Origin of the sequence: Methylorubrum populi (genome assembly GCF_002355515.1) — a bacterium.
Lineage (GTDB): Bacteria > Pseudomonadota > Alphaproteobacteria > Rhizobiales > Beijerinckiaceae > Methylobacterium > Methylobacterium populi_A.
This window is the reverse complement of record NZ_AP014809.1, coordinates 760,862-816,185: the sequence shown is the minus strand read 5'-3', so window position 1 is coordinate 816,185 and position 55,324 is coordinate 760,862. Positions and strand designations below refer to the sequence as shown.

General features: G+C 69.6%; 52 protein-coding genes and 2 tRNA genes (1 of these 54 only partly in view). 17 read left to right on the top strand and 37 right to left on the bottom strand.

What is annotated here, in order from left to right:
• The 18 genes from MPPM_RS03735 to MPPM_RS03650 form a co-directional block, all read right to left on the bottom strand.
• A protein-coding gene (locus tag MPPM_RS03735; protein ID WP_197705068.1) for a hypothetical protein crosses the window boundary here: on the bottom strand, positions 1-1,369 show its 5' portion. The gene continues 122 nt to the left of window position 1, outside the view; only the first 1,369 of its 1,491 coding nucleotides appear in the window; the start codon lies at positions 1,367-1,369; the stop codon falls past the left edge of the window.
• A complete protein-coding gene (locus MPPM_RS03730; RefSeq protein WP_096483906.1) occupies positions 1,369-1,710 on the bottom strand; it encodes a hypothetical protein in 342 nt (113 codons plus the stop codon). The genes MPPM_RS03735 and MPPM_RS03730 overlap by 1 nt, the downstream gene beginning before the upstream one ends.
• Positions 1,707-1,859, bottom strand: a complete 153-nt coding sequence (locus MPPM_RS27785) for a hypothetical protein (protein ID WP_157914100.1) — start codon at positions 1,857-1,859, stop codon at positions 1,707-1,709. Before MPPM_RS27785 ends, MPPM_RS03730 begins: the two co-directional genes overlap by 4 nt.
• An 89-nt stretch (positions 1,860-1,948) precedes the next feature.
• Complete coding sequence (locus MPPM_RS03725; RefSeq protein WP_096483905.1) at positions 1,949-2,473, bottom strand: hypothetical protein; 525 nt, start codon at positions 2,471-2,473, stop codon at positions 1,949-1,951.
• 13 nt (positions 2,474-2,486) lie between these two features.
• Positions 2,487-2,876, bottom strand: coding sequence for an NAD(P)/FAD-dependent oxidoreductase (locus MPPM_RS03720; protein WP_096483904.1), 390 nt, complete (start codon positions 2,874-2,876; stop codon positions 2,487-2,489).
• A 463-nt stretch (positions 2,877-3,339) separates the two neighbouring features.
• Positions 3,340-3,591, bottom strand: a complete 252-nt coding sequence (locus tag MPPM_RS03710) for a hypothetical protein (RefSeq protein ID WP_096483902.1) — start codon at positions 3,589-3,591, stop codon at positions 3,340-3,342.
• A gap of 781 nt (positions 3,592-4,372) precedes the next feature.
• Positions 4,373-5,104, bottom strand: coding sequence for an IS21-like element helper ATPase IstB (istB, locus tag MPPM_RS03705; RefSeq protein ID WP_096483901.1), 732 nt, complete (start codon positions 5,102-5,104; stop codon positions 4,373-4,375).
• The gene (istA, locus tag MPPM_RS03700; RefSeq protein WP_096483900.1) at positions 5,104-6,609 is read right to left on the bottom strand and encodes an IS21 family transposase; all 1,506 of its coding nucleotides are present in this window, start codon (positions 6,607-6,609) and stop codon (positions 5,104-5,106) included. Before istA ends, istB begins: the two co-directional genes overlap by 1 nt.
• A gap of 837 nt (positions 6,610-7,446) precedes the next feature.
• The gene (locus MPPM_RS03690) at positions 7,447-8,655 is read right to left on the bottom strand and encodes an ATP-binding protein (RefSeq protein WP_096483898.1); all 1,209 of its coding nucleotides are present in this window, start codon (positions 8,653-8,655) and stop codon (positions 7,447-7,449) included.
• Positions 8,648-9,565, bottom strand: coding sequence for a DUF7146 domain-containing protein (locus MPPM_RS03685; RefSeq protein WP_096483897.1), 918 nt, complete (start codon positions 9,563-9,565; stop codon positions 8,648-8,650). The genes MPPM_RS03690 and MPPM_RS03685 overlap by 8 nt, the downstream gene beginning before the upstream one ends.
• Entirely contained in the window at positions 9,562-9,855 is a 294-nt protein-coding gene (locus tag MPPM_RS03680) for a hypothetical protein (protein ID WP_197705067.1), read from the bottom strand. Before MPPM_RS03680 ends, MPPM_RS03685 begins: the two co-directional genes overlap by 4 nt.
• Positions 9,856-10,058: 203 nt before the next feature.
• Complete coding sequence (locus MPPM_RS03675) at positions 10,059-10,286, bottom strand: helix-turn-helix domain-containing protein (RefSeq protein WP_096483896.1); 228 nt, start codon at positions 10,284-10,286, stop codon at positions 10,059-10,061.
• Positions 10,287-10,375: 89 nt separating this feature from the next.
• Positions 10,376-10,954 carry a hypothetical protein gene (locus MPPM_RS27780; protein ID WP_157914099.1) on the bottom strand — a complete coding sequence of 193 codons (579 nt, stop codon included), beginning with the start codon at positions 10,952-10,954 and terminating at the stop codon, positions 10,376-10,378.
• Positions 10,955-10,984: 30 nt separating this feature from the next.
• Positions 10,985-12,163 carry a tyrosine-type recombinase/integrase gene (locus MPPM_RS03670; RefSeq protein ID WP_096483895.1) on the bottom strand — a complete coding sequence of 393 codons (1,179 nt, stop codon included), beginning with the start codon at positions 12,161-12,163 and terminating at the stop codon, positions 10,985-10,987.
• Positions 12,164-12,305: 142 nt separating this feature from the next.
• Positions 12,306-12,395 (bottom strand) — tRNA-Ser (locus tag MPPM_RS03665).
• Positions 12,396-12,564: 169 nt separating this feature from the next.
• A complete protein-coding gene (locus MPPM_RS03660) occupies positions 12,565-14,094 on the bottom strand; it encodes a heme biosynthesis protein HemY (protein ID WP_096483894.1) in 1,530 nt (509 codons plus the stop codon).
• 118 nt (positions 14,095-14,212) lie between these two features.
• Positions 14,213-16,624, bottom strand: a complete 2,412-nt coding sequence (locus MPPM_RS03655; RefSeq protein WP_096487702.1) for a COG4223 family protein — start codon at positions 16,622-16,624, stop codon at positions 14,213-14,215.
• A gap of 156 nt (positions 16,625-16,780) precedes the next feature.
• Positions 16,781-17,494: a uroporphyrinogen-III synthase gene (locus tag MPPM_RS03650; protein WP_096483893.1), complete on the bottom strand. Its 714-nt coding sequence runs from the start codon at positions 17,492-17,494 to the stop codon at positions 16,781-16,783.
• Between the two features lie 191 nt (positions 17,495-17,685).
• Here MPPM_RS03650 and tsaD point away from each other — a divergent pair, with 191 nt between their 5' ends.
• Positions 17,686-18,729, top strand: coding sequence for a tRNA (adenosine(37)-N6)-threonylcarbamoyltransferase complex transferase subunit TsaD (gene tsaD / locus MPPM_RS03645; RefSeq protein ID WP_096483892.1), 1,044 nt, complete (start codon positions 17,686-17,688; stop codon positions 18,727-18,729).
• Between the two features lie 2 nt (positions 18,730-18,731).
• On the opposite strand, the gene MPPM_RS03640 is transcribed toward tsaD, so the two are convergent.
• Complete coding sequence (locus MPPM_RS03640; protein ID WP_096483891.1) at positions 18,732-20,207, bottom strand: methyl-accepting chemotaxis protein; 1,476 nt, start codon at positions 20,205-20,207, stop codon at positions 18,732-18,734.
• A gap of 542 nt (positions 20,208-20,749) precedes the next feature.
• Between MPPM_RS03640 and MPPM_RS03635 the strand changes: the two genes are divergently transcribed.
• A complete protein-coding gene (locus MPPM_RS03635; RefSeq protein ID WP_096483890.1) occupies positions 20,750-21,775 on the top strand; it encodes an NAD(P)H-dependent glycerol-3-phosphate dehydrogenase in 1,026 nt (341 codons plus the stop codon).
• A 117-nt stretch (positions 21,776-21,892) separates the two neighbouring features.
• A complete protein-coding gene (locus MPPM_RS03630) occupies positions 21,893-22,315 on the top strand; it encodes an EVE domain-containing protein (RefSeq protein WP_096483889.1) in 423 nt (140 codons plus the stop codon).
• Between the two features lie 42 nt (positions 22,316-22,357).
• On the opposite strand, the gene MPPM_RS03625 is transcribed toward MPPM_RS03630, so the two are convergent.
• Entirely contained in the window at positions 22,358-23,548 is a 1,191-nt protein-coding gene (locus MPPM_RS03625; RefSeq protein ID WP_096483888.1) for an acyltransferase family protein, read from the bottom strand.
• A 361-nt stretch (positions 23,549-23,909) separates the two neighbouring features.
• On the opposite strand from MPPM_RS03625, the gene MPPM_RS03620 reads away from it, so the two are divergent.
• The gene (locus MPPM_RS03620) at positions 23,910-24,527 is read left to right on the top strand and encodes a ParB-like protein (protein WP_096483887.1); all 618 of its coding nucleotides are present in this window, start codon (positions 23,910-23,912) and stop codon (positions 24,525-24,527) included.
• On the opposite strand, the gene MPPM_RS03615 is transcribed toward MPPM_RS03620, so the two are convergent.
• Positions 24,491-25,006, bottom strand: a complete 516-nt coding sequence (locus MPPM_RS03615; protein ID WP_096483886.1) for a disulfide bond formation protein B — start codon at positions 25,004-25,006, stop codon at positions 24,491-24,493. The genes MPPM_RS03620 and MPPM_RS03615 overlap by 37 nt on opposite strands.
• Complete coding sequence (locus MPPM_RS03610) at positions 25,003-25,584, bottom strand: YqaA family protein (RefSeq protein WP_096483885.1); 582 nt, start codon at positions 25,582-25,584, stop codon at positions 25,003-25,005. The genes MPPM_RS03615 and MPPM_RS03610 overlap by 4 nt, the downstream gene beginning before the upstream one ends.
• Before the next feature lie 228 nt (positions 25,585-25,812).
• On the opposite strand from MPPM_RS03610, the gene MPPM_RS03605 reads away from it, so the two are divergent.
• Both MPPM_RS03605 and MPPM_RS03600 read left to right on the top strand, forming a co-directional pair.
• A complete protein-coding gene (locus MPPM_RS03605; protein WP_096483884.1) occupies positions 25,813-27,021 on the top strand; it encodes an FAD-dependent oxidoreductase in 1,209 nt (402 codons plus the stop codon).
• A gap of 119 nt (positions 27,022-27,140) precedes the next feature.
• Positions 27,141-27,225, top strand: a tRNA-Leu gene (locus MPPM_RS03600).
• A 20-nt stretch (positions 27,226-27,245) separates the two neighbouring features.
• On the opposite strand, the gene MPPM_RS03595 is transcribed toward MPPM_RS03600, so the two are convergent.
• On the bottom strand, positions 27,246-28,157 hold the full coding sequence (locus MPPM_RS03595) for an AraC family transcriptional regulator (protein ID WP_096483883.1): 912 nt from the start codon (positions 28,155-28,157) through the stop codon (positions 27,246-27,248).
• 159 nt (positions 28,158-28,316) lie between these two features.
• Between MPPM_RS03595 and MPPM_RS03590 the strand changes: the two genes are divergently transcribed.
• The gene (locus MPPM_RS03590; RefSeq protein ID WP_096483882.1) at positions 28,317-29,333 is read left to right on the top strand and encodes an aldo/keto reductase; all 1,017 of its coding nucleotides are present in this window, start codon (positions 28,317-28,319) and stop codon (positions 29,331-29,333) included.
• 1 nt (position 29,334) lies between these two features.
• Here the strand turns inward: MPPM_RS03590 and MPPM_RS03585 are convergent, their stop codons facing one another.
• From MPPM_RS03585 to MPPM_RS03565, 5 genes are all read right to left on the bottom strand, one after another.
• On the bottom strand, positions 29,335-30,027 hold the full coding sequence (locus MPPM_RS03585; RefSeq protein WP_096483881.1) for a glutamine amidotransferase-related protein: 693 nt from the start codon (positions 30,025-30,027) through the stop codon (positions 29,335-29,337).
• 397 nt (positions 30,028-30,424) lie between these two features.
• Positions 30,425-32,488 carry a hypothetical protein gene (locus tag MPPM_RS03580; RefSeq protein ID WP_244573461.1) on the bottom strand — a complete coding sequence of 688 codons (2,064 nt, stop codon included), beginning with the start codon at positions 32,486-32,488 and terminating at the stop codon, positions 30,425-30,427.
• Positions 32,489-32,687: 199 nt separating this feature from the next.
• On the bottom strand, positions 32,688-34,052 hold the full coding sequence (gene eat, locus MPPM_RS03575) for an ethanolamine permease (protein ID WP_096483880.1): 1,365 nt from the start codon (positions 34,050-34,052) through the stop codon (positions 32,688-32,690).
• Between the two features lie 133 nt (positions 34,053-34,185).
• Positions 34,186-34,602 (bottom strand): hypothetical protein, encoded by a 417-nt coding sequence (locus MPPM_RS03570; RefSeq protein WP_244573460.1) that lies wholly within the window; start codon positions 34,600-34,602, stop codon positions 34,186-34,188.
• 201 nt (positions 34,603-34,803) lie between these two features.
• A complete protein-coding gene (locus MPPM_RS03565) occupies positions 34,804-35,964 on the bottom strand; it encodes a ceramide glucosyltransferase (protein WP_096483879.1) in 1,161 nt (386 codons plus the stop codon).
• 126 nt (positions 35,965-36,090) lie between these two features.
• Here MPPM_RS03565 and MPPM_RS03560 point away from each other — a divergent pair, with 126 nt between their 5' ends.
• Positions 36,091-36,987: a histone deacetylase family protein gene (locus tag MPPM_RS03560; RefSeq protein WP_096487700.1), complete on the top strand. Its 897-nt coding sequence runs from the start codon at positions 36,091-36,093 to the stop codon at positions 36,985-36,987.
• Positions 36,988-37,042: 55 nt separating this feature from the next.
• Complete coding sequence (locus MPPM_RS03555; RefSeq protein WP_096483878.1) at positions 37,043-37,471, top strand: DUF1810 domain-containing protein; 429 nt, start codon at positions 37,043-37,045, stop codon at positions 37,469-37,471.
• Positions 37,472-37,557: 86 nt separating this feature from the next.
• Here MPPM_RS03555 and MPPM_RS28375 read toward each other — a convergent pair whose 3' ends face one another.
• Entirely contained in the window at positions 37,558-37,911 is a 354-nt protein-coding gene (locus MPPM_RS28375; protein ID WP_162296235.1) for a hypothetical protein, read from the bottom strand.
• Positions 37,912-38,181: 270 nt separating this feature from the next.
• On the opposite strand from MPPM_RS28375, the gene MPPM_RS03550 reads away from it, so the two are divergent.
• Positions 38,182-39,408, top strand: coding sequence for a GNAT family N-acetyltransferase (locus tag MPPM_RS03550; RefSeq protein ID WP_096483877.1), 1,227 nt, complete (start codon positions 38,182-38,184; stop codon positions 39,406-39,408).
• 222 nt (positions 39,409-39,630) lie between these two features.
• Here the strand turns inward: MPPM_RS03550 and tsaA are convergent, their stop codons facing one another.
• Positions 39,631-40,137, bottom strand: coding sequence for a tRNA (N6-threonylcarbamoyladenosine(37)-N6)-methyltransferase TrmO (tsaA, locus tag MPPM_RS03545; protein ID WP_096483876.1), 507 nt, complete (start codon positions 40,135-40,137; stop codon positions 39,631-39,633).
• Positions 40,138-40,320: 183 nt separating this feature from the next.
• Between tsaA and MPPM_RS03540 the strand changes: the two genes are divergently transcribed.
• Positions 40,321-41,808 carry an AMP nucleosidase gene (locus MPPM_RS03540; protein WP_096483875.1) on the top strand — a complete coding sequence of 496 codons (1,488 nt, stop codon included), beginning with the start codon at positions 40,321-40,323 and terminating at the stop codon, positions 41,806-41,808.
• A gap of 48 nt (positions 41,809-41,856) precedes the next feature.
• Here the strand turns inward: MPPM_RS03540 and MPPM_RS03535 are convergent, their stop codons facing one another.
• Both MPPM_RS03535 and MPPM_RS03530 read right to left on the bottom strand, forming a co-directional pair.
• Positions 41,857-42,603: a YoaK family protein gene (locus MPPM_RS03535; RefSeq protein WP_096483874.1), complete on the bottom strand. Its 747-nt coding sequence runs from the start codon at positions 42,601-42,603 to the stop codon at positions 41,857-41,859.
• A 43-nt stretch (positions 42,604-42,646) separates the two neighbouring features.
• The gene (locus MPPM_RS03530) at positions 42,647-42,865 is read right to left on the bottom strand and encodes a hypothetical protein (RefSeq protein WP_096483873.1); all 219 of its coding nucleotides are present in this window, start codon (positions 42,863-42,865) and stop codon (positions 42,647-42,649) included.
• Between the two features lie 97 nt (positions 42,866-42,962).
• On the opposite strand from MPPM_RS03530, the gene MPPM_RS03525 reads away from it, so the two are divergent.
• A complete protein-coding gene (locus MPPM_RS03525; protein WP_096487699.1) occupies positions 42,963-43,832 on the top strand; it encodes a LysR family transcriptional regulator in 870 nt (289 codons plus the stop codon).
• 44 nt (positions 43,833-43,876) lie between these two features.
• Here the strand turns inward: MPPM_RS03525 and MPPM_RS03520 are convergent, their stop codons facing one another.
• Positions 43,877-46,357, bottom strand: a complete 2,481-nt coding sequence (locus tag MPPM_RS03520) for a PBP1A family penicillin-binding protein (RefSeq protein WP_096483872.1) — start codon at positions 46,355-46,357, stop codon at positions 43,877-43,879.
• A 232-nt stretch (positions 46,358-46,589) separates the two neighbouring features.
• On the opposite strand from MPPM_RS03520, the gene MPPM_RS03515 reads away from it, so the two are divergent.
• Together MPPM_RS03515 and MPPM_RS29155 are read left to right on the top strand one after the other, a co-directional pair.
• Positions 46,590-47,828, top strand: a complete 1,239-nt coding sequence (locus MPPM_RS03515) for an MFS transporter (protein WP_244573459.1) — start codon at positions 46,590-46,592, stop codon at positions 47,826-47,828.
• Entirely contained in the window at positions 47,825-47,950 is a 126-nt protein-coding gene (locus MPPM_RS29155; RefSeq protein ID WP_017487422.1) for a hypothetical protein, read from the top strand. The genes MPPM_RS03515 and MPPM_RS29155 overlap by 4 nt, the downstream gene beginning before the upstream one ends.
• Positions 47,951-48,058: 108 nt before the next feature.
• Here MPPM_RS29155 and cydB read toward each other — a convergent pair whose 3' ends face one another.
• On the bottom strand, positions 48,059-49,102 hold the full coding sequence (gene cydB / locus MPPM_RS03510; RefSeq protein WP_096483871.1) for a cytochrome d ubiquinol oxidase subunit II: 1,044 nt from the start codon (positions 49,100-49,102) through the stop codon (positions 48,059-48,061).
• A gap of 69 nt (positions 49,103-49,171) precedes the next feature.
• Positions 49,172-49,564 (bottom strand): hypothetical protein, encoded by a 393-nt coding sequence (locus MPPM_RS03505; RefSeq protein ID WP_096483870.1) that lies wholly within the window; start codon positions 49,562-49,564, stop codon positions 49,172-49,174.
• Positions 49,565-49,955: 391 nt separating this feature from the next.
• Here MPPM_RS03505 and MPPM_RS03500 point away from each other — a divergent pair, with 391 nt between their 5' ends.
• The 3 genes from MPPM_RS03500 (at position 49,956) to MPPM_RS03490 (ending at position 53,203) form a co-directional block, all read left to right on the top strand.
• Positions 49,956-51,896 (top strand): sensor histidine kinase, encoded by a 1,941-nt coding sequence (locus MPPM_RS03500; protein WP_096483869.1) that lies wholly within the window; start codon positions 49,956-49,958, stop codon positions 51,894-51,896.
• A 145-nt stretch (positions 51,897-52,041) separates the two neighbouring features.
• The gene (locus MPPM_RS03495) at positions 52,042-52,791 is read left to right on the top strand and encodes a peptidoglycan-binding domain-containing protein (RefSeq protein WP_096487697.1); all 750 of its coding nucleotides are present in this window, start codon (positions 52,042-52,044) and stop codon (positions 52,789-52,791) included.
• Positions 52,792-52,861: 70 nt separating this feature from the next.
• Entirely contained in the window at positions 52,862-53,203 is a 342-nt protein-coding gene (locus tag MPPM_RS03490) for a DUF1491 family protein (protein ID WP_096483868.1), read from the top strand.
• Positions 53,204-53,221: 18 nt separating this feature from the next.
• On the opposite strand, the gene MPPM_RS03485 is transcribed toward MPPM_RS03490, so the two are convergent.
• Together MPPM_RS03485 and MPPM_RS03480 are read right to left on the bottom strand one after the other, a co-directional pair.
• Complete coding sequence (locus MPPM_RS03485; RefSeq protein ID WP_096483867.1) at positions 53,222-54,217, bottom strand: DUF2336 domain-containing protein; 996 nt, start codon at positions 54,215-54,217, stop codon at positions 53,222-53,224.
• Between the two features lie 111 nt (positions 54,218-54,328).
• A complete protein-coding gene (locus MPPM_RS03480) occupies positions 54,329-55,222 on the bottom strand; it encodes a dihydrodipicolinate synthase family protein (protein WP_096483866.1) in 894 nt (297 codons plus the stop codon).
• Between the last annotated feature and the right edge of the window lie 102 nt (positions 55,223-55,324).

The window sequence follows — 55,324 nt, the reverse complement described above, 5'->3', positions numbered from 1 at the left end:
TGGCGCCACAGGCTGCGTTCGCCATGTCGTCGTGCGCGCCCTTGCGCTGGGGATGGTCGATGATGTCCTGACCGGTGCCGCGCGAGGTCTTGCGCTCCAGCGAGACGAGCTGCTGCTCCAGCTTCGGGATCGGCAGCAGCCTACACATCTGGCTGTTCAGCACCGGGAGCCATGCCGCGTAGATCTGCGACTTCGACAGGGTGCTCTCTTCGTAGGTGATGCCGGCCTCGCGGAAGCGCTCCTGCACCCACTCCTTGCCGTAGCGGTCGCCACGGACCCGCCGGACGCCATAAGCCTTCAGGATCTCGGCGAAGGTCTCGACCACTTTCGCGGGGGAGGTGCCGGGCGGAACCTCCCGCACAACGTCGAGCACTGCCAGCTTGCCTTCGCGGTGCGCGATCGCGAGGTCCATCGCATCGGCACCGCCGCCGGAGACGTCCACGAACGCCTGATACCGCCTGCCGGGCTCCGGGGGATGCTCCGTCGCCTTTCCCTCAATGCAGGCCCGCACCTGTTCGATGGAGACGAACGCCTCGATGTCCTTGCGGAACTCGGCATCCCACTCGGCCGCCGCCGATGCCGGATCGTCCGTGAAGGCTTCAGCTCTCTCGTCAGCCAGCGTCTCGCTCTTGTGCATCGTGAGCGTCGGCGCCTGAACGACGAGCACGCGGCTGCTGGCGTCGTTGCCGTAGTGCCGATCGTAGGCCCGCCACAGCTCACCTTTGCGCGCGTAGGGGCTGGACAGAACGAACAGTGGCGAGCCGAGCGTCGCGAGACCCGGCCGGAGGGCATTCAGAACCGCTTTGTCGGGGTTGGCGGCGCCCTCGATGTGCCAGAAGGCGATCTCGTCGCAGATGGCCGCCACAGGGGTCGGGCCGCGCACCGTGCGATAGTTCGCCGTCATCACCTGAATATCGACACGGTTCAGCAGGCGGATCGTGTCCGCCGTCGGCTCCCCGTCGAGCATTTCCGTGAAGCACGGCACCTCAAGGAAAATGCCGAGCAGGTAGTTGAAGGCTTCGCGAGCCGTGTCCTTCGCGGCAGCCATGATCGGAAGGCGCCCACGCTGACCGGGGCCGAAGCTGTCGCTGTAGTCGATCAGGCGCGCAAAGTAGGAGGCGCCAACTGCGAGGGCGCGGGTCTTGCCGGCACGGCGCCCGCAGACGGCCCAAAGCTCCTTGAACGGCTTCGTTGGCGCCACGGAGCGGCCCGACAGCTCGCGGTAGATCTCAAGCTCTTCGGGCTTCAGCGGCTCGCCCTGGCTCGCGATCAGTACCGCGCGCCAATAGGCCCAGGAGTCGCCCGGAAGGATCTTCCCGAACACCTCGGGATCTTCCAGAGCCTCGCGCATGGAGATCAGGCGCCGCATCAGCCGGCCTTCACCGCCAAAGCCGACGCCTCCCGTCCGAACGCCGCAACCGCGTCCTCGGCAAGTGCTGTCGCAATGGCAGGCTCAAGCTCCCGGCCCGTGGCGTTGCGGTAGGCCAGCGCAGCAGCGTCGCGCGCGGCCTCGAAAGCCTTCATGCGAGCGGACGGCGGCAGTATCGCCGCTGCCATCAGGGGCAGTCGCCATAAGGGCGCGGTCGTTGCCTCTGCAAGCTCGCGCAGGTCCGCCTCGGGCATCGCATCGCCACGCCTGACAAGCACATCCTGCAACGCGCGCTCGGCTTGTCGCTGGACGGTCCGGCATAGGGCGAGGGTGTCGGTCATCGCGACGCCTCCCGCCAGCCGGTCGGGACGTAGCCCGAGGCGAGGCCGCGCCAGTGGCCGGGCTTGTAGGACACGCCCCAGGCGCCGAGGGCAGCATCGTTGGACGAGTTGCCGCCCGGCACCCACTTGCAGCGGAGGAACCAACGCACGGGAGCGGCATCGTCAATGCCAGCCCGACGTGCGCAGATGTCGATGGGGCGGTCTTTCGGAGCATACTCGAATGACATGCTCTCCCCCGTCAGTAGAGGATGGAGACGGTCGCGCCGGGGGAGCCCGACACGTCCGCATCGATCACGGCGAGGTTGTCGAACCGCGTTCCTGAGCCGCCTGTCTCGTCAGACACGGGATAGGTGCCGCCGCCCGCGAGCTTGAGCAGCACAGTGCCGCTCGCCTTCACCAAGGCGCCACGGCCGGCCGGCAGGGGCATGCCAGGGGTGAGCGGGGCCGAACTCGTGTAGACCAGCAACGGCGATGTGCTGCTCGATGCCTGCGCGGGCGTGCCGCCGGGAGCGCCAAGCGACGTCGATGCCCCGATGGCCGCGAAGCCCCGGATAAGAGCATAGCCGGCTGCGAGCGCCTTGCCGCTGCCGTCCGTGTCGTCGTTGTAGACGGCAGCCTCATAGGTGTTCGTGCCGTTGCTGAGCGTGACGACGATGGCCGTGCGTCCGCCAACGCTATCGCCTGCTGATGCGGCTCGCTTTGATGCGCGGACCGTGTAGCCCGCGATGGTGCCGAATGTGATGTTGATCGGTGTGGGTGCCATGAGGCGCTCCTAGTCAGCTGGCCAGGCCGGGGGCGGCGAGAGTTCGAACCCTCCGCACCTCAAGGCGCTGTTCGAAGGTTTGCCGGGCTGGGGACTGAGGTGGACCCATCCGGCGGGCCTGCCGGTCCATCCGGTCGCCGATCTGCCCCATGGCCTCGGGATCGACGGGGCGCCCGGCCGCGACGTCGGCGTGCATCAGGGCCAGTTGGACCGAGAGCCCAGCATAGGCGCGGGCTGCCTCGCGCTGGGTCACTGTCATGGCCACAGCGCCTCCGCGCTCAGCCTCCAGGGCATCCAGGACGTCCTTGTAGCGGCGAGCGGCCTCCGTCGTGCCGGGCACGGGAAGAAGGAACGGCCGGGCGCCATTGGTCAGGGCACTGCGCTGTTTCGGGTGACGCGACATCCGATGATCTTCGCCAAATCTCGCGATGGTTCACGATATCAAGCCAATATAGTCGAAATCGTTCCAAGAGTCTAATCTGGACGATTATTGTTCGTAGTAATTCGCCAGGGTTCGCTGGCGTTCAACTAGCCCTCATCTCAACGATTTCTGTGGCGCGTCTGTCGGCCTTCTGTTGGCCGGAACCCCGCAGCGGACCGCGACCTTACCTTGATCGAAGCCAAGGAGGTTCGCCGTGTCAGGTTCGAAGGTGCATACAGAGGCGACAGGTTCAGTGCCGCCTGGCCGCCCGCTTGGCGAGGTCAGCAAACCGGATGAAGAGCCGGATCTTGGGCCGACCGGACCGGCGACGGTAGAGGGCGAGAAGCCCGGCCCGCAGACCGGTGGGTACGATCAGCAGTCGCCGGATCACTCGTCCGACAACGCCAAAGGCGGCTACGGAGCAGGGTGATCCTGCTGAGCAGACCTATGGGAGGCGATGAGGCTGGCCCGGTTGTAAGCCGATCTGCTCGGCAATAACCGGGTCGAGCACATCGTGCGTGACTTCTGCCGTGTCGCAGAAATCCAGCTTGCGGATGACGGCAGCCATCGCTTCCCGAGTGTCTGTGGCCAGCACCGCGTACCGGAAGGCCGGCGGTTGCGCTTCATTGAAGCTGTACACTTGGATGATATGCGCCTGCATGCTGTCAGCAGGCAGTTCCTTCGATCGGGCGAACATGACCGCGATCTCCGCCCAGAGCCGCGATCGAGAGCAGAATTGCCTCGCAATGTGGGTCGCGCCGTGGGTAGGGAATATCTTCCACGCGCAAGTTGCTCACACAACTACCTAAATTGGGTTAGCGGGCGGAGAGCGTTTCCGCCAATGCAGTCTTCCGGCGCCGCTGTTTCCTCCTAACGGATTTTTCCAGCGGCGCTGACTATGCACGCTGCCCTCATCAGGCCCCTGAAATCCACGGTACGCCCCTATGACCGTACTGCTGTCTTACCGGTGTACGGTCCATCCGAACCCGCACCGCACCCAATCTCAACCGGGTCCTGAGCGATTCATCCCCTCCACGCTTCCGAGGCGCCGGCGATGCCGGGACAAACGGGACATTCGGGACATTTGTCCTGTTTGTCCGGGGTCCAGAGCGGGACAAACGGGACACGGACACTAAGGAGTGTCCCGTTTGTCCCGGTGGATGTCCAGCTAGGATAAAAGCGCAATCGGCAAGGCGAATGGAAGCCAACATGACCGGAAAGCCGACGCTCGTCTCTCTTCGTTCCGGTTCCGGCAACTGAACCTGCGTCAGCATGCGAGGTTGAGCAGGAGCCAACGAGAAGTGTCAATCGGCGTCCAATAGGGACCCAGGATCGGCGTCCAAAAGGGACCCACCCGCCGCGTATGAGCGCCGACGCAGAGGCCGATGCCGCGCAGCCGGTCGGGTCAGCGGAGCGGCATCGGCCTCGTCTCCAGCCTGACGGCGGATCGGGCCTCGGCTCTTTGAGACAATCGGCACTCAGCTGCGCGTCTTCAGCCGCCAGCTGGCATTGCCCGTTTCCAGGATATCGCAGTGGTGCGTGAGCCGGTCGAGTAGCGCCGTTGTCATCTTCGCGTCCCCGAACACGCTCGGCCACTCGCCAAACGGCAGGTTCGTCGTCACGATCATCGAGGTTCGCTCGTAGAGCCGGCTGACCAGATGGAACAGCATCTGCCCGCCAGCGCGCGGGAACGGTAGGTAGCCGAGTTCGTCCAGGATCACGAGGTCCATCCGTGCCAGCTGTGAGGCCAGCCGGCCGGCCTTGCCTGCCCGCGCCTCTGCCTCAAGCTGGTTGACCAGATCGACCGTGTTGAAGAAGCGCACCCGCGCCTCCCGCTCCCGCACACAGTTCGCCCCGATCGCGATGGCCAGATGCGTCTTACCCGAGCCCGTGCCGCCGATCAGCACCGCGTTGCGGCTGTCAGTCAGGAAGTTGCCCTGGTGCAGGTCGCGCACCATCGCCGCGTTCACCGGCGAGGCGGTCAGGTCAAACTCGGCCAGCGTCTTCAGGACCGGGAACTTCGCGTTGCCCATGCGGTAGGCCGTGGCCCGACTCTCCACGTCAGCCAGTTGCGCGGCCAGCAAATCCCCCACGACCCGCTCTGGCGCATGTCCGCGCTTGCCAGCTTGCGTGATGATCTCGTCGTAGGCGGCGCGCATGCCGCGCAGCTTGAGCTTGACCATCAGGTCGACGACGGTGTGTCGCTCCATCAGATCGCCTCCAGAGCGCGCAGGCCGTCGTAGCGCGCGCAATCCGCCGCAGGCTCGACCCCAAGCGTCAAGCTGGCGGGTGTTGGCACCGGCGCAGGGGGGACGCTCTCGCGGCTGCGCGCGAGCAGGTTGAGCACCGCATCGGCGCTGAACAGACGCGCGGCCAAGGCGGCGGTGCATGCAGCCTCGACCGCCCCCAGGCCTGCCTCGGGCACGGCCGAGAGGATCGCGACGAACTGCCGATCGCCATCGGCATGTGCACGCAACCGCTCGCGGATCTGAGCCAAGCCGCCGGGCAGGTCCCACTCACGGAAGGGCTCGCCGTTGCGCAACGCTCCGGGCTTGCGGGCCAGCACGGGCAGGTAGTGCCAGGGATCGTAGACGGTCTGGTAGCGGCCGAAGCAACGCGCATGCTCGGCCACGATCTGGCCGGTGAGGAAGATGGCGATCCGGTCGGCATAGGCACGCAGCTGCACGTGTCGCCCGGCGGCGCGGGCGGCCACCGAGTAGCGGTTGGAGTCGTAGCGCACGAGGCAGGTCTTGGAGGTGACCACCTCGACCTCGTGGAAGCCGTCGAACGCGCCGCGGTAGGGGATCAGCGCCGGCTGGTCCTCGGTCTCGAAGACCGCTTGGACGGTGCGGTCGCGTTGAACCGGATGGACCGCGGTGGAAGCCCAGAGCCGGCACTGCTGCTCGAGCCAGTGGTTGAGGTCGACCAGCGTCTCGAAACGCAGGACCGGCTTGAAGAAGCGGTTGCGGGCGGTGCGCACCTGGTTCTCGACCTGTCCCTTCTCCCAGCCCGCGCTGGGGTTGCAGGCGGTGGGCTCGGTCAGGTGATGCGAGCAGAGCTGAAGGAAGCGGCGGTTGAAGGTGCGCTGGCGACCCACGAAGATTGCCGAGACGGCGGTGCGCATGTTGTCGTAGATGCCGCGCCTGCAGGAGCCGCCGAAGAACCGGAAGGCGTGCTCATGGGCGTCGAAGACCATCTCCTGCGTCTCACGCGGGTAGGCTCGCAGCAGGAAGAGCCGGCTGTGGCAGAGCCGGATATGGGCGACTTTGACCTGCGTGGTGATGCCGGCAAGTCGGATGGTCTCGTGGCTCCAGTCGAACTGGTAGGCCTCACCCGGCGCGAAGGCGAGCGGCACGAACACACCAGCGGCGGTGGCGACATGCTCCGCAAACCAGCGTTGCGCGTAGCGGCGCACCGCGTCGTAGCCGCCGGCATAGCCCTCCGCCCGTAGCCCCTCAAACAGGCGCGTGAGGCTGAGGCGCTCGCGTTTGGGCTTGATCAACTCCTCGGCCAGCAGGACGTCGAGGCGCGCGATGTGTCCGTCGAGTTGCGGCCGGGGCTGGTGCTGGCGCTTGTAGGCGAAGGCGGTCTTGTCCGAGCGCAGCGCCTTGCGCACGACTTTGCGGGATAGGCGCAGCTCGCGCGAGATCTCCCGGATGCTCCGGTGCTCACGAAACAAGCGTCGGATCTTGGCGATGGTCTCCACGATCAACATCCCCGGCTGGCTCCCTGACCGTGAGCGGTAGGGAGCAAGAGATGCACGGGGGCGGGGTGGGTCCCTATTGGGCGCCGATCAGCCCCTCAGCCGGGTCCTTTTTCCACGCCGATACCCAAGAAGCCTTGGAGGAAACCAATGTCCCGACTGCACCTACTTTGCGGGGCTGTAGCGCTGACCGCCATCAGCTTTGCCCCTACCGCATTCGCTCAGGAAGGCGGCCCCTGCACGGACGACATCGCCAAACTGAAGCGCGAACTTGGTACGCAGGTCGGCCTGGGTGCGCCGGTCTCGGAGCCAGATTACGGTCAGCAGAAAGGCCCCAACGATACAGTTGGTAAGAGCGCCACAACGGGCACCGCGACCGGCAACACGGCCAAGCCAGTTGGAAGTTCTGAGACGGATCGGGCACAGCAAGGCGGCGCATCCCGTGAGAGCGGGGGGTCTCCGGGCACGGTTGGCGGCGTATCGGGACCAGTCGGCGCTGCCACTGGTACGGGCCAAGCTGATAGCGTTGCGGCCGGACGCGTTGCGACCTCGCCTGAGGATGTACGCCGGCAGTCAGAGAATCGTCCGACTGCTGCGGCGGACGCAGCGAAAGGCGGAGACGCTAAGGCTTCATCGGAGCGTTCCTCCGAAGACAAGGTTTCTCAGGCCAAGATGGCTCTTCAGCGTGCTGTGGACCTGAACGCTAAGGGTGATCAGGGCTGCCGAGAGGCAGTCAAGCAAGCTCAAGATCTGATGCCACAGAAGCAAGGTCGTTGAACGTTGATCACTGCGCATCTGTCTTAGGTCGGAGAAGATAATTGGCATGGTCAGGCTGAGTAGGTTTTAACCCTACGCGGAGTCGAGCTTCAGCCACAGATGATCGACTCCGCTCAGCTCGATAGATCCTACCAACCCTCTTCCGGTGACGCCAGAAAGGGCTCGGTTAAAGGTGCGCCGCTTGGTCTCCGCCCGCTTGGCCTCATCGCTGCCGTCTGCAGGGTAAGTGGCATAGAATGCCTCGCGAACCCGCTCGACGGCGACGGCTTTGACTTCCTGCCCCCCGGCGCCGAATGGCCAAGCGCGAATGCTGTGGTCTGCGAGGCCGGTGTTCAGCGCCTCCCTGAAGACCTTGAGAGACGTGGGCCACCGCTCCTTCACTGCTGCGGCGGCTGCTGCTGAGGTCCGATCCGTCTGCCACTGCACGATGCAGGTCGTGATCGGCTCCCGGTCGTAGGTCTCGCCGACGGTGACGACTTCCAACTCGTAGGGGATCTCGTAGCCGCAACGGCCGCCTCGCACCTTCCTCACGGCCATGCGTGTTTTGCTGATGCTACCGGCAGGATCGCGTTCGGCCAGCATGGCGAGGACCACATCTGCGGCGGCTTCCTTGGCTGAGGAGCCCCGCGTTCCAGTCTCGACCGCCTTGCCGAAGTGATCGACCCCGAGGACGAAGGCACCCGTCTGGTGACTCAGGGCCTCCATGGCGTTCATCACCCGCTGTGCCTCGGCGGCACTGTTTTCATCCATGAAGCCAGCACCGGCTGCCATCGTGTCGATGATGATCAGCGCCAGCGGGAGGTCGAACGCCTCAGCCAGGTGCTCGGCGGCAACCTTCGCGGTCTCAACGAGCTGCGGAACCGCATCCCCATCGAGGAGCCGGGGGCATTCCTCTATCCAGGCGAACGGCAGGCGTTCGGGTGCATGCTCGGCGAGCTTGCCTTGAACGATGCCGCGGAGGCGGATCGGGATCTCGAAGGCGCCCTCGGGGGCGATGAACAAGACACCGCCCTGCCGCATGACCTTTCGGCCCGCGAAAGGCAGCCCCGTCATCACGGATGCGCTGAGATCGAGGGCGCCGAAGGTCTTGCCGCCGCCCCACTGCCCGGCGAGCAAGCCCTTGCCGGTCTGGCCGATCATCTCGCGGATCAGCCACGCCCGGTCGGCATTCGGATCGGCATCGCCATGCCAGCGCAGCTCGATTGGCGTGCTCTGCCGCGGGCGAGGAAGGTCGGCGGCTCGGGGCCTCAGGCGCTCGATGGAGTAGGCAGGCTCAGACATGGTGCACCTGCAGGATGTCGTTGAGGTCGCTGCCGGGCGCCTTCGCCTTCACGGCGAACACCTCCCTGTCGTCGGAGCGCCACCGGCCTGCGCAGGCGCGGGCGGCACGCTCGCCGGCGGAATCATGATCGACCGCGATCCAGAGGCACTCGATGCCGGCCAGGGCCGGAAAGGCTGAGATGCCGCCCTCGTTCAGCACCGACCAGATCGGCGAGGCCCCGAACTCGGGGAGGTGCTGAAGCGATGCCGTGCTCTCGATGCCCTCGCCGATGCCGAGGCAGGTCGTCACCTCGGCGTCGGGGGTCCACTTCACGGCGCCGCCGGCTATCGGTCCGAGGGCGGCACGGTCCCGACCTGCCACTTGAATCTTATGGCCATCGAGGGAGAGTGCGGTTCGGTGGATCGCCTGCGGTCGGTCCGTGCGGATGTTGCGGACCAGTGCAACCATTGCCGGCGTATAAGTGCCTGCGAAGGGGCAGCCATCGTGATAGCGCAGCACTTCGCCCGGATTGGCAGGCAGGCCAAGTCCACGACGCGCTAAGTAGCTCTCGACAGGTGTGCCTGCCGGGTTTCGAGCCTCACGCCAGATGCGGAGGGCAAGTGCCGAGTGATCGGCTGGGCGCTTTCCGGCTTCCGGATCGAGCGGCTGCGCCGATGCGGCCTGCCTGACCTCCGTGAACACCTTCTGCTCACAGCTGAGCGAAAGCCCCAACCTTTGCCGTACAAAGTCCTTTGCGGCGAGTGGGTCGTCGCCGGCATGGCTGAAGGTCAAGAAGCCACCCGGTGCCGACGGGCTGAAGACGACACTGAGAGAGCGGTCGCGGGCGCTGTGGCCGACGCCAGGGCAGACAATGCCCCGGCCCGACACCTCGCCGCCGAGCCGATGCGCAGCGGTGCGGAGGTCCATCATCGGCGCACCTCCGGGCTGGGCCGTTCGATTGCAGCGTACGAGGCGAGCACGCGGCGCCGGTCCAGCGGCGCAAGCGCATCGAGAGCCTTCAAGGCAGCTGATAGTAACGCCGCATCGTTTTCCGCTTCCTTGAGCAACGCTCTCAACTGACCAGCGCGGGGGCCGATCAGGAGATGGACGACACTCCGCAACGCGCGCAGACGGGCACGTCGCTCGGCTAGATCGAGGTCATCCGCGAACGGTCCCCAGCGATCGGAAGCTGGGATCAGGGTAGAGGGGGACACGCTCATGCGCGCCTCCCGGTAGCGAAGGCGAGACTGGCGACAACACGCGCCTGCTCGGCGCTTAGGCCGTGCCGACGGCGGAGCCAATCCGCTTGAAGAACGAGGGGGAGCGCGATATCGTCGGAATTGTCAGCCGTCCAAGCGACAATTTCCGAGGCCCGCCGGCGTGCCACCGCCGCGCGGGCTTCGCTCTGTCTGAAGGCCATCCGCTACGCCGCCTCCCGCTCCAGAGAGGCAACAAAGGCGCGCATCGACTCATCCGTGATCCGGGTGGCCGAACCGATCTTGACGACCTTCAGCTTGCCCTCGCCGATTAGGCGGTAGAGCGTAGTCGTTCCGATGCCGAGAGCGTCTTTCACATCGTTCGGACGATGCAAAAGCTTCCCCGTTGACGCGCGCAGGTTCTCTGCGGCGCCCTGAACATTTTGCAAGTTCATGGCTGCTGTCCCTAGGAATTCACCGGTTGTGCGGCGAAGGCCAGAGAATACTGCGCGGGCTAGTTTGCTGCCTCAAGCGTTGAAGAGGGTCACGCCGAGGTCTGACCCTCTTTCTCTTTCAGGATCGCTTTGATCTCCCTGAGAATGCTGGCGTAGCCAAACCCTTCGGTCCCACTTTCGACACCGGCCCGCTTCCACACACCCTCTTCTATGCGGCGAGCGAACGCTTCGCTCTTACGAAGCCTCAAGCCTGCAGCGTTGACTTCCTCAATTATAGCCGTGCGAAGTGCAGAGTTTTTTGCCTCTGCTTCTTGCATTCGAGTTCTATTTGCTATGAATGCTTTTATAAGATCGGCCTCATTGTTTCCGCAAATGCTTCCAATTATCAGCGCGCTATCGAGGAACCTTGCGATCCGAAATTTATAGATTTCTCTGCTCTCTTTATCCACTGGCAGAGCTGCGAAGAGTTTTATGAAATCATCATAAATGACATGCATGTCGTCGAGCCGACTTTTGAGTTCCAGCCTGCCGTGTGGATCAAGTTTCGGGGAAGCAAGTAGCTCGCATGAAAGTCGATTGAACGCTGCGCTGACAGCTTCCTCAACCTCGGACTCAGTTTCGAATCCGCTTGCAACGAGGAGCGCGAGATCATGAAATGGCCTAGGCATTGAGAGATCCCTTGGTTGCCGAGCGCTCGATCACCGACAATGTTGCGCCCACGCGCCCATTAGCTCTCGTCGCTTCTGGAACAGGTCGCCGCGCCGGTAGGCCCGCTCAACCTTGCTCTCGATGGTGTGCGCCAGCGCCGCCTCGACCACCTCGGACGGGAAGGCTGTCGTCTCGCTGGCCCAGTCGCGGAACGAGCTGCGGAAGCCGTGCACCGTGAGGTCATCTCGGCCCATGCGCTCCAGCGTCTTCAGCATCGCCATGTTGGAGAGTGGTCGCCCGCGCTTGCCGCCGGGGAACACGAAGTCGCCCGATCGGATCGCTGCCATTTCGCGCAGGATCTGAAGCGCAGGGTCGGAGAGCGGTACGCGGTGCTCGGCGCCGGCCTTCATGCGCTCGGCCGGTACCGTCCACGCGCCCGCATCGAGGTCGATCTCCGACCACGTGGCGCCGATGGTCTCACCTGTCCGCGCTGCCGTGAGGATCGTGAAGGCGAGCGCCCTGGCGGAGACGCCGGGCTGCTCGGCCAAGGCATCCATGAACGCTGGCACCTCCGTGAAGGGCAGCGCGGCGTGGTGCTCGACCTTCTTCACGCGCGAGCGCTTCGGCAGCAGGTTGGCTAGGTGCCCCTTCCACCGTGCCGGGTTCTCCCCGCGTCGAAAGCCGCGGGTCGCCGCCCAATCAAGGATCGATTCGATTCGCCCCCGCACGCGGATCGCCGTCTCAGGCTTCGTTGCCCAGATCGGCTCCACAGCCTTCATGACGAGCGCGGTATCGACCGCCTGCACGGGCAGGTCACCGAAAGCGGGATGGGCGTAGGTGTCGAGCGTGGCCGCCCACTGCGCCGCATGCTTGGCATTGCGCCAGCCGGCCCTGTGCGCCTCGATATAGGTGGTGGCGCACTGGCGGAAGGTGATCGCCTTCGCCGCCTCAATGCGCGCCGCGTCACGTCGGGCATTTCGTGCCTCGATCGGGTCGATGCCTTCGGCGCAGAACTTCCGACAGGTGAGCGCCTTATCCCGCGCCTCGGCCAGAGAGAACGTCATGGCAGAGCCAAGGCCCATCTCGCGAGCCTTGCCATCGAGGGTGAAGCGGAAGATCCACGACTTCCCGCCCTTTCCGGTGACTTGGAGCCAGAGACCGCCGCCGTCGCCGTACATGCCCGGCGTCTTCAGCTTAGCCACGCCAAGGGCTGTGAGTTTGCCCTGCATCCGATCCGTTCCCACGATGCTACCCACATCGTAATCGCGAATTTGGACAAGCGCCAGCGGCCCGCCGCGAACGGCAGGCTGTCGAACTCGCAATGATTTGAAGGCTTTAGCGGTTAGCAGCGAATGGCTGCGAACAGGTATCTGGCGGAGGGAGCGGGATTCGAACCCGCGATACCGTTTCCGGTATACACACTTTCCAGGCGTGCGCCTTCAACCACTCGGCCACCCCTCCGGAACCCGCCGGGGACCGACGCGCGCTCGGCGCGGGCGGTGGTCACTTGCGGCAGGTGGCGGGTCTGTAGCCGGGGCGCCGACATCTGGCAAGGCGAAGAATGCCACAGAATGCGTGTCGTCTGCGCCGCCGGACCGCCGCCCGGTGCATGACCGAGCGGCGCAGGGACTCACGCGATGCGGCGAGGCCGGTCCGCGGCGGTCGCTTGCGGGGCCGGTGACGGACCGGCCGGGGCGTTGACCGGTGCCGGCGTCGGTAGCGCCGACGGGGTACCGGCACCGGTCTGGAGGAAACCGGGCGTCGAGGGCGCCGGGCTGTCGGCCGTGACCGGAGCCGGTGTGAGCACTGCCGGAACCTCGGTCGGCGCGGTCTGCGCGGTCGGAGCCGGCGCGTCATCCTCCTCGGGACCGGCCAGGATCTCGGGCGGCGTCTTCCACACGAAGGCGTCGAGGCGGCCCGTGACCGGCGAGACCGGTGCCCAGCGTTCGGAGATGACGCCGTCGGCAATCCAGGCCGGGTCGCGCGGAGCGCGGGCGGCGCGGGCGAGCCACTCGCGGGAGCGCCCGCTCTCGGCCCCGTTCTCGGCGGCCTCAATTCGCGCCATCATCCGGCAGACGCGCGCCGTCGGCCGGTCGTCGGCCAACGGTGCGAGCGCCTCGCGGGCACGCGCGAAATCCTTGGCCTCGGTCGCGGCCTGGGCGATCACGAGGCGCGATTCCGGATCCCAGGACGAGAGCTTGGCGAGGTTCTCGGCGCGGGCCAGACGGTCGCGGGCGGAATCACCGGTGCGCAGATTCAGGTAAACCTTGGCGAGTTCCGGATGCGGGGTCGCCTTCCAGGCCGCCTCGACGATCTTTGCGGCCTTGCGCAGGTCGTTGCGCCGGGCGAGCAGCCGGCCAGCGATGACCGCCGCCGGCACGAGGTCCGGGGCGAGCTTGACCGCCTTCAGCGCCTGCTCGGTCGCGGTGTCGGGCTCGCCGGCCTCGTGGCGCTGCGCCGCCGCCGTGAGCAGGACCGCACGCTGGCGGCGCGCGGCGTGCTTGTCCATCAGGCCGAGAGCGGCGCGGCGCTCCACGGTCTCGGTCGCAGCCGACCACTCGCCGTCGGCGCATTGCGCCTCCAGAACCGCCTCGTTCGCCCAGGTGACGCTCGGCGCGAGCCGGGCGGCCTCGGCGGCGTAGGCGCGGGCCGCCCCGTCGTCCTCGCGGCGACGGGCCTCCACGAACAGGCCGCGCAGGCCCAGCACCCGGGTCTCGGGATCGTCCGCCATCCGCTTGAACGCCTGCTCGGCCGCGTCCCGGTCGCCGGAGATCTGGGCGGCCTGGGCCTTGAGAAGCAGGGTCAGCGGCTGGCTGCCGAGCAGGCGCTCGGCGTCGCCGGCATGGCGCCGGGCCGCGAGCGGGTCACCGGAGCCGACGGCGATCATGCCGCGCGAGAGCGAGGCGAGACCCTTGTTGCGGCGGCGCTCGCGGGTGGAGCGGCTGATGCTGGCCGGCAGACCGATCACGCCGGTGACGATCGCCCAGATGAGGCCGAGGACGATCGCCGCCACCAGCACGCCGGTGAGCGCGATGGCGAGGCTCATGCCGATCTCGTAGCCGTTCCAGACGACGGTCACGGTGCCCGGATGGTCGGCGATCCACACCGCGCCGTAGGCGGCGACGGCCAGGAGGGCCAGGAAGACGAGGGCGCGCCACATGGGTCAGGGCCTCCTTGGAAGCACGGGGAGCGGGCGCACGCGGCCCGGGCAGAGTGGAAGGGGGGAACGCCGCACGGGGCGCGGCTCGTTCATCGTCATCGCGAAAAGCTCCCGCCGGTCAGCGTGCGGGCGGCAGGCCGGTGAAGGCGTCGGCCAGCAGGCCTTGCGCCGCGCGGCCCGCCTCGGCCCGCGCTGAGAGCCGGGCGCCGAAATCGCCGCCCAGGGCCCGCGCCTCTTCGGGCAGGGCGGCATAGGCCTTGGCCGCCTCGGCGAGGTCGCCGCGGTCGAGGGCCGCCTGGACCTGCGCGGTCGAGGCCTCGCTGCCCGTACTCGACGGTGCGCCGCCCGAAGCCGGTCCCTCGACTCGCTTCACCTGCACCAGGGAACTGGCCATGCTCATCAGCCGGTCGCCCACATTGCCGGTTTCGGCCACGGCCTTCGCCTGGGCCGCGCGCTTGGCGTCGGCGATCTTCTCGGAGATCCGGCGGAACTCCGCCGCGAGACCGGCCGCAGTCGGCGCGCCCTTGTCGGCGAAGGGCGCAAGCGCGTCGAGGCGCTTGGAATCGGCCGGCTCGAGGTTGCGCAGGCTCGCGAGCGCGTCCGGATAGGGCTGGCCCGCCTCCAGCGCCGAGGCGATCCGGTCGGCCGCGACGATGCGCAGGGCCGATTGCACCGTGGCCTGCTTGGCGCTCTGATCGACCGCCTTGTCGAGGCTGGCGATCCGCTCCGACTGCTCCTGCAGCTTGTCCTGAAGTTTGCGCTCCAGGCCCTGCACGGTCTCGTCGGTGCGGGTCCGGGCCGCGTCGGCGGCCTGTTTGCCCGCCTGCGTCGCCTCCTGCGCGGCCTGGCTCGCGGCGGCGATGCGGCTCTCGAGAGCCTTCTGCACCTCGTCCAGGCGCTTGCCGAGCGCGGCCTCGGCCTCCTCGTCGGCCTTGGTGCGGGACGCGACCTCGCTCTGCAGCGCCGCGATCTTGTCCGAGAGATCGGACGACGCGGTCTTGCTGCCGTTCGCTTCGAGCGCCTTGATCCGGTCGTCGAGGGCCGAGAGCGCCGCCGGATCGGCCGCGGGCGCGGTCTTCACCTCCGCGGTGCCGTCGCGGCCGGGCTCCTCCTGCAGGGCCGAGACGCGCTGGTCGAGGGCGTCGAGACGGGCCACGAGATCCGCGGGAACAGCGGCGGGCGCCGGGGCCGAGCCGTCGGCGGCCGGTGTGACACCCGCCTTCTGCAGCGCCTCGTTGGCGCGCTCCGTCGCGGCTTTCGCGGCCGCCTCCGCCCGGGCAACCGCGTCGGGCAAGGGCTTGAGGGCCTGTTCGTTGGCGGCGAGGCGCTTGTCGAGGCCCGCCACGGCATCCTTCGTGGCGAGGCCGGCGATCGACTGATCGAACGCGGCCAGCCGCGGATCGGCTCCCCGCTGGTAGGTGGTGACGCCGTAGAGCAGCCCGGCACCGATCAGACCGCCGAGCAGCCCTGAGGCGGCCACCGAACCGAAGCCCGGACCGCTGCGCGCCGCCGGCGGGGCCGTCTTGGGCGCGTCACCGGGCGTGGCTTTGGGCGAGGCGGAGGGGCCCGCCCCCGCCTTGCCGGTATCGGGTTTTGCGCCCGGCTTCGCGGCCTCCGCCGGGTCGGAGAGGCGCTTGGCCTTCAGGTCGAGGATCGGCCCGTCGGTGAGCGAGGCCGTCTCCGTCACCCGGGTGGCCCCCTGCGCCGTTCCGGACTTCGCATCCGGCTTGGTGTCCTGAGGCTTGGCGTCCTGAGGCTTGGCGTCCTGAGGCTTGGCGTCCTGAGGCTTGGCGTCCTGAGGCTTGGCGTCCTGAGGCTTGGCGTCCTGAGGCTTGGCGTCCTGAGGCTTGGTATCTTGTGGCTTGGCGCTTCCCGAAGCCGGGGTCTCCGGCTTCACGGCGCTGCTTCCGGTCGCGCCGGCTTTGAGGGGGGCTTCCGGCTTCGCGTCGGCGGGCTTGGTCCCGGCCGCGCTCGGCGGCACGGCGCTGCTTCCGGTCGTGCCCGGCTTCAACGGGGCGCTGCCCCCGGCCGAAGCGGAGTTCGTAGGACCGGAGGTCGTGGAGCCGGCGGCGGTCGGGGAGGCGGACCCGGCCGACGGCCGTCCCGGCTCGGTGGGCTTGCCCGACATCGGTCCAGTGGCCATGGCGGGGCCGGCGGGAGGAACGGCGCTGCTGCCGGTCGGCCCCGGCTTGACCGGCGCGTCCGCCCTCACGTCCTGCGGACGGCCCGAGGCTCCTGTCGGCCCGCTGCCGGACAGGGCGCTGCTGCCGGTCGGCCCGGGCTTCACCGGTTCGGACTTCACAGGCTCTGACTTGGTCGGCTCAGCCGCGGCCGGCCCGGCCTTGGTCGGGTCGGGCTTCGCGGCGGAGGCGGTTGCGGACGGCTCGGCCGGCTTGCCCGTCACCTTGGAGTCGGCAGGCCGGGCCGAATCCTTCGTCGAGTCCTTGGCCGGCTCCTTGCCTTGCTGGAGAGACCTGCCTTGCTCGGGAGACTTGGCACCGTCCCTGGGGCCGTCCTTGGGTGAAGTCACGGGCGTTCGCTCCATTCAGCCGCCGCACCGGCGCAATCTGCTCCCATAAAAGAGCGGAACCGCGCCGTCATCCATTGGAACCGCTTGCGGGCTCCTTCTCAGACACTCCGGCCCATCTCACCCTTCGCAGCGGCCCGCAGGGCGTCACGAGGGCGTTCAGTCCGAAGCCGCAAGACCGGCGAGGAGTGCCTCCTCGCTCGGGCGCGCCGCCACAAAATGGGCCGCAATGCCGAGCTCGACCAGTCCTGCGGCCACGTCCGGGGACAGGCAGTAATGCGCCAGCGCCCGAAACGCTCCGCTCAGACCCGCCTCACGACACAGCCGACCGGCGATTTCGGCGCTGCGCCGGGAGAAGTGCAAGGCGGCCGTGAGCGGTGGGGCGCCGTCCCGGCCCGCGAGCGCCCGGCCCACCGGGTCGGGCAGCGCCGCCTCGGCCCGGGCCGCGTAGGCGGTCCAGGTCGTGACGCGGTAGCCGTCGGCCGTGAGACGCGCGGCCGGCTCCGCCTTGCGATCCTCGCCCGCGGCGTGGAGGAGCGCGCCGCCCGGCCTCACATGCGCCGCGATCAGCCGGGCCAGATCGGCGGCGTCCCCATCGGCGCAGAGGACGGAGTGCAGGCCCGCCTGCGCCGCCCGCTCGGCGGTGCGGCGGCCGACGGCGAAGACCGGCGCCACGGGCAGGGCCGCCCCGGCGAGCGGCAGGGCCGCGTTGGCGCTCGTCAGGATCAGGCCGTCGAAGCGGCCGGCGGGCGGCGGGTCGTCGCCCGGTCCGATCCGGAGCACGGGGGCCAGGAGCGGCTCGTGGCCGAGTTCGGCCAAGTGCCGCGCCGTGCGTCCCGCGCCCGGCTCGGGCCGCGACACCCAGATCCGCATGCGCCCGCCATTCCTCACGTCATCCCCTCACGCCGTCCACAGAATCCGTCGGCCGCATGCATCACCTGTATCCGCCGCCGGTTTCGTCGTAGACGTGTCCGCGCGAGCGGTCCGAGCCAGCTTTCGCGAGACATGGAGTAGGCGGGCCGGCCCCCGGCGCGCAACGGTGCGTGGACGTCAGCGTGACACTCATGAAGATCCTCGGCATCGAGACCACCTGCGACGAGACCGCCGCCGCGGTCGTGACGCTCGGGGAGGACGAGCGCGGGCAGATCCTCGCCAACGAGGTCTTGAGCCAGATCGCCGAGCACGCGGCCTATGGCGGTGTCGTGCCCGAGATCGCCGCCCGCGCCCATGTCGAGGTGCTCGACCGGCTGATCGCCCGGGCACTCCAGCGGGCGGGAACGACGCTGAACGAGATCGACGGCATCGCGGTTGCCGCCGGGCCCGGCCTGATCGGCGGCGTCCTGATCGGCCTCGTCACCGCCAAGACCCTCGCCCTCGTCGCCCGCAAGCCGCTCCTGGCGGTCAACCACTTGGAGGCGCACGCGCTGACGCCGCGGCTCACCGATGGGCTCGCCTTCCCCTACCTGCTGCTTCTCGCCTCCGGCGGCCACACCCAGCTCGTCGCGGTGAAGGGGGTGGGCGACTACGTCCGGCTCGGCACCACCATCGACGATGCCGTCGGCGAGGCGTTCGACAAGGTCGCCAAGCTATTGGGGCTCGGCTATCCCGGCGGCCCGGAGGTGGAGCGGCAGGCCCAGAGCGGGGACCCGGAGCGCTTCGCGTTGCCGCGGCCGATGCTGGGTCGACGGCAGGCGGATTTCTCGCTCTCCGGGCTCAAGACGGCCCTGCGCATCGAGGCCGAACGGCTCGAGCCGCTCGCCTCGCAGGACGTGGCGGATCTCTGCGCGAGCTTCCAGGCGGCGGTGGTGGATGTGGTGGTGGACCGCGTCCGCGTCGCCCTGCGCGCCTTCGCAGGTGTCGCCGGGCATCCGACCGCGCTCGTCGCCGCCGGCGGCGTGGCCGCCAACGGGGCCATCCGCCGGGCTCTCGCCGCGCAGGCGGGAGAGGTCGGGCTGAGCTTCGTCGCCCCGCCGCTGCCGCTGTGCGGCGATAACGGGGCGATGATCGCCTGGGCCGGGCTGGAGCGCCTGCGGCTCGGCCTCGTCGACGACCTCACCGTGCCGGCCCGCGCCCGCTGGCCCTTCGCGGAGGCCGCACCGGCCGCCTGAGATCAGGCGAGCGCGCGGGCGGAGGCGGTCACCTTCTGCACGGATTGATCGACCTCGCTCGCGGCATAGGCGATGCCGTCGGCATTGCCGCGGACGGATTCCACGCTTCGCGCGGCGGTCTGCATGTTGGTCGCGATCTCCTGCGTGACCGCCGCCTGCTCGGTGACGGCGGAGGAGACGCTCATCGAGATCTCGCTCAGATCGGTGATGGTCGAGACGATCGCGCGGATCGCCTCGACGGCCCGGGCGGAGGAATCCTGCACGGCGGCGATCTGCTGGCCGATATCCTCGGTGGCGCGCGAGGACTGGCTCGCCAGCGCCTTCACCTCGGTGGCGACCACCGCGAAGCCGCGGCCGGCCGCTCCGGCGCGGGCCGCCTCGATCGTGGCATTGAGGGCGAGCAGGTTGGTCTGGTCGGCGATCGAGCGGATCACGGAGACCACCTCGCCGATGCGCTCGGCGGTGGCGGTCAGGCCGCTGACGATGCCGCCCGCCTCCTCGGCGCGGGTCACGGCCGCGTCGGCGGCGGTCTTGGCCTGCGAGGCGTGGCGGCTCAATTCCGAGATCGAGGCCGCGAATTCCTCGGCGCCGGCGGCGACCGCCTGGACGTTGCTGGAGGTGACCGCGACGGCTGCCGCCGTGTCTCTGGCTTGCCGGTTGACGTCCGACATCGCTTCCGTGATGGCACCGAGATCGGTTTCGATCATGCGCTGGCCTTCGGCGCGTCGCAGCCGGTCGGCGACCGCCTGCGTCACGTCGCTGGCGAACTTCACCACGGCACAGGGCCGCCCCTCCTGGTCGTAGACCGGGTTGTACGAGCCGTAGATCCAGATCTCGCGCCCGCCCTTGGCGATCCGCCGGAACTCGCCGGCCTGATAGGTGCCGCTGCCCAGATCCTTCCAGAAGTTGCCGTAGGCTTGAGTCCGGGCCTCGGCGGGATCGACGAACATGCTGTGATGCCGCCCGCGGATCTCGTCGAGCCTGTAGCCCATCGCGTTCAGGAAATTCTCGTTGGCATCCGTGATCGTGCCGTCGAGGCCGAAATGGATCACCGCCTGGGAACGGTTGATCGCGGCGATCTGCCCCTCATAGCCCGCGTTGCGCTGGGTCTGGGCGGTGATGTCGCTGGCGAACTTCACCACCTTGTAGGGCCGCCCACGTCGATCGAGGATCGGGTTGTAGGAGGCCTGAATCCAGACCGACCGGCCTCCCTTGGCGATCCGGCGGAACTCGCGGGCCTGGAACTCGCCGCGGCGAAGCGCTTCCCAGAAGGCCTTGTATTCCGGGCTCTCGCGCTGTTCCGGCGGCATGAAGATCGCGTGCGGGCGGCCGCGCACCTCATCGAGTGTGTAGCCGACAAGGTTGAGGAAGTTGGCGTTGGCGTTCGTGATGGTTCCGTCCATCGCGAATTCGATACGGCCTTGAGCACGGTCGACGGCGGCAAGGACCGAATCTTGTTCGGAATGGAAGATCGCCACGGCTGAATGTCCCAGGCATCATGTGTTTCGGCAAAAATGTTCTTGCAGAATGTTGTTAATTGACCGTTAATTTCGCAACTTTCGACCAGTATGCGACGCAATGACACCAGTCAAAGATCAAGAAATTCATTGGAATGAAAATATAAATATTTTATAGCAATTGTTATGATGAGTTTGGTGATTTGAAAATCAAGACTGGGTTGAGAGCAAGCCTCTGATCGTATGCGGCTCGGCAGCGAAGATCGAACCGGTGCAATCGTAGGGAACCAATTGCCAGCTCTGGCCGGGGTTGTGCCGCGAAGACCTTTCGACGCAGGTCCGTAACGGAAAATGCTTTCGCACATCGATGCGGTCACGGCTGGAAACCGATGTGTATCGGCTTCCATGCCTGCGATGACCGCGCATCGCCGGTGCGGGCACGGATCGCGCAGGATCGTGGATCGGTGCTCGCTCTTCCGCCGACAGGTCGTTATCGCGGGTCTGACGATGTGGCGCCGGGCCGACACCTTGGCTGTCACCGGCCGGGATGAACCGGGTTCCCGATGGAGGCGGACATGAAGTCAGGCACGCAGCGGCGGGACGAGGTCGTCGCCGTCGTCGGTGGCGGTTCCTGGGGAACGGCGCTGGCCAACGCCGCCGCCGCGGCGGGACGCCCGGTCACGCTCTGGATGCGCGATTCCGAGGCCGCTGCGCGGATGGAGCAGATGCGCGCCAACGAGCGCTATCTGCCCGGTGTCCCCCTGCATCCGGGCGTGCGGGCGACCGCCGAGGCCGCCGACCTGAAGCCAGCGGGCACGGTTCTGCTCGTCGTGCCGGCACAGACCCTGCGCGGTGTACTCGCGGCGCTCGCGCCCTCGCTTTCGCCCGGTGCCGCGGTGGTGCTCTGCGCCAAGGGGATCGAGCGCGGCAGCGACGCCTTCATGAGCGCGGTGGCGGCGGAGGTGCTGCCGGCGGATAGGCCGATCGCGGTGCTGTCGGGACCGAGCTTCGCCTCCGATGTCGCCCGCGGCCTGCCCACGGCCGTAACGCTTGCGGCGGCGGACGGTGCGGCGGCGGCGCGGCTCGCCGGCCTGCTCTCGGGACCGGCGTTCCGGCTCTACCACACCGACGACGTGCGCGGGGTCGAGGTGGGAGGAGCGGGCAAGAACGTGCTCGCGATCGCGGCCGGCATCGTCGCGGGCCGCGGGCTCGGCGAGAGTGCCCGCGCCGCGCTGATCGCCCGTGCCTTCGCCGAGCTGATGCGCTTTGCCCGTGCCTATGGCGGCCGGGCGGAGACGTTGATGGGTCTGTCGGGCCTGGGCGACCTCGTTCTCACGGCGTCCTCGCCGCAATCGCGCAATTTCGCCTTCGGCGAGCGCCTGGGGAAGGGCGCCTCGCCCGAGGAGGCCGCGGGCGGCAAGCTCGTGGAAGGCGCCTTCACCGCGCAGGCCTTGATCGACCTCGCTCGGACGCGGGAGATCGAGATGCCCGTGGCCGAGGCGGTGGCGGCCGTGGTGGCCGGCGCGCTGACGGTCGATGAGGCGATGGTCCGCCTGCTGTCGCGGCCTCTCAAGGCGGAGACGGCGTGAGCGGCCGCCCTGCCCGGCCGTCCGCCGACCGGATGAGGGCGAAGCGATGCACGCCCTTCAAGCGCGGCCGGATTTTCGATAAGCGAGGGCGCCCTTCCGACGGAGCCGTCCCGCGCCATGGCCTACTGGCTGTTCAAGTCCGAACCCTCGACCTGGTCATGGGACCAGCAGGTCGAAGCGGGGGAGGAGGGGACCTTCTGGAACGGTGTGCGCAACCACCTCGCCAAGAAGCAGATGCAGGCGATGCAGGTCGGCGAGCGCGGCTTCTTCTACCATTCCAATGAGGGCAAGGCCGTCGTCGGCATCGTCGAGGTGATCAAGCCCTATTATCCCGACCATACCGACGAGAGCGGACGCTTCGGCATGGTCGATGTGCGGGCTGTGGCGCCGATGCCGCGCCCTGTGACCCTCGACGCCATCAAGGCGGAGGCCGCGCTCAAGGAGATGGCTCTCGTCACCAATTCGCGCCTCTCGGTCCAGCCGGTGACGGCGGCGGAATGGGCCGAGGTGTGCGCCATGGGCGGGTTCGACGCCCGCTGAGGCAGTCTTTCGCGCGGGTCTGCCGGACCGGACCGGCCTGTCTCAGCGGGTGAGCGCCCCGGGCATCAGACCGCGGCTGCGCAGCCGCGCGCCGATTGCGCCGATGATGCCGCCGAGGCCTGCGCGCAGGGGCGGTTCGATCTGCCGCGACACCAGCAGGGATGCGGCCACGGCCGTCAGGATGCCGCCCGCGAGACTCGCGGCCGGCGGCAGGCCGTAGGCGGCCAGGAAGCGCATCGACAGCGCGCCGACGAAGGTGTGCAGCAAATAGAGCGGATAGGTCGCGAGGCCGAGATCGCGAAAGCGCCGCCCGAGGCCGGGAAGGGCGTCTGTCAGCGCGGCGTTCACGCGGATCGACAGGCAGAACAGGAGTAGGAAGACGGCGTAAAGGAGCCATGGCACCGTGGGGCTCCGGTCGAGGCCGAGCGAGCTGCCCACGAAGCCGGCATCGTAGCGGATCTGCAGGAAGGCCCCCGTCAGGCACACGGCGAGACCGGCCAGGCGGTATCCCGTCAGACCCCGCCGCACCGCGCTCCACAGCACGACGCCGAGGGCGAAGTGGCAGCCATGGGTGAGAAGGAGGAGCTTGGCGATCCGTGTGCTGATGATCCGGTCGAAATCCGGCCAGAGAGGGGCCGTCGCCAGACACCACGCGAGCGCGCTGATGATGCCGACCGCCAGGATCACCGGCTCCAGTCGTTCGAACCGATTCATGCAGAGCAGGGCATAGACCAGCCCGTAGAACACGATCTCGATCCCGAGCGTCCAGTAGACGCCGTCGATCCAGCGCGGGACCGGGAACAGGATCAGCGTGCGGATATAGCGCTCGAACAGAACCCACACGGTCTCCGGGAAGAACAGCAGCGCGAGGCCGAAGGAGACGGTGGCGCAGAACCAGATGCCCGGCATCAGGCGCAGGATGCGCCCGGTGAGGAAGCGCGCCGCGCTGGCCTGGGAGGCGGAATAGGCGATGACGTAGCCCGAGATCACGAAGAACATCTGCACCCCGACCCAGCCCTCCGAGCTGACGGGCAGCAGGGTCGGAAACGGAATCGGCGATCCGAGGAGTTCGGCCGCCTCGCTCGACGGGACCATCCAGGCCGTGCAGGCGAGGTGATACAGCATGACGAGGCACGCCGCGCCGAAGCGCAGCAGGTCGAGCCCGATCAGGGGGCGCGGCGCATGCGGGCGCCCAGCCGCCGATGGTTCAATCCCGGTCGAGACGGATGCCATGCCTGTTGTCCAATCGCAGGAGCGCGGCCTTCCTGTCACCGGCGTTGCCGCGCGCGTGACTGGTCTTCCGGCAAATTTCTCTTCGGGACAACGGGATCAAAATACCGATATCTGTCATTTTTCAGCCCGTTCCTCGAGCTTGACACTGAAAATGCGACCCTAGTTTTCGTCGAACTGTGAAGCGGGGCCGATGGATCGAGGTCGGTCGAGCGATGCTTCGCTCCCGCAGGTCCGGTGACCTCGGCACCGACGGTCGGCATCTTTCCGGCAGCCTGTCTCCGCCGTGTCCGGACCGGGATAGCGGACTGAGCCGACGGCACGGCGCTTCACGGACAGGGCCTGAACAGGATGGGAGACACCGATGGCGCCGCGCGAACCCTTGCTCATCTCCATACCGATCGCTGAACTGCGCCCGACGCAGATCACGGTCGGCTATCGCGAGGTGGAGGAGAAGCGCCGACGCTGGCGTGATCACGATTCGGAGAAGAAGGCGGCCTTCCTCGGCTCGCACATGATCCCGGTGCTGCTGGGCCCGAAGAAGAAGCACTACGTGATCGATCACCACCACCTCGCCCGCGCGCTGCAGGAGGAGGGGGAGGAGAACGTGCTGGTGACCGTCGTCGCCGACCTGCACAAGCTCGACAAGGACGCCTTCTGGACGGTGGCCGACCATAAGGCCTGGGTCCATCCCTACGATGCGGACGGCAAGCGGGTCGGCTTCGACGAGATCCCGAAGGCGATCGCGGACCTGCCCGACGACCCGTTCCGCAGCCTCGCGGGCGAGCTGCGCCGGGCCGGCGGCTTCGCCAAGGACACGACGCCCTTCAGCGAGTTCCTGTGGGCCGACTACCTCCGGCGCAACCTGAAGCGGAAGGCGATCGAACGCGATTTCACCAAGGCCATCGAGAGCGCGCTGCGCCTCGCGAAGGCGCCGGAAGCTGGCTACCTACCGGGCTGGTGCGGGCCTCTCGACGGCTGAGCCAGGCCCGCGGCCGCCGCGGCGAAGAGGCCGAGGCCGGCCGCGATCACGGCGTTCCAGCCGGCGAGCGAGAGGCCGAGGAAGCGCCACGCCGCGGCGGTGCAGTCGACCGGCCGCACGGTCTCGAGGTTCTTCAGGAAGTCGGCCACGTCCGCCGGCCCGGCCCCGGAACCGCCGCCGCAATCGTTGGGCCCCGGCCAGAACCCCCATTCGGCGCCCGCATGGTAGACGCCGAGACCGGCCCCGTAGATCAGGATCACGGCCACGAGTCCGAGGAGGAAGCGCGCAGGCCGCGGCGGGAGCAAGGCGGCAACCAGCGCAAGGGGCGCGGCGGCGTAGTAGGGTACCCGCTCGGTCAGGCAGAGCTTGCACGGCACGTAGCCGAGACCGTGCTCGAACACGAGGGCGCCGCCGACGGTGAGCGCGGCGCCGAGCGCCACGGCAAGGGCGGCGCTCCGCAGGGTGAGGAGGCGGGTCACAGCATCACCTTGAAGGCGACGAAGCCGAGAATCACCACCACCGCGAACAGCCCCGCCACCACGTTGAGGTGGCGGTCGAGCACCGCGCGGATGCCGATGCCGTAGCGCCCGAGCAGCCAGGCCAGCAGGAAGAAGCGCGCCCCGCGGGTGACGACCGAGAGCAGAACGAACCAGAACAGCGAGTAATGGGCGAAGCCCGAGGTGATGGTGACGAGCTTGTAGGGGATCGGGGTGAGCCCCTTGAGCAGGATCACCCAGTGTCCGTAGGTGGCGTAGGAGGCCTGGAAGGTCTCGGCCTTGTCGGCGAGCCCGTAGAGGTTGAACAGCCAGAGCCCGACCGAATCGAACAGCAGCGCGCCGATGGCGTAGCCGAGCAGCCCGCCGAGCACCGAGGCGACGGTGGCGATGGTGGCGTAGAGCCAGACCCGATCCGGCCGGCTCACCGCCATCGGCACCAGCATCGCGTCCGGCGGCACGGGGAAGAACGAACTCTCGGCGAAGGCCACCGCCCCGAGCGCCCAGGGCGCGGAGGGCTTGGCGGCGAGCGCGAGTATCCACTCGTAGAGCCGGCGGATCATGGGGCCTCGTCGGGGTCCGGAAAGCGGAGCCCTTTCAGCACAGATGCGGCCCCGAGGCGAGGCCGGATGGCGACGGCCGGTGCAGCGGCGCCCGACAGCGCGGTCGGGCCGTCGCGATGTCGTGAGCGATCGCCCGGTGGGCCTCTCGCTGGGCCTTCCCGCGCGACTCTCCATATCCCCCTCGCCGCGGCGGAGAGCGCGTCGGCTCAATGGAAACGGATCCTGCCGATGACGCGCCGCATCTTGATCACGGGAGCCAGCGTGGCCGGCAACACCGCCGCGTTCTGGCTCGGGCGCACGGGCTTCGACGTCACCGTCGTCGAGCGAGCACCCGGTTTCCGCGACGGCGGCCAGAATATCGACGTGCGCGGCGTCGGGCGCGAGGTAATGCGGCGGATGGGCCTGGAGCAGGCGGCCCTGGCCTGCGGCACCGGCGAGGAAGGGACGGCGTGGGTCGACGGGCGGGGCCGGGTCGTCGCCCGCTTCGCCACCGCCGACATCGAGGGGGACGGTCCGACGGCCGAGATGGAGATCCTGCGCGGCGATCTGGCCCGCCTGCTCTACGATGCCGCCCGCGCCGGTGCCGCCTTCCGTTTCGGCGACCGCGTGGAGCGGATCGAGCAGGACGCGGAGGGCGTCACCGTCGGCTTCACCGGCGGAGGGAGCGAACGCTACGACGCCGTGATCGTCGCCGAGGGCGTCGGCTCGTCGACCCGCGAGCGCGTCTTCCCCGGCGAGAACGCGCCGCGCTGGATGGACCTGACGATCGCCTATCTGACGATACCCCGTACCGCGGACGACGACCGGATGTGGCGCTGGTTCAACGCGACGGAGGGCCGGGGCGTGTCGCTGCGCCCCGATCGGCACGGCACGACGCGGGCGATGCTGATGATCCAGCAACCGCCGGGCGGCGAGCAGGACTGGGCGCCCGACCGGCAGCGGGCCTTCCTGCGCGCGCGGTTCGCGGATGTGGGATGGGAGGCGCCGCGCGTGCTCGCCGCGCTCGACCAAACCGACGACTTCTATTTCGACGTGCTGCGTCAGGTGCGGATGAAGACCTGGTCGAAGGGGCGCGTCGTTCTGACGGGCGATGCCGCCTGGTGCGTCACCCCGCTCGCCGGCATCGGCACGACCCTGGCGCTGACCGGCGCCTACGTCCTGGCCGGCGAGTTGTCCCGCGGCGGCGATGTCGCGGGCGCGTTCGCCGGCTACGAGCGGGCGATGCGCCCGATGGTGGACAAGGCCCAGGGCGTGCCGAAGATCGCGCCGCGGCTGATGAACCCGCATAGCCGCCTCGGCATCCGCCTTCTGCACGAGGCCCTGCGCGTGGTGAGCACTCCGCGCCTGCGCAGCCTCGCCGCGCGGGCTTTCGCCCGGCCGCCCCTTGAGCCGGATCTGTCCCCCTACCGGGCCCTTGAGGCCGATCGCGTCTCTTGAGACGAGGACGCGGGGCGGGTCCGGGCATCCGATGCGGCGCGGTGCCACCAGCCTCACGTGCCCGGCGGAAAATTGGCTCTGGCCCGTTGCCCCGGCTTGTGCCAAGAGGCGCGTGCGTCGCGGGTATGGCGGAATTGGTAGACGCGGGCGACTCAAAATCGCCAGCCGAAAGGCGTGGGGGTTCGATTCCCTCTACCCGCACCAGCCGCCCCGATCGGAGCCGGTCACGGCAGCGCCGGCTCGGGAGCGAGGCGGGCGCGGATCGCGGCGGCGTCGCGCCCCGGCGGGGCGCCGAACAGGCGGCGGTAGTCGCGGCTGAACTGCGACGGACTCTCGTAGCCGATGGCGTAGCCCACGCCGGCCACATCCCCGGCCGCGAGCAGCAGGCGCCGCGCCTCGTGGAGCCGGACCTGCTTCTGGAACTGCACCGGCGTCATCGTCGTCACCGCCTTGAAATGGCGATGGAAGCTCGCGGCGCTCATGCGCGCGAGCGCAGCGAGATCGGCCACGCGCAGCGGTTCCGCGTAATGCGCGCGGATCCAGGCCGTCGTCCGCCCGATCCGCGCGGCGTGGCTCTCGGGCAGGCCGGCCTGCCGCAGCGCCGGGCCGAGCGGCCCGCCGAGCAGGCGCCAGACGATCTCCCGATTAATCAGCGGAGCCAGCACCGGCAGGTCGCGGGGGTGATCGAGCAGGGCGAGGAGGCGCGCGAGAGGATCGCACAGGTCCGGATCGAGGGCGACGGTGCGCAGGGCCGCGAAGGCGGGAGCGGAATCCATCCCCGCCGCGAGGGTGTCCGCCTGCGCACTGAGCAGGTCTGTCAGGGCATCCAGGTCGATCGCGAGGCTGAGCGCGAGATAGGGCCGCGCCGGGCTCGCCTCGGTGATCCGGGACGTGACCGCGAGATCGAGGGAGGCGAGCAGCGCCTGGCCCGCGGCGTAGCGGTAGGCGGAAACGCCGAGAAGCGTCGTCTTGGCGCCCTGCACCACGACGCAGAAGGGGGGGCGATAGACCGTGCGGATCGGGCCGCTCGGCGTCTCGGCGCGGTTCAGGAGCAGCCCGTCGGCCGGCGTCTCCCGGCCGTAGCGATGCCATTGCCGTTCGATCAGCGCCGCGAGGCCGGACAGGTCCGTCGTCATGCCGGCGACCCTAGCGCGCCCGTGCCGCCCGCGCATCCGTGCGTGGTCGCCACACGGCGGTTTTGAGAGGATCGGGCAAGAGCTTGAGAGGATCGGCCGCCGCGCGGGGGCCGCGACGGCCGTAACAGAGGGCCGTTCCAACCCGACGGAGATTCCTCCATGCGCATGCGCTCCCTCGGCCGCAGCGGCCTGTTCGTGTCCGAACTCTGCCTCGGCACCATGACCTTCGGCGGCAGCGAAGGCTTCTGGGGCCAGATCGGCCGGCTCGGCCAGGACGAGGCCGACGCCCTGGTGAAGACCGCGCTCGACGCCGGCATCAACTTCATCGACACCGCCAACGTCTATGCGGGCGGGATGAGCGAGCGCATCCTCGGCCAGTCGCTCAAAAATCTCGGCATACCGCGCGACGACGTGGTGATCGCCACCAAGGTGCTGGGTCCGATGGGCGAGGGGCCGAACGCCCGCGGCGCCTCGCGCGGGCACATCCTGAGCCAGTGCAAGGCGAGCCTCGCCCGACTCGGCCTCGACCATATCGACCTCTACCAGATCCACGGCTTCGACCCGGCGACCCCGATCACCGAGACGCTGGAGGCGCTCGACACCCTCGTGCGCCACGGCCACGTCCGCTATCTCGGCCTGTCGAACTGGGCGGCGTGGCAGGTGATGAAGGCGGTAGGCATCGCCGAGGCGCGCCGGCTCGCGCCCATCGTCTCGCTCCAGGCCTACTACACCCTGGTCGGGCGCGACCTCGAACGCGAGATCGCGCCGATGCTGACCTCGGAGGACATCGGGCTGATGGTCTGGAGCCCGCTGGCCGGCGGCTATCTCTCGGGCAAGTACGACGCCGAGGGCACGGCCGCGGATGGGCGGCGCACCACCTTCGACTTCCCGCCGGTCGACCGCACCCGCGGCGCCGGCACGCTGGAGGCGATGCGCGCCATCGCCGAGGCCAAGGGCTGCAGCGCGGCGCAAGTGGCGCTCGCGTGGCTGCTGCACCGCGAGGTGGTCACCAGCGTCATCGTCGGGGCCAAGCGCGTCGGGCAGCTCCAGGAGAATATCGACGCGACGCGCGTCCGCCTCGACGCCGACGACCTCGCGCGGCTCGACGCCGCCACGCGCCTGCCGCCGGAATATCCCGGCTGGATGCTGGAGCGGCAGGGCGCCTACCGGGCCTGAGCTATTCCCGCAGAAAGCGCCGGATCCAGCCGCCCACCCGGGCGCTGTCGTGCGGCGCCTCCAGCGAGGCGAGGGCCGTCCGCACCAGGGCCGGATCGGTTTCTCCGGCCCGGTGACCGTCGGTGAGGGCGCGGGCGTAGTCGGGCGCGAATTCCGGGTGGCACTGGAAGGACAGGACGGGACGGTCGCTCCAGGCCAGCACGCCGTAGGGCGTGAAGGCGCTGCCCGCGAGGACGCGTGCGCCGGGGGGCAGGGCGACAACCTGATCCTGATGACTCACGGGAATCGCGATGCCCGCCGCATCGTCCATGAAGGGCGCGCGCTCCGCCACGTCGTAGCGGTGCAGTCCGAGGCCCCAGCCACGCTCGGATCGCTCGACCCGCCCGCCGAGGGCCTGGGCCAGGGCCTGATGCCCGAAGCAGAGGCCGACGAGCTTCGTCGACGGATCGAGGCTGCGCAGGAGAGCGAGAAGCCTCTCCACCCAGGGAATCGGATCGTAGACCGAGGCCGGCGAGCCGGTAATGACGAACGCGTCGAAGGATTCCGGCGCCTCTGGCCAGTGATCCGCCGTCACGTCGAAGCGTGCGAAGCGATGGCCGTCGCCGATCAGCGCTTCCACCATCGCGCCGTAGGAGGGAAAGCGTCCGCCGAGCCGATCGGGCGGATGGCCGGTTTCGAGGATGGCGATGTTCATGGGTCCCTCTAGCGCAAGGGAGGGGCCGTGAAGAAGACCGTCCGTCAGCGCGTGTCGGCAAGGCAGGCGCGCTGTGCCCGGATCGCTTCGGCGGCGCCGATGAGGTCGAAGCGCAGCGCCTGTCGGGAAACCTCCACGCGCGCCCTGTCGCCCTGGATCAGTGTCGTCGCGGGATCGACGCGCCCGCCTCGATCGACAGGACCAGGACCTGGCGAGCAGGCCGCCGAGGGCGAGGCCGGCTGCGACGACGTGCAGAGGGCGGCCGAGCCGCGAGAGCCTGATCTTGCCACGCTCGGAGCCTCGATCTTCGTGCGAGACCACTCGCATCACCCCGGCCCTCGCGCCTCGCATTCGATCCGTCCGCCCGTCAGACATCAGGACCGGCCCCGCTCCGGCGTCATCGGCAGAAGCCCTGCTGGGCGAGGCAGGCCAGCAGGATCTCCTGCGGAACCGGCAAGTCGATCGTCTTGGACTCGATCCTGGTGAGGGCCCAATCGGATTTGCTGCCGCCCACGGGCTCTATCAGCCAGCGGATGGTGCCGGACGGGGTTTGCCGGGCCTCCTCCGGCAGGTGAATCTGCATGTATTGCTTGGACCACCACAGCATCCCGGAGGTCGGGAAGGTCACCGACACCCTCTGGCGCGCGCCGCCGCAGACGAGCTTGCGCACCGGGAGACCGGTCTGCGCGGCCGCCGACGTGCGGATCGTGCCCGCTGCAAGACCGTCGCCGGCGCCCGATGCTTTGAGCGCCTGCTTGCAGCGCGCCTCTTCGCGGCGGGTGGCGAGGGTTTGGCTGCCCTCCCGGCAGGCCTGCACGAGGGGGCGCAACGTGTCGTCCGATGTCATCAGGTCGCGCCCGCATTGCAGGATCGGCGGTTCCGGTGCCTCCGCCAGGGGATCGGCCGAGGCGAAGGCCTGTTCGACCTCGCCTTTGGCCGTGCGGGCGGCCTCCGCCCGGGCGCTCGCGACCTTGCCGTTGAACTCCGCCGAGACCGCAGCCGAGGGATAGGCCCCGCCGAGATCGCCCGTCTCCATCTGGAACCAATTGTGGGTGCGCAGGCCCTCGAAGGTCTTCGGGGCGGCCTCGATCCGCTCGACCTGCGCCTGGAAGGACCGGCGGATCGCGCCCTCGACATAGGTGTCGGCCGCGTTCGTGCAGGTTCTGTAGAGCCTTGCCAACGCGTCGTTGCCCCATTGCCGACCGACCCACTGTTCGCAGCGGGAGCGTGCTTGGCCCAGGGGAAGGCTCGCGGGATTGTCCGCGGCAAACGAGGCCTGGATCTCGCGGGCGGCCGCCTCCTCCAACGCTTTGCGGCGCGGCTCGAGCGATGCGCCGATGAAGCGCTCGTAAGCCGCCCGGGTGACGTCGTTCCGCCTCAACTCCTCGTGGCTCAGGCTCAGTCCGCTCGTTTCGCGGAAGCTCGACAGCGACAGCGGCAGAGCGAGCAGGCGGTTGCGCTGCTCCCGAAGCCAGGCCGCCACCTTCCGGCGCTTCTCGATTTCCGGATAGGTCTGGGTCAGGAGCTGGACGACGGCGCGCCCCTCCCGGCAGACCTGCGCCTTGCGGATCAGATCCTCGGTGAAGGCCCGGTCCCAGTACTCGGCGGGCAGGCCGACCGCGAGTTCGAGCCGGTCGGTGTCGATATACCCGAAGCCCGCCAGCCGTTCGCACAGGCCGTCGGCAGGCAGGGCCTCCAGGGGCCGGCCGCCGGCGGCGAGGCGGTCGGCGACGGTGCGGAGGAAGGCGAGGGCGGCCTCGCGGGCGGTGCCGTCCCGGTCCAACGAATCCTGGGGCGTCACCTCGGCCGTGGTCGCCGCCCGCATCGCCGCCACGAGCCGTTCCCGGTCGGCCTGCGTCTCGATCGGGCTCTCCGAGAGCCGCTTCCGCTCCGCTTCGTAGTAGCGCTTCCAGAAGGCCGGGGCGGCCTCGGCGTAGTGTTGGCGATCGATCTGCTGGTCGAGTTCGGGCAGCAGCGCGATCGGCGGCAGGCGCTGCTGCTCGGTCGCGACCTTCCGCGCCGTTTCGACGGTCGGATCGGCGGTGCCGAGGAGCGTGAACAGCGCATCCATACGCGCCTTGGCGCTCCTCGTGCGTTCGAGCGTGAACGGCTCGCACTCGCTCTGGGGGCGGCCCTGGTAGGTCAGCCATCGGCCCTGGATCCGGTCGCCGCCCGATGCGATCCGCGCCGCGACCCAAGGACGGCCGCGCTGGTCCGACAGAACGACCTCCTCACCCGCCGGCGAAGCGGTCAGCTCCAGTGTCTGGAAGGATGTTCCCTCGACCTTTCGATAGAAGACCCTGAAGCGCGACCCACTCGGCTGGAATTCCCAGTCATCGAGCAGCCGTTCGCCGTTACAGATATGCGTGCCGCGATAGAAGGTCGCTTCGTCCGCGCGCCCCGGAGTTGCGATGACGCTCGAACCCAGCAGTCCGGCGAGTGCCCATGCACGAAAATGCATTGATGACCTGAGCGATTTTTCAGAACTCCGGCCACCTGAAATCGACACAGGCCGGACGATCTCCAGGCTAAGCTGATTTTGTGTCTCCTATGCAAATCATGCCGGGCGCGGCGGCATACGTCGCGGCGCCTTTGAAACCCGTTTTTCTTCGAACGGCCGGGACCGTTCGAGACCGACTTCGCGCGGCTGCGGCAACGGATCAGGCGGCGGGGGCCGGGGCCGGCACCGCCGGTTTTGCCACGAGCCGCACCAAGAGGACGGCCGCGCCCATCACTGCGGCGAAGATCGAGAAGATCAGCGGATTGTAGACCACGAGCGCTACGAGGCAGATCAGGGCCATGGCCAGCGCGAAGGCCGGCGCGTAGGGATAGAGCGGCGCCCGATAGGGACGGGCGAGATCGGGTTCGCTCCACCGGAGCCAGAACAGGGCCGCCATGCTCATCACGTACATGGTGAGGGCGCCGAACACCGCCATCGTCACGATGCTGGCGGTGAGCGACTGGCCGGCGACGCTGATCAGGTTGTCGCTGTAGATCGCGGCGATGCCGACGATCCCGCCCGCCAACGTCGCGACATGGGGAGTCTGGAAGCGCGGATGCACCCGCGCGAACACCGCCGGCAGGAAGCCGGCGCGGGCGAGCGCGAAGATCTGGCGGGCATAGCCCATGATGATGCCGTGGAAGGAGGCGACGAGGCCGAACAGGCCGAGCCAGACCAGCATGTGCAGCCAGCCGCTCGACTCGCCCACCACCCGCTTCATCGCCTGGGGCAGGGGATCGTTGAGGTCGGACAGGCTCTTCCAGTCTCCGGCCGCACCCGCGAACAGCATCACCCCGAAAGCGAGCACGGTGAGCGTCAGCACGCCGGTGATGTAGGCGATGGGAATGGTGCGTTGAGGGTCCTTCGCCTCTTCGGCGGCCATGGCGACCCCCTCGATGGCGAGAAAGAACCAGATCGCGAAGGGGATCGCCGCGAAGATTCCGCCGATGGCCGCTAGGCCGAACGCGTCCTGTCCCGCCCAGCCGCCGGCGGTGAAGCTCGCGAGGCTGAAGGCCGGTGCGACGACGCCCATGAAGACCAGCAATTCACCCACCGCCAGCACGGTGACGAACAGCTCGAAAGTGGCGGCGATGCGCACGCCGACGATGTTGAGCCCCATGAACAGCAGGTAGGCTCCGAGCGCCGCGTGTTTCGGGTCGAGACCCGGAAACTGGACGTTGAGATAGGCACCGATGGCGAGCGAGATCGCCGGCGGCGCGAACACGAACTCGATCAGCGTGGCGTAGCCGGCGATCGCCGCGCCGGTGGGACCGAAGGCGCGCAGGGAATAGGCGAAGGGGCCACCGGCCTGCGGGATCGCGGTGGTGAGTTCGGTGAAGCTGAAGATGAAGGCGACGTACATCGCGGCGACGCACAGCGTCGTGACGAGGAAGCCGAGGGTGCCGGCCTGAGCCCAGCCGTAACTCCATCCGAAATACTCGCCCGAGATCACGAGCCCGACGGCGATTCCCCAGAGATGGAAGGCGTTGAGGCTCTTATCGAGCGCGGTCGAAGGCGTTGGCATCCTGCATCTCCGCATGCCCGGCCCGGGAAGCGGCGTCCGACGAGTCATCCGTACGCGGGCCGTGGGACCGAAGGCCAAGCAAGAGCGTTGCCGCAGCGTCACCGCGCCTGGGACACGCGGCGCTCCGGGCGTCCTATGCCGGCGGAGCACCGCGGACGGCGCAGCGCGGGCTGATGCCGGTCACCTCGTGCGACAGCGTGTTCTCGAGTTCAGCGATCCGCAAGCTGGCCTTGGACCGCTCGTTGCTGATGCTCGCCAGCGGCTGCAGGATCAGCGGGAAATCGTCCTGAAGGCTCCGCAGGTCGTCCAGCCGCCCGACCCTGGCGTCGATGCGCTCGCGGACGACTTCGTCCCGCTGGCCGATAGCATCGAGAGTGGTGGGCTCGGGCGTCGGGCGGGGGGGACGCGCCCCGTCCGTGAAGTCAGGCACAACGACTTTCGACAGCCGCGGCGAGGAGGCCGGATGGGGGGCCGGAATCCGTTGCTCGACATCCTTTCCGCGCGCAACGGATGACGTCGGCAGCACGCTTCGGAACGGCATCCAAGCCATCGCGGTATGCTCCCCCTCACGACACCGCGAATTTTCAGCGCTTGAGGCCGTTTCAACAGCCTTCCATGGTGCAGCCGCTGCCGGATTGCGCAGGGCAATGCTCAATGTGCGACCCGCTCGCATTTTGGAGGCCGGGCCGCCTGACTCGACGGCAGCGTGAGGCGATCCCGGTTGCGGGTCCCTCGAAGCGGGACGCGGCGGTCAGGCAGCGGTCGGTCCGGTCTCCAGCGCAGCCGCGTCGCGGGTGCGGATGTCCATGGCGTTGCCGCGCCAGACGATGGCGGTGCGCGCCCAGGCGCTGGCCCAGATCGCCGGCAGCAGGGCGTCGCGCACGAGAAACGCAGCGAGCATCCTCGGCGAACGGTGCCAGCCGGCGCGGAACGCCAGCGCCATTTCCGCGCCGTACCAGAGCGCGCCCGCCCCGATGAGCCAGAGCGCGGCCTCGACGGTGCCCGCCACGAGGCCCGTCAGCACCAGCGGCAGCAGGGCGCCGATGCCGATCTCGGGTGCGAAGAAGAGCGGGAAGGTCACCCGTCGCAGCCGCGCCCAGCGCACCTGCCGCGACCAGACCTCCGCCAGGTCGCGGCGCCCGAGCGGCTGCCGGAAGGGGGCGGCGACGAGGTGGACCCGCTTGCCCGCGGCACGCACGAGCTTGGTCGCGGCGGCATCCTCGGCGATCTCGGCGTTCAGCGCGCGGATGCCGCCCCGCGTTTCGAGGAACGGCTTGTTCCAGAGCATGCTCTTGCCCTGGGCGAAGCCGAGGCCGAGCGCCTCGCCGGCATATTGCCAGCGAGCCTGGAGGGTGTTGAGAAAGGCGCACTCCACCTCGGCGAAGAAGTTTGCCGGCCGCGACCCGATCGGTGTCGAGCAGACGAGGCCGCTGTCGGAGCGCCATGCCGCCTGCATCTGCTGGATATAGTCGCGCGGCATCAGGACGTTGGAATCGGCCAGGATCACCCAGTCGTACCGGGCGGCGTCCCAGCCGCGCACGCAGTTGTTGAGCTTCGGATTGCCGCCGATGCGCTCGTCGCCGAGGATCAGGCGCGACGGGACCTGCGGATGCGCCGCCCGCATCCGCTCCAGCAGCGGCAGGATCGGATCGCCTGCATCCGCCACGCAGAAGATCAACTCGTAGGCCGGATAGTCGAGCCGGAAGCTTGCCAGCAGGGTCTCTTCGCTGAAGGCCTCCAGGCCGCGCAGGGGCCGCACCACCGAGACGGGGGCGCCCGCGGGGAAGGCCGAAGGTTTGCCCTTGCGCCCGATGCGCAGGGCCGCCACCGCCAGGCTGGCGAGGTTGACCGCAGCGAGGGCCGCGCAGAGCGCGAGGGCGGCGGAGGCGCCGCTCTCCGGCAGGGCGATCATGCGCGGCGTCTCCCGTCGATCGTGTGTCTGACGCGTGTCTGGGCGCGACGGCGCGTCCCATCACGCCCCTAGCAGCGCCGCCTTATCAGGCGTGTGACACTTCGAATGCCGTCCCGGACCGTTCCCTTGATCCCGATCGTCTTCCATCCGGCCTACGAGGCCGAGCTGCCGGCGGATCACCGCTTTCCGATGCGCAAATACAGCCGGCTGGCCGAGATCCTGCGCGCGCGCGGCCTCGCGCCCGACGGGTTCGTCACGCCGGAGCCCGCCGACGCCGCCCTGCTGTCGGGCGCGCACGATCCGGGCTACGTCGAGGCCGTGCTGAGCCTTCGGGTGCCGCGCGCGATCGAGCGGGCGATCGGCCTGCCGGTCACGGAGGCGGTCGCCGCCCGCTCCCGCGCCTCGGCCGGGGGGACGCTGCGCGCCGCGCGCCTCGCCCTGAGCCACGGGCTGGCCGGCAGCACCGCCGGCGGCAGCCACCACGCGCGGCGGGCCGGCGGAGCGGGCTTCTGCGTCTTCAACGACGTCGCGGTGGCCGCCCTCGCCCTGAGGCGGGAGGGGGCGATCACCAGGGCGCTCGTCATCGACCTCGACGTGCATCAGGGCGACGGCACCGCCGACTGCGTTGCCCGAGAGCCGGATCTGTTCACGCTCTCAATTCACTGCGAGCGCAACTATCCGCACGACAAGGTGCCGGGCGACCTCGATATCGGCCTGCCCGACGGGCTGGGGGACGCGGCGTATCTCGCGGTGCTGGAGGCGCGCCTGCCCGGCCTCGTCCAGAACTTCGCCCCGGACCTGATCTTCTACAATGCCGGCGTCGATCCGCACCGTGACGACCGGCTCGGTCGCCTCTGCCTGACCGACGACGGTCTGCGCGCCCGTGACCGCTACGTCGTCGGTCTCGCCCGGGCACGGAACGTTCCGCTCTGCGCCGTGATCGGCGGCGGATATGGCAGCGACGTGGACGCCCTGGCCGCGCGCCACGCCCTCGTTTTCGAGGCGATGGCGGCATCCGCCTGAGGAACGCCGCCGCGCTCGGTCGGTTTGTCCTGCCTCACGAGGTGTGGGGCAGACGATGAACGACGCGTTCGACCTGAACCGTTTCGTGGAAGCTCAGGAGGGCGTCTACGAGAACGCGCTCGCGGAACTGCGGAACGGGCACAAGCGGAGCCACTGGATGTGGTTCGTCTTCCCTCAGATCGCCGGGCTCGGCTCCAGCGCCATGGCCCGGCGCTACGCGATCGGATCGCTCGCCGAGGCGCGGGCTTATCTCGCCCACCCGCTGCTCGGCCAGAGGCTTCTGGCCTGCACGCGGGCCGCCAACGCCTGGGAGGACCGCTCGGCCCACGACCTGTTCGGCACGCCCGACGACATGAAATTCCGCTCCTCCATGACGTTGTTCGCGCGGGCCGATCCGGAGTCGCCGGACTTCGCCCGCGCCCTCGCGACGTTCTTCGGCGGACAGCCCGACCCTCTTACCCTGGAAAGGCTGTCGGAGCGATGATCGCGGACCGGCGACCGATCGGGCCAACTCTCGACGGGGCCGGAAAGCGGCAATTGGTCTCTAATTCAATATATCACCCTTGCGCATCAATATGGGTTTGATGCGAAATCCTTCTCATTCGGCGAAATTTTTTGAATATATTCTGCATAACCATCGATAATTTTGGGTCGGGGATCATAAAACACAAGGATGAGTCCGTTCACTGCTTGAACAGAGATTGGTCGGACATGAGGCTTTGCACGGAAGCGCGCTTGTCCTGGCCATTGGCCCGCGCATCCGGTGTCGAGTTCTGCGATGCGCGAGTGAATGCCTCGATGAGGTCTATGTTTTGGGTCAGGATGATGCATACCTCCTGAAAATATTCCGGTGCGGCAATAGGACGGCTGCATTGCCTTCATCGGGCGCAACCCGCGCTTCTGGTGCCACATGGAGGCGGCCATGCTGGCGGGCCTGAACTTTGTGACCCTCGGTTGCCGTCTGCGCGATGCGGAGAGCGGTCCAGCGGCTCCCGAGACGCTCGAGATCCGCTCGCCGCCTCGCCGGCGGGCACTTGCTTCAACGGCCGGCGGAGCACGCCGCGCCGCAGCCTGCGGTCTGCTCATCCGGATGTACCCCGCAAGAATGCGTGCTTCGAGCGTAGCTTTGTCGTCGTTCTCGGACGGGACAGAGGCGACGTCGCCGAGACGGCGATGCAAGCGAAGGGGCCGTCCATGGATTCGAGCGGCGACTTCAAGAGGGGGCACCCGGCCGAGTCCGCCTCCGCCCCGGCCCCGGACGACGCGCCGCCAGTCCGATCACCGGACCCCACGGAAATCGTCGTCGAGGTCGCCGCCGCGCCGCGCTTCCGCGCGCTCGCCGCGGAATGGCGCCGCTTGGTTCAGCGCTGCGCCGAGCCGAACGTGTTCATGGAGCCCGCCGTCGCCGGTGCGATGTTCACGGTGACCGAGACGCCGCTGCACGTCCTCCTCGCCTGGGCCCGTCACCGCGGCGGAGGAGCCAGCCTGATCGGCGTGTGGCTCCTCGTGACCACCCGTCCCTCGTCGGGCCTGCCGATCCGGACGCTGGAGGCCCCCTGCAACGGGCTGACATTCCTCGGCTCGCCCGTGCTCGACCGCGACCGCGCGGTCGAGGCCCTGTCGGCGATGCTGGGGGCCGTCGCGCGCGATCCCGCCCTGCCGAGGCTGATCTGCGCCAATCAGATCCCGACCGATGGGGCGGTGTTCCTCGCGCTCGTCGCTGCGGTCGAACGGCAGGGGGGGCGCATCGTCGCCCTCGAGCATCGGCAGCGGGCGCGGTTCGATGCGCCGAAGGCAGGGCAGACAGCACCAGCCCAGCCCCTCTCATCGAAGCGGCGCGCCGAGTTGCGGCGGCACCGCAAGCGACTCGCCGAGCGCGGCGACCTGCGCCATGTCAGCTATCGCAAGCCGGAGGAGGTGCGCGCGGCGTTTCAGGAGTTCCTCGACCTGGAGGCCGCCGGCTGGAAGGGCCGGGCAAGCCGGCAGGGGCGGGCGATCCGCAACGCGCCGTCGCTGCGCGCCTTCGCCGAGACGATGATCGTCGGACTGGCGCGGGACGGGTGTGCCGGCATCGAGGCTCTGCGCCTGGACGGCCGGGCGATCGCGATGAACATCTGGCTGCGGTCCGGCCGCACGGCGTTCGGCTGGAAGATGGCCTACGACGAGGACTACGCGAAATCGGGACCCGGCTCGCTGCTAATGGATGCGATGCCCGAGACGGTGTTCGCGAACGGGGACATCGACACCATCGATTCCTGCGAGCGGGACAGGTCGGCGGCGCTGGCGCAGATTTGGCCGGAGCGCCGCGCGATCGCGGATTTCCTGATCGACGTGACTCCCGGCGGCTCCTTGCGCGGCCGGCTGACGGCTCTCGTCGAACGGGTCTTCCGGCAGGGGCGCGGCTTGGCTCGGCGGACGTAAGAGGCCCACGTCAAACCGGTTTACCTGGGCGCACTCGCTCGGCTGAGAAAGACCGGATCCGAGACAGCGCGACCGGGAGAGGTGGAGCGATCGGCCCCCGATCCTGACCGGCCCGGACCCGATCCGGTCGATAGCTCCGCAGAGCGGGGTCCGCACGTCGCCCAGGCGCCATCGCGCCTTCACGCCGATACGGTATCCGCTTCGATCCAGCGGAGGGTCCGGTCAGGACGCCGTCCGCGTCTCGGTCCCGGCGCGGTCGACCCGTGCCTCCGGCCGGCTGTCGGTCGAGGCATAGTAGGGCTTGATGTCGAGGAGCGGCGTTCCATCGAGGCAGTCGAGCCCGCGCACGCTCACGGTGCCGTCGGAGATCGTGAGCCGCTCGACCACGGCGAGGGCGATCGGGTTCGGCCGCGCCGGCGAACGGAGCGAGAAGGTGCCGCGGCTGCCCTCGGCATGGCGCGGTTGCTGGCGCACGAGGTCGCGCGCCGCCCGGTCCATCCAGTAGAGCACGATCAGGTGTGTGGCGCCCTCCAGGTTCTGCAGGGCGGCGTGGTAGCGCGCATCGACGTCGAGCGTGCAGACCGCATCGGTCTGGGTGCCGTTCTTCGGGCACTCGGCGCGAGCCTTCCAGGGCGTGCGGATCCGGCCGATGAAGTAGAGGCCGGCATCGTAGTCGGCGGGCAGCGGGATCGCCTCCTCGCCGGGGCGCCGCTCGACATCCTCGTTCATCCGCCCTCGCGCTCCTGTTCGCCGACGAGGCCTTGTCGCCCCGGCGCGCCGCCGCCGCAAGGCAGGCGAGAAGGCAGCCGAGAAGGCGGGCGGGAAAGGGAGGCAAACCGATCCCTCGCATGCCGCTTGCTCGTCTCGCCGTCCCGGTCAGTGTAGACACCCAGGGGTGAACGGGGAGGCGATATGGTCATCGAAGAGTTGCGGCCGATGGAGGCTGTTCCCGACGCGGAGACGGCCGTGGAGCGGCTGGAAGCGCTGCACGCCGGCGCGACCCAGGCGCTCCAGACGGCGCTGGCCCGCTACCTCGAACACCGGATCCCGCCCGACGCGACCGAGCGGCTCCAGTTCCGCTATCCCGAACTGCGCCTGACCTACCAGCCCACGGGGCCGCTGCCGCGGCTCAACCGCGCCACCGCCAAGTTCCAGGCGCCGGGGCTCTACGCCACGACGGTGACGCAGCCCGGCTACTTCCGGCCCTACCTGCTGGAGCAGTTGCGGCCGCTGGTGCGCGATTACGGCGCCGGCATCGAGGTCGGTCTCTCGGGCCAGGAAATCCCCTACCCCTACATCGTCGAGCCCGGCACCGATCTCGGCGGCAGCGGCGTCAGCGCCAGCGACCTTGCCAGCCTGTTTCCGGTGCCGCTGCTCTCCGTCGTCGGCGACGAGGTGGCCGACGGGCTGTGGCTGGAGAACCCGGGCGATCCGCGCCCGCTCGCCCTGTTCGACGGAGTGCGCACCGACTATTCGCTGCGCCGGCTCGTCCACTACACGGGTTCGGACTGGCGCGAGATCCAGCCCTGGATCCTGCTCACCAACTACCACCGCTACGTCGACGGCTTCGTCCGCTACGGGCTGGAGCGTCTCGCGGCGGGAGAGGGCGAGCGGCTGGTGCTGCCCGGCGGGATCGTGGTCGCGCAGGCCGAGGCGGCCTCGGCCGATCCGGCGGCGCTGATCGCCGCCTCGCCCTGGCACAAGTTTCAGATGCCGGCCTACCACCTCGTCGGGCGCGGGCCGGACGGCGCGCCCCAGGGCACGACGCTGGTCAATATCGGCGTCGGCCCTTCCAACGCCAAGACGATCACCGACCACCTCGCGGTTCTGCGCCCGCATTGCTGGCTGATGGTCGGGCATTGCGGCGGCCTGCGCCAGTCGCAGACCATCGGCGACTACGTGCTCGCCCACGGATATCTGCGGCGCGACCGCATCCTCGATGATCTCGTGCCGCCGGAAATCCCGGTGCCGGCGCTCGCCGAGGTGCAGATCGCCCTGCAATCGGCCGCCGCCGCCGTCACCGGCGAGCGGGCCGACGCACTGAAGCGCCGCCTGCGCACCGGCACCGTCGTGACCTACGACGACCGCAACTGGGAGCTCCGCTTCAGCCAGGAGCGGCGCCAGATCAACCTCTCGCGGGCGATCGCGGTGGACATGGAGAGCGGCACCATCGCCGCGCAGGGTTTTCGCCTGCGGGTTCCCTACGGCACCCTGCTCTGCGTCTCCGACAAGCCGCTGCACGGCGAGATCAAGCTGCCGGGTGCGGCCAATGCCTTCTACGAGCGGGCGGTGGCCGAGCACCTCCAGATCGGGCTCGCCACCCTCGACGCGCTGCGTGCCGACCGGGCGGGCCTGCATTCGAGGAAGCTCAGGAGCTTCGACGAGCCGCCGTTCCGATAGGCCGATCCGAGAGCGTGCCGCAGCGGGCGGGGGGCAGAGCGACTTGCCCTATCGCTCGGGCGCGGAGACGAGGCCGCGCGCCGCTTCCGGCAATCCGTCCTTGCGGGTTGCCGTGGGCGCCGTCGCGAGGACGACCAGGCCGACGAGAATCACGATCGGCAGCGCGACGCTGCCGAAGGCCAGATAGGCGATCCCGAACGCGCCGCAGAGGGCGCCCGCGGCGAAGGCGGCGATGGCCGGCAGCACGCGCAGAAACCGCGCGCGGGTCTGAGCCGGATTTCCGGAGGTTCTCAGGGCGAGATCGGTCGCGTCGATGACGGCTTGGCTCACGCTCACGGTCATCACCGTGGTTGGAGCGAGATGGCCGAGCGAGAGACGGCCGATCGCGTTCTGCACGCCCATGGCCGCGACGGCGAGCATGCCGACGATCAGGGCCGGGGCGCCGTCGGGCGCGACCAGCGGCGACCACAGCGTCCCGCACAGAGCGAAGCCCGCGAGGAGGCCTGCCTCGACGGCAAGCAGCCAGGGCAGCGGATCGCCGTCCCGCCGTTCCAGGAGCAAAGCGAGGATGCGCGCCCCCGCCACCGCACCCACGAAGACCGGCAGCGCCAGGAGTTTCGCCAAGACGCCGCTCGAACTCGCGACCAACTCGGCACCGATGAGAACGAAGTTACCCGTGATGTGCGCCGTGAACAGGCCCGTCAGCGCGATGAAGGCGGCGGCATCGACGAAGCCGGCGACAAAGGCGAGGCCGGTTGCGGCGGACGTGCCGCCACTCTTAATCTGCAGTTTCACGAGATTTTCCCTAAGTCGCAAACGATGAAGGCGGCGCGATGGGCTAATCGTCGAGAGGCGGATCGGTGATGGCCACCGGGTTGCGCGGGTTGGCGTAATATTCAGGCCAACGATTGCAGAGAAACAGGATGATGGTGACGACGAGGACGGTCGCCAGAACGAAGGCGAGCGCCTCCGTCACCTGATGCGCCCACCGGCCGAAGGCCGGGATGGCGACGAAGCCGCCGAGGAAGATCATGGTGATGGCGACGGGTGCGGTCATCGGCGAGGCTTCGCGCTGGGCGGAAGGTTGGGTTCGGCCTCGATCCTACGCCCGCCGGGCTCCAGGCCGATAGGGATATCGGCTATCACGAACCATGATGAGCAACCTGAACCTCGATCAGATCCGCTCCTTCCTGGCCGTCCTCGACAACGGCAGCTTCACCGCCGCCGCGCAGGTGCTGGGCGTGCGGCAATCCACGGTCAGCGGGCATATCGCGCGGCTCGAACAGGCGCTGGACCGCCCCCTCCTCATGCGGGACACGCACCGGGTCGCCGCGACGCCGGACGGCCAAGCCATGATCGGCTTCGCCCGCGACCTGCTGGAGGCGCACGACCGGCTTCGCGCCTTCTTCTCGCCGAGCGGCCTGCGCGGTCGCATCCGCCTCGGCGTCTCCGAGGACTACACCCTGTCTGCCCTGGCCCAGGTCCTCGCCCGTTTCGCCGACCGCCACCCTTCCGTGGACATACAGCTGACGGTCGGGCTCAGCCGGACGCTCTACCAGGGCTACGATGCGGGCGAGCTGGACGTGATCTTCTGCAAGCGCCGCCGCGGCGATCCCCGCGGCGAACTGGTGTGGGCGGAGGAGCTGATCTGGGCAGGGCGCCCCGGTTCTGTCCCCGATCCGGTGCTGCCGGTGCCGCTGATCCTCTATCCGCCGCCCTCGATGACGCGGGCGCTCGCGCTCGATGCGCTCGAAGCGGCGGGGCGCTCCTGGCGAATCGCCTGCACCAGCGGCAGCCTGATGGGGCTGCGCGCCGCCGTCGAAGCAGGTCTGGGCTTCGCGCCGCACTCGGCCAGGGTCATGCCGCCGGGGCTGGCACCGATCCCGAAATCGGCCGGGCTGCCGCCGATCGGCGAGGTCGAGTTCGTGGTGCTCGGCTCAGGCCACCAGCATCCGATCGCGACGGCATTGAAGGAGACGATCCTGGCCAGCACGGCGGAGCTTCGAGCCGTGCCTGAGCCGTGAGCGCGGCCGTCGATCGCCGCGCGGCACCTCCCCGACGCGCCGTCTCACCGCTCCCGCTGCCAAAGGCCCGCGCGCTCGGCCCGGGCCTGATCCTCGGCCTCGATTAGGTCGGACGGCGCATCCTCGCTCACCCGCGCGCCGCCGGCGGTGACGATCAGGGCGGCGAGATCGTCGCCGTCCAGGCGGCAGCGGGCGGAGGCCGGGTCGCCGGAGCAGACGACCTCGCGGCGGCGCAGGTAGCGCGCGAGCTGGCGGGCGAGCGCGCCGCCCTCGCCGACGACGCCGAGCAGATGCACGGTACGCCCGCGGATCGCCAGCGTGCCGGTATCGACCACTTCGGGCACGCCGCGCACCTCGCCGGCGGCGGGCGTCGGCGCGGGAGCCACGGCGTTGGCCGGGACCGGCTCCGCCCGCGCGGCGGAGGGGGCGGGGCGTTTGCGGCCCTTCAGCACCTTCTGCGCCCGCTCCACGAAGTCGTGGAAGACGCGGGCCGGGATGTCGCCGCCGGTCACCTTGTTCATCGGCGCGTTGTCGTCGTTGCCGACCCACACGCCGACGATCATGTCCGGCGTCAGCCCGACGAACCACGCGTCGCGGTAGTCTTGACTGGTGCCGGTCTTGCCGCCGACGGCGAGGCCGTTGATCCGCGCCGCCTTTCCGGTGCCGGATTCGACCACCGCCTGGAGCGAGTCGAGCATCATCGACTGGACCTGCGCATCCATGGCCGCGCCGGGCTTCGGCGCCGGGCGCTGAAAGAGCGGTTGCGGCGTGTTTCCACGGACCGTTCGGACGAGATAGGGCTCCACCGGGACGCCCGAGCCGAGCACCCCGGCATAGGCGCGGGTCATCTCGAGAAGCGTCACGTCCGCCGTGCCGAGGGCGAGGCTCGGCACCTCCGGCAGGTCCGATTGCACGCCGAGACGCCGCGCCTCGGCGGCGATGGCGGCGATCCCGACCTCCTCGCCGAGCTGGGCGGCGATGGTGTTGACCGAGAGTGCGAAGGCCGAGCGCAGCGGCAGCGCGCCGCGGAAGCGGTTGTTGGAGTTCTGCGGCTCCCACTCGCCGATCTGGGTCGGGCGGTCGACGAGCACGCTGTCGGGGAAGTAGCCCCGTCCGTAGGCCGCGAGATAGACGAAGAGCTTGAACAGTGAGCCGGCCTGGCGTTTCGCCTGGGTCGCCCGGTTGAACTGGCTGTCCTCGTAGTCGCGCCCGCCGACCATGGCGAGGATCGCCCCGTCCGGGGCCAGCGCCACCAGCGCCCCCTGGCCGACCTTCTTCTTTCCGCCCTCCGCGTCGAGGCGGCGGGCGAGCACGCCCTCGGCGAGGCTTTGGAGTTCGAGGTTGAGCGTCGAGCGCACGGTGACGTCGCCGGCCGCCTCGGTCAGCCGCTTCACCTCGCCCTGGAGCGCGTCGAGGAAGTAGTTGGTGCCCGGCGGCGTCTCGGGCGGGGTGTGGAGCGTCAGCTTCTCCGCCCGCGCCTTGTCGGCCTCGGTCTGGCTGATCGCGCCGGTCTCGACCATGGCCTGGAGCACGAGATCGGCCCGCTCCTTGGCGCCGCCGAAATTGCGGGTCGGGGCGAGTTGCGAGGGCGCGCGCACGAGGCCGGCCAGCATCGCCGCCTCCGGCAGGGTCAGGCCGGCGGCCCCATGCCCGAAATAGCGCCGCGACGCCGCATCGGCCCCGTAGGCGCCGGCGCCGAAATAGGCGGTGTTGAGATAGCCGGTGAGGATCTCGGGCTTCGTCAGCGTGCTCTCCAGACGCAGCGCCAGGAACGCCTCCTGGATCTTGCGCCTGAGCGTCTTCTCCTGTGTGAGCGAGGTGAGGCGGGCATATTGCTGGGTGAGGGTCGAGCCGCCCTCGCGCACGCCGCCGCCGGTCGCGTTGCGCCACGCGGCGCGGATCAGGCCGCGCAGGTCGATCCCCCAATGGCTGGAGAAGCGCCGGTCCTCGATCGCGACGATCGCCTGGGCGAGCCGGGGCGGCAGCGTCTTCTCGGTCAGCTTCTCGCCCTGGAACGCGCCCCGGGTGGCGAAGGAGCGGCCGTCCTCGGCCTCGACCACGAGGGCGCGCTGGGCGGCCTCCGGCGCCACGCCGCCGAGCGGAGGCAGCGTGGCGAAGGCGGCGAAGACATATCCGGCCAGGATCACCAGCGGCAGGCCGACGAGAGCGGCCCCCGCGATGAGCCAGGTGCGCCGGCGGCGCGACGAGCGGCCGGGGAGGGGGCCGACGCGTCGACCTCGCCCGCCTGATCCGTCGACCGGCGCCGGGTCCGCAGCGGGGGCTGCCGGCGCGGCGTGTGGCCCGGACGGGCGGAGGCGGTCCGCGGCCCGTGACAAGACCGGCGCGGACCCTTTCGCCACGCCCCTGGCCGCTGCGGTCCCGCTGCGCCAGGCGCTGCGTCCGGCACTTCCGGCGAGCCGGCCGAGCTGGCGCGCGAGCAGGCCGGCCGCCCGCGCCGCTTCGCGCGCCGCCGCCCTCGTCTCGGTTCCGTCCTCGTCCGGCCTGTCCGGTCCCTGCGCCGTCATCCCGAACCGTTCGCCGCCCGCCGGAAATCATCCATCGGGCGGACCTTAGCGGAGCGGGGACCGGCAAGGCTACGCGTGCGGAAGTGGAGGATGGCGAACGGGGCCGAGGGGTGGCCCCGGCGACACGCTCGGGCACCGCGTCCATCGCGTGATCCGCCATGCGGCACGGGCCGGTTCTTCCGAGCCCGCGATCCGGAATATGATCCCGGCCGGCTTTCCTGGACACGCGACCTTGATCCGCTCCCCGCTTCATCGACAATCCCCTGCCTGGGTCGCGCTCGCCTGCGGTGCGGTGATCGTGACGATCGCCATGGGCATCCGCCAGGGCTTCGGTCTGTTCATGCGACCGGTCGAGCTGGATCTCGGCGTCGGGCGCGAGAGCTTCGGCTTCGCCATGGCCGTGCAGAATCTGATTTTCGGCCTCGCTCAGCCCTTCGTCGGGGCACTGGTGGACCGCTACGGCCCCGGGCGCGTCGCCGGCGGCGGCGGCCTCCTTTATGCCGTCGGCCTCGCGCTGGCGGCCTCCGTGGCCTCGGCGCTCGGCCTCACCGTCACGCTCGGTTTCCTGGTCGGGCTCGCCATGACCGGCGTCACCTTCGTCGTCGTGCTCGGCGCGGTCGTGCCGCTGATGCCGCCGGGGCGGCGGGGCGCGGCCGCGGGCATCGTCACCGCGGGCGGCTCGGTCGGTCAGTTCCTGCTGGTTCCGGCCACCCAGATCGCGGTGGACGAACTCGGCTGGCGCGGGGCGCTCCTCGCCGCCGCGGGGCTCGCCGCGCTGATGGTGCCACTCGCCCTCGGCATCGCCCGAAAGGTCGCCTTCGGGGCGGTGCGGCCGGCCGCGACGCCCGACGAGATCCCGTTCGGTGCCGCCCTGCGGCTGGCGGCGGCCCATCGCGGCTACTGGCTGCTCAATGCCGGCTTCTTCGTCTGCGGCTTCCACATCGCCTTCGTCTCGACCCACCTGCCGGCCGTCCTGACCGATGCCGGCCTCGACGCAGGCATCGGCGCCCGCGCGCTGGCCTTGATCGGGCTGTTCAACATTCTCGGCTCCTACGCCTTCGGCGTCGCCGCGGACCGGTTGCGCAAGAAATACGTGCTGTCCTGGATCTACTTCGCCCGCGCCGCCGTGATGGGGCTGTTTCTCGTGAGCCCCTTCACCCCGCTCACCGCGACGCTGTTTGCCTGCGCCATCGGCTTTCTCTGGCTCGGCACCGTCCCGTTGACGAGCGGTCTCGTCGGGCAGATCTTCGGCGTGCGCTATCTCTCGACGCTGTTCGGCATCGTCTTCATGAGCCATCAGGTCGGCGCCTTCTTCGGCGCCTGGGGCGCGGGCTTCATCTTCGCCCATACCGGGTCCTACGACGTGGCTTGGAGCCTCTCGATCGGCCTCGCGCTCCTCGCCGGCCTCCTCAATCTGCCGATCCGCGACGTCTCGCTGGCGCCCCGGAACGCGCAGGCGAGTCCGGCATGAGCGGACGGGACGAACTCGTCGTCCTCGCCCTTCTCGGCGCGCTGACGCTGGTCGGCGCGCTGCTCTGGGCCCGGGAGGGGGTGACGCTCTGGCTTCACGCCGCCCTGACGCTATGCCTCTGAGCCGGCGCCCATCTCACCGCGCGATGGCGCGGATGAAATAGACGAGCGCCGTGAAGGCGATGAGGCTCAGGCCGTAGAGGACGACGAACCAGAGGATGCGCCGGGCGCTCAATGATAGCTCGCCGCGTTCGGGTTCTCCTCGATCTTCCCCCGGAAGACCCAGTAGGCATAGGCCGTGTAGGCCAGCGTCAGCGGCATCACCACCGCGTAGCCGACCAGGGCGAATTGCAGGGCCGAGGTCGCGTTGGCCGCCTGCCAGATCGTGAGCTTGGGCGGCACGATGTAGGGGAACAGGCTGATCGCGAGGCCGAGGAAGCCGAGCAGGAACAGGGCGATCGAGAGGAGGAAGGGTGCGACCTCGCGCCCGTCCTCGATCGCCTTCCAGATCCGCCAGCAGACGAAGGCGGTCAGCAGCGGCACGGGGGCCACGAACAGAACGTTCGGCCAGGAGAACCAGCGCCACTGGATGTGCAGTCCCAGGAACGGCACCCAGGCGCTGACGATCGCCATCGAGACGACGGTGCCGATCAGGAACTGCTTGGCCTTGATCCGCGACCAGATCTCCAGTTCGCCCGAGGTCTTCATCACGCACCACGTCGCGCCGAGCAGCCCGTAGCCGCAGACGAGGCCGATGCCGGTCATGACGCTGAAGGGGGTCAGCCAATCGAAGGTGCCGCCGGAGAAGCCCCGTCCTTCGGTCTGGAAACCCTGGACGAAGGCGCCGAGCACCATGCCCTGCGCGAAGGTCGCGACCAGCGAGCCGTAGTGGAACGCGTTGTCCCAGACCACCTGCGAGCGCTCGGCCTTGAAGCGGAACTCGAAGGCGACCCCGCGGAAGATCAGCGCGATCAGCATCAGGATGATCGGCAGGTAGAGTGCCGGAAGCAGGATCGCGTAGGCGACCGAGAACACCGCGAACAGCCCGCCGCCGCCGAGCACGAGCCAGGTCTCGTTGCCGTCCCAGATCGGTGCCACCGAGAGCATCATCCGGTCGCGCCAGTTGCCGGGCCGTGCGGCGGTGAAGAGGATGCCGACCCCGAGGTCGAACCCGTCGATGACGACATACATCGCCACCGCGAGCGCCAGCAGGCCAGCCCAAACCAGCGGCAGCCAGAAGGCCAAGCCCTCGTACTCGCTTCCGAAGCCGAACATCGTCGCTCCTTCCCGGTCGGTGGCGCCCGTCCGTTATAGGAGCGCCGCCTCATCAGGCCAGAACCGCGCTCAGTGTGATGTGGGTCCGCGCCATGACGGCTGGCGGTCGCTGGCCGAGAGGGTGTCGGCGGACGGACGCTGCGGCGCGAGCGGTCCGAGGGCGTGCCCGGTGACGCGCCGGGCGACAGCGTCCGCCCCGGCCCGCACCATCTCCTCCCGGGTCTCGGGCGGCAGCGCGTTCAGGGCGTTCACCAGCGCGCCGATGCCGCCGGTGGTCAGGCTGTCCAACGCGTCGCCCTCGGCGATCCCCGTCGGGAGCCCCAGCGTACTCGCCGCCGTGTTCCCCTTGGCGACCCCTGCCGTGGCGGGACGGGGCGGGGCGGGCGACGACCCGTCCTGGCGCTGGAGCGCGAGGTACGAGAGGGCACCGATCACGAGGGCGGCGCGCAGGAGAAACGACATCGATCCGGTTCCGAGGAGGCGCTGCTTCGCCGGCGCGGCCGGCAGGGAACGATCGCTTGATCCTGCCATCGTCCCGGCACCGCCGGATGAAGCGCGAGAGGCCAAAACGCCGACGTGGTGAACGAAGCCTTTTTCCGGCAATGCGCGCCCTTCGGGCCGCCGGTTTACCCTGTGCCGAGCGCCGCTTCCGCCGTTTCGGGGGGCTGTGAAGAACGGGGATCGGCACTTCGACCGGCCCCTGCAGGGGCCCCCTCACCGCCGCGGTCGGCGGCAAGTGAGCGACCCTTTTCATCCTCGCTTAAACCGGCTCTGCGACGGTTTGCCTGAAGATCGTAACGAGTAGTCGAGGGGCGCGGGACACCCGGGTTTCGGGTCGAGTTTCGCGCTGTGCGTGGTGGTGTTGCGTAAAGACGGTGCCCTTGCCTCCCTCTTCGATGCCCGTCTCGCCGGGCTGGTCCACGCCTCCGTCGTGGCCGAGCCGGGCGTGCGGTTCCGCCACGAGCGCTTCCTGATCTCGCGGCTGGCCACCGGCGTCGTGATGATGGCGGGCCTCCCGCCCTACCTCGTCTGGCGCGGGGTCCCGAGCGGCATCGAGGCGATCGCCATCGCGAGCCTGTTCCTGCCGCTGTTTGCCGCCGTCGTCCTGTCGCGCACCGGCTCGCTGTGGGTCGCGCATGCCCTGTCCTCGCTCGGCCTGACCGGCATCGTCGTCTGCCTCGCCGCGCTGACCGGCGGCGCGAGCTCGGCCGCCGCGATCTGGCTCGTGGCGGTGCCGCTGGAGGCGATGATTTCCGGCTCGCGCCGGGCGACGATCGCGGCCTCCGTCATCGCCGTCCTCGGCGCCTTCGCGATCGCGCTGAGCGGCTACCTGCCCATCGGCAGCCTCGCCCTCGACTGGCCCAACGCCATCGTCATGCCGGTCTTCGCCGTGACCGCCATCGGTCACATCGCGGCGCAGGCCATGGAGCACATGCGCCGCGAAGGCGAGTGGCGCGCGCGCATGCGGGACAATGAGGCCCGCGACCGCCTGCTGCTCTCGGCCATCGACGACCTCGTGACGTGGCACGACGCCAACGGCCGGGTGCTGGAGGCGAGCGGCTCGGCCGCCCGCTTCGTCGGCGCCGAGGCGAGCCGCCTGCGCGGCCACGGCCTGCTCGACCGGGTGCATATCGGCGACCGTCCGGCGCTGCTCCAGGCAATCAGCGATGTCGCCGCCCACGGCGCGCCGGCGACCGTGCCCTTCCGCCTGCACCTCGACGCGCCCCGCGCCGACGGCAGCCGCACCATCTTCGCCGAGATGCGCGCCCACCGGATCGAGGCGGGGCTGGCCGGCGCCAACGGCTCGACCGTCGTCGCCGTGACCCGCGACGTGTCCGAGCACCGCCGCCACGCGCAGGAGCTCGACCGCGCCCGCGCCGAGGCCGAGCGCGCCGACGAGGTGAAGACCCACTTCCTCGCCACCGTCAGCCACGAGTTGCGCACGCCCCTCAACGCCATCATCGGCTTCTCGGACGTGCTGGGCGGGGAGGGCGCGGTGAGCCTCTCGCCGGAGCGCTCGCGCGAATATGCCGGGATCATCGCCCAGTCCGGGCGTCACCTGCTCGACGTGGTCAACACGCTGCTCGACATCTCGCGCATCCGCGGCGGGCATTTCGACTTCCAGCCCGAGCCGGTCGATGTCGAAGCGCTGCTGCGAAGCTGCTGCGACCTGATGCGGCTCAAGGCCGATGCCTCGGGCATCACCCTGGTGAGCGCCCCCGTGCCCGCCGGCTGCGCCCTCGTGGCCGATGCCCGCGCCTGCCGCCAGATGCTGATCAACCTGATCTCGAACGCGGTGAAGTTCACGCCGCGCGGCGGGCGGGTCGAGGTGATGGTGCGCCGGGGCGGGGCCTATCTCGACCTCGTGGTGAGCGACAACGGCATCGGCATCACCGAGGCCGACCTGCCGCGGCTCGGCGACCCCTTCTTCCAGGTCGGCGGCGGCTACGGCCGGAGCCACGAGGGCACCGGGCTCGGCCTCTCCGTGGTGCGCGGCCTCGCCGGGCTGCATGGCGGCGCCGTCTCGGTCGAGAGCGCCCCCGGCAAGGGCACGGCCGTCACCGTGACGCTGCCGCTCGATTGCAGCCGCGCCAAGGCCGCCGCGGCGACCGCCGGCAAGGCGGCTTCCGGTGGCGCGAAGATCGTCCCGGCGCAGAACCAGCCGGCGCCGATCCGCACCTCGGTGCGGGGCGCGGCGGTATCGGAGCCGGTGCCCGAGCCGATCCGCCTGCCGGTCGGCCTGTTCGACCCCGCTCCGCCTTCGGCGGACGCCCCGATGCGCCGCGCCGGATGAGCCGCTCGCGCGACGCCCGGCAGAACCCTCGGGCACGGATCCGGACATTCGATCCGGAATCCTGCTCGAGATTCCCGTTTCTGCATCGTCCGCTTGCAAAAGCGCGAAGCCCGCTTTCGGGACGATGCTGTGAAGGAGCGAAATGATGCGCGAGCCGCCCGCCCGACGGGATCAGCGCGAGATCGTCGTCCCCGGTGACATGCGGGTCGGACGAAGCCCGGCCAAGTCGCCGCGCCGCAAGCCGGCTCCGCGCGGACCCGCGGCCTCCGGCTGGCAGGCCTCCGTCCTGACTGCGGCGAACGGGGCCGGACGGTTCTGCCTGCGCTATCCCGGCGGCGTGTTCGGAACGCTGCTCGGCGCCGGGGCGGCGATCTATGTCTGCGTCAACGCCATGGGCCTCCAGGCCGGGCCGCATCCGGCGCCGATCCTGCCGACCGTCGAGCCGAAGCCGGTGGCGGGAAAGCCTGCGCCGCAGCCGGTGCGGGAGGTTCGCGCGGTGGAGACGCCGAAGCCCGCGCCTGCGCGGGAGGTGCCGGCAGCGCCCCGTGACGCGATCGCCGACATGATCCGTTCCGGCGAGACGACGGCCTCGGTCACCCCGAGGGCGGAGCGCAGGCCCGAGCCGAAGCCGGCCGCGAAGGAGAAGGCCGAGGTGGCGAAGACGGAGACCGCCAAGCCCGAGACCGCCAAGCCCGATCCCGCCGTGATCCGTGTCCAGCGCGCGCTGACCAAGCTCGGCTACGGCCCGCTCAAGGATGACGGCCTGATGGGGCCCGGCACGAAGGCGGCGATCGAGAAGTTCGAGCGCGACCGCAAGCTGCCGGTGAAGGGCGAGGCCGCCGGACCGACCCTGCGCGCCCTGACCCGCGAGATGACCGCCAAGGCGAGCGGCTGACCTCATCCGCCGGTCTTGCGGATGGCCTGCCGCCCTCGCCATCGGCGCGGCGTGCGCCTATGAACCGGGCATGCCACGCCTCCGCTCGGATTTCTGGGTCTCCGCGCAGCTGCGCCGCCTCAACGGCGAGGGCATCCCCGCGGTGCAGCGCCGCCGCGGCGCGGCGGAAGCGGGGGCGATCTTCGTCAAGGTCGACCGGCTCGACGGCACCGCCGACCTCTACGGCCCGGCCCCCCAGGCGCTGATCGAGGCGGAGGATCCGGGCGACCGCCTGTTCACGGCGATCCTTGCCGCCGCGCCGTCGCCGGATGTGGAGGAGCGGATCGCCCGTGAGATTCGCTTCGATTCCGATCTCTGGATCGTCGAGATCGACGACCGCGAGGGCCGGCACGGCCTACCGCTCGTGGAGTAGCGTCTCGCCCGAGGCGCGTCAGCTCGTGCGGCGCAGGCGCGTCGGGAGAATGGTGCGCAAGCCTCCGCGCTCGGCCGCGGCCGGGGCGGGACGCCGGGCCTCGGGGCCGTGCAGCGGCTGGTGCTCGCCGCCCGCGCGCTCCATCACCGGCACGCCGAGGATCGCGCAGAGAAGGTCGCGGGCGGTGGCCCGGCTCGTTTCGCGGAACAGCGTGACGAGGGCGAACACCCGATCGACCGAGCGCGCCACGCTGTCGTTGAGCGTGAGGAAGACGAAGACCGCCTCGCCCTCGCGCAGATCCGCCGCCCGCAGGGCGAGCGTCAGCAGGTCGTAGCGGGCGGCCGGATCGATGGCGGCGCTGAGATAGTTCGGCGGCAGGCCGAGCCCGTTCCCGAGCGCGGTGACGAAGGCCTGCACGTCGCGGGCGTGGGAATGCTCGACGAGGCTCGTCGCCAGCGTCCTGGGCGTCGACGGGCAGGGGCGCAGGGCCGCGGTCGCCTCGACCGCCTCGGCGATGGCGCGGCGCTGCTCCGGCTCCGCGAAGAGCCAGAGGGGCGCAAGGTCGGCGGGCGGAATGTCGGGCCGGCCGAGCAGGGTGTGGGCGAGGGCCGCATCGGTGCGGGCGCGGGCGACGAGGCGCTCCAGGGTTCGGGTGCCGATCAGCGCGCCGGGATTTGCCGCGATCGCCCGGTCGGCTTCGGCCTCCGTCCCCGGCTCGCGGGGCGGGGCCAGGGGAAATCCGCGCGCTTCCAGCGCGGCGCGGACGCCGGCCGGCACGTCGGGGCAGCCGTCGAGCTTCTCGGCGACGATGCGCAGCGTGTCCGCGTCCACCGTCGGGATCAGGCCCGCCGCGAGGGACTCAAAGGCCTGGAGGATCGCCCGGTCATGGACCGGAGCCGTCAGGAACAGGTCGGTCTGCACCCGAAGGATCACGGGCTTCAGGTCGAGCGCGGGATCGCGCGAGAGCTCGATGAGGCCGGACAGGTCCGGCGCTTCGGCGACCGATGAGGACATGGCACTCGATTACGCAGAACTTACTCTGCGGTGAGTCAAACAGTTCTGCGTGAATCGACCTTTAAGACCGGCGCACGGCGACTGTCCCGCGCCGACTGTCCGGCGGCCGGATCAGGCGAGCCCGAGACGGTCCACGACATCCGCCACCCGGATCCGGAGGGTTTCCGGGAGCGGCAGGATCGGCCGGGGCGGATCAGCTCGGCACAGGCCGAGATGGTCGACCGCCGCGTAGACGACCCGGAGGCTGGTGAACTCCCTGAAGAGGTCCCAGAGCGGCTGCATCCGCGCGTTGAGCGCCCGCGCCCGCGCGGCGTCCCCGGCCTGCGCGGCCCGCAGGATCGCGAGGCAGGGTTCCGGGAACAGTCCGGCCGCAACGCTGTACCAAGCCTCGCCGCCGGCGAGCAGCGCCTCCGCTGCGTTCCAGTCACCGCTATAGCCGAGCCGGAAATCGGCGGGCACCGCCCGGCGCAGGGCGTCGAGATGGCCGGCCACCGCGTCGGGGTCCGGGGCCGGGCTCTTGAGCGCATGGATACCGGACACCTGTGCCAGCCGCCCGACCAATGAGGGCGTGAACCGGAAATGCGTGGTGCCGGGATTGTCGTAGATGCAGATCGGCAGCCTGCTGCCCGCCGCCACCGCGGAGACGTGCTCGAACACCTCGTCGTCGGTCAGCGGCGTGTAGGACATCGCGGCCAGGAGTCCCGCTGCGGCGCCCGCCGCCCGCGCATCTTGCGCCAGGGCGACCGCCTCGTCCGTGCGCAGAGCCCCGATGCCGACGATGACCGGTACACGACCGCCGGCTTCGTCCAGGGCGGCCTCGACGGCACGGCGGCGCTCGTCGCGGGACAGGTAGGCGTAGGTGCCGGTGCTGCCGAGAAGTCCGATCGAATCCACGCCCGCGTTCACGAGCCGAGCGATCAGCGCGCGCAGGGCCGCCGGATCGACGCGGCCGTCGGGCGAGGCGGGGGTGATGGGAAAGGCGGACAGGCCGGTGAAGGGGGACATGGCCGCAGCAAAGTGCGCGGGGACTTGATGGCGGTCAACGCGCATCGGATGCGGGCCGAGGCGTTCGGGCCGATCCGTCACCGCGAGCGGAGCGAAGCCGTT

What these genes read in the sequence shown, in the direction of transcription:
- MPPM_RS03580 (WP_244573461.1), bottom strand. Translation starts at nt 32,488, where the DNA reads ATGCATTTTCGTGCATGGGCACTCGCCGGACTGCTGGGTTCGAGCGTC.
- MPPM_RS03725 (WP_096483905.1), bottom strand. Translation starts at nt 2,473, where the DNA reads ATGGCACCCACACCGATCAACATCACATTCGGCACCATCGCGGGCTAC.
- MPPM_RS28375 (WP_162296235.1), bottom strand. Translation starts at nt 37,911, where the DNA reads ATGGCCGCCTCCATGTGGCACCAGAAGCGCGGGTTGCGCCCGATGAAG.
- MPPM_RS03555 (WP_096483878.1), top strand. Translation starts at nt 37,043, where the DNA reads ATGAACGACGCGTTCGACCTGAACCGTTTCGTGGAAGCTCAGGAGGGC.
- MPPM_RS03585 (WP_096483881.1), bottom strand. Translation starts at nt 30,027, where the DNA reads ATGAACATCGCCATCCTCGAAACCGGCCATCCGCCCGATCGGCTCGGC.
- istB (WP_096483901.1), bottom strand. Translation starts at nt 5,104, where the DNA reads ATGGAGCGACACACCGTCGTCGACCTGATGGTCAAGCTCAAGCTGCGC.
- MPPM_RS03565 (WP_096483879.1), bottom strand. Translation starts at nt 35,964, where the DNA reads ATGATCGCCCTGCCGGAGAGCGGCGCCTCCGCCGCCCTCGCGCTCTGC.
- eat (WP_096483880.1), bottom strand. Translation starts at nt 34,052, where the DNA reads ATGCCAACGCCTTCGACCGCGCTCGATAAGAGCCTCAACGCCTTCCAT.
- MPPM_RS03490 (WP_096483868.1), top strand. Translation starts at nt 52,862, where the DNA reads ATGCCACGCCTCCGCTCGGATTTCTGGGTCTCCGCGCAGCTGCGCCGC.
- MPPM_RS03485 (WP_096483867.1), bottom strand. Translation starts at nt 54,217, where the DNA reads ATGTCCTCATCGGTCGCCGAAGCGCCGGACCTGTCCGGCCTCATCGAG.
- MPPM_RS03550 (WP_096483877.1), top strand. Translation starts at nt 38,182, where the DNA reads ATGGATTCGAGCGGCGACTTCAAGAGGGGGCACCCGGCCGAGTCCGCC.
- MPPM_RS03650 (WP_096483893.1), bottom strand. Translation starts at nt 17,494, where the DNA reads ATGCGGATCTGGGTGTCGCGGCCCGAGCCGGGCGCGGGACGCACGGCG.
- MPPM_RS03480 (WP_096483866.1), bottom strand. Translation starts at nt 55,222, where the DNA reads ATGTCCCCCTTCACCGGCCTGTCCGCCTTTCCCATCACCCCCGCCTCG.
- MPPM_RS29155 (WP_017487422.1), top strand. Translation starts at nt 47,825, where the DNA reads ATGAGCGGACGGGACGAACTCGTCGTCCTCGCCCTTCTCGGCGCGCTG.
- MPPM_RS03690 (WP_096483898.1), bottom strand. Translation starts at nt 8,655, where the DNA reads ATGTCTGAGCCTGCCTACTCCATCGAGCGCCTGAGGCCCCGAGCCGCC.
- istA (WP_096483900.1), bottom strand. Translation starts at nt 6,609, where the DNA reads ATGTTGATCGTGGAGACCATCGCCAAGATCCGACGCTTGTTTCGTGAG.
- MPPM_RS03710 (WP_096483902.1), bottom strand. Translation starts at nt 3,591, where the DNA reads ATGTTCGCCCGATCGAAGGAACTGCCTGCTGACAGCATGCAGGCGCAT.
- MPPM_RS03675 (WP_096483896.1), bottom strand. Translation starts at nt 10,286, where the DNA reads ATGAACTTGCAAAATGTTCAGGGCGCCGCAGAGAACCTGCGCGCGTCA.
- MPPM_RS03610 (WP_096483885.1), bottom strand. Translation starts at nt 25,584, where the DNA reads ATGATCCGCCGGCTCTACGAGTGGATACTCGCGCTCGCCGCCAAGCCC.
- MPPM_RS03635 (WP_096483890.1), top strand. Translation starts at nt 20,750, where the DNA reads ATGGAGGCGGACATGAAGTCAGGCACGCAGCGGCGGGACGAGGTCGTC.
- MPPM_RS03625 (WP_096483888.1), bottom strand. Translation starts at nt 23,548, where the DNA reads ATGGCATCCGTCTCGACCGGGATTGAACCATCGGCGGCTGGGCGCCCG.
- MPPM_RS03620 (WP_096483887.1), top strand. Translation starts at nt 23,910, where the DNA reads ATGGCGCCGCGCGAACCCTTGCTCATCTCCATACCGATCGCTGAACTG.
- MPPM_RS03570 (WP_244573460.1), bottom strand. Translation starts at nt 34,602, where the DNA reads ATGGCTTGGATGCCGTTCCGAAGCGTGCTGCCGACGTCATCCGTTGCG.
- MPPM_RS03595 (WP_096483883.1), bottom strand. Translation starts at nt 28,157, where the DNA reads ATGACGACGGACCTGTCCGGCCTCGCGGCGCTGATCGAACGGCAATGG.
- MPPM_RS03540 (WP_096483875.1), top strand. Translation starts at nt 40,321, where the DNA reads ATGGTCATCGAAGAGTTGCGGCCGATGGAGGCTGTTCCCGACGCGGAG.
- MPPM_RS03630 (WP_096483889.1), top strand. Translation starts at nt 21,893, where the DNA reads ATGGCCTACTGGCTGTTCAAGTCCGAACCCTCGACCTGGTCATGGGAC.
- MPPM_RS03730 (WP_096483906.1), bottom strand. Translation starts at nt 1,710, where the DNA reads ATGACCGACACCCTCGCCCTATGCCGGACCGTCCAGCGACAAGCCGAG.
- MPPM_RS03590 (WP_096483882.1), top strand. Translation starts at nt 28,317, where the DNA reads ATGCGCATGCGCTCCCTCGGCCGCAGCGGCCTGTTCGTGTCCGAACTC.
- MPPM_RS03525 (WP_096487699.1), top strand. Translation starts at nt 42,963, where the DNA reads ATGAGCAACCTGAACCTCGATCAGATCCGCTCCTTCCTGGCCGTCCTC.
- MPPM_RS03720 (WP_096483904.1), bottom strand. Translation starts at nt 2,876, where the DNA reads ATGTCGCGTCACCCGAAACAGCGCAGTGCCCTGACCAATGGCGCCCGG.
- MPPM_RS03670 (WP_096483895.1), bottom strand. Translation starts at nt 12,163, where the DNA reads ATGCAGGGCAAACTCACAGCCCTTGGCGTGGCTAAGCTGAAGACGCCG.
- MPPM_RS03605 (WP_096483884.1), top strand. Translation starts at nt 25,813, where the DNA reads ATGACGCGCCGCATCTTGATCACGGGAGCCAGCGTGGCCGGCAACACC.
- MPPM_RS03495 (WP_096487697.1), top strand. Translation starts at nt 52,042, where the DNA reads ATGCGCGAGCCGCCCGCCCGACGGGATCAGCGCGAGATCGTCGTCCCC.
- MPPM_RS03680 (WP_197705067.1), bottom strand. Translation starts at nt 9,855, where the DNA reads ATGAGCGTGTCCCCCTCTACCCTGATCCCAGCTTCCGATCGCTGGGGA.
- MPPM_RS27780 (WP_157914099.1), bottom strand. Translation starts at nt 10,954, where the DNA reads ATGCCTAGGCCATTTCATGATCTCGCGCTCCTCGTTGCAAGCGGATTC.
- MPPM_RS03660 (WP_096483894.1), bottom strand. Translation starts at nt 14,094, where the DNA reads ATGTGGCGCGCCCTCGTCTTCCTGGCCCTCCTGGCCGTCGCCGCCTAC.
- MPPM_RS03685 (WP_096483897.1), bottom strand. Translation starts at nt 9,565, where the DNA reads ATGATGGACCTCCGCACCGCTGCGCATCGGCTCGGCGGCGAGGTGTCG.
- MPPM_RS03505 (WP_096483870.1), bottom strand. Translation starts at nt 49,564, where the DNA reads ATGTCGTTTCTCCTGCGCGCCGCCCTCGTGATCGGTGCCCTCTCGTAC.
- tsaD (WP_096483892.1), top strand. Translation starts at nt 17,686, where the DNA reads ATGAAGATCCTCGGCATCGAGACCACCTGCGACGAGACCGCCGCCGCG.
- MPPM_RS03530 (WP_096483873.1), bottom strand. Translation starts at nt 42,865, where the DNA reads ATGACCGCACCCGTCGCCATCACCATGATCTTCCTCGGCGGCTTCGTC.
- tsaA (WP_096483876.1), bottom strand. Translation starts at nt 40,137, where the DNA reads ATGAACGAGGATGTCGAGCGGCGCCCCGGCGAGGAGGCGATCCCGCTG.
- MPPM_RS03520 (WP_096483872.1), bottom strand. Translation starts at nt 46,357, where the DNA reads ATGACGGCGCAGGGACCGGACAGGCCGGACGAGGACGGAACCGAGACG.
- cydB (WP_096483871.1), bottom strand. Translation starts at nt 49,102, where the DNA reads ATGTTCGGCTTCGGAAGCGAGTACGAGGGCTTGGCCTTCTGGCTGCCG.